This is a genomic window from Streptomyces sp. G45 (assembly GCF_049542095.1).
Lineage (GTDB): Bacteria > Actinomycetota > Actinomycetes > Streptomycetales > Streptomycetaceae > Streptomyces.
The window spans coordinates 3,111,372-3,169,042 of sequence record NZ_JBMUZU010000001.1 but is presented as its reverse complement, the minus strand read 5'-3'; the positions used below and the strand labels follow the sequence as shown (position 1 = coordinate 3,169,042).

General features: G+C 72.6%; 43 protein-coding genes, 1 tRNA gene, 6 pseudogenes and 1 CRISPR repeat array (2 of these 51 cut by a window edge). Of the genes and pseudogenes, 35 read left to right on the top strand and 15 right to left on the bottom strand.

All coding sequences use genetic code 11. The annotated features are described in order from the left end of the window. Positions 1 to 1,976: the 3' portion of an endopeptidase La gene (lon, locus tag ACOBQU_RS12640; RefSeq protein ID WP_423626688.1), read on the top strand. Its footprint begins 454 nt before the window's first position; the window shows 1,976 of its 2,430 coding nt (coding positions 455-2,430); the start codon falls outside the window, past its left edge; the stop codon is at positions 1,974 to 1,976. A gap of 126 nt (positions 1,977 to 2,102) precedes the next feature. Here the strand turns inward: lon and ACOBQU_RS12635 are convergent, their stop codons facing one another. Next, a complete protein-coding gene (locus ACOBQU_RS12635; RefSeq protein WP_423626686.1) occupies positions 2,103 to 2,933 on the bottom strand; it encodes a lysozyme in 831 nt (276 codons plus the stop codon). 314 nt (positions 2,934 to 3,247) lie between these two features. Between ACOBQU_RS12635 and ACOBQU_RS12630 the strand changes: the two genes are divergently transcribed. Further along, positions 3,248 to 3,742, top strand: coding sequence for a MarR family winged helix-turn-helix transcriptional regulator (locus ACOBQU_RS12630; protein ID WP_423626684.1), 495 nt, complete (start codon positions 3,248 to 3,250; stop codon positions 3,740 to 3,742). 263 nt (positions 3,743 to 4,005) lie between these two features. Here the strand turns inward: ACOBQU_RS12630 and ACOBQU_RS12625 are convergent, their stop codons facing one another. Further along, complete coding sequence (locus ACOBQU_RS12625; protein ID WP_423626682.1) at positions 4,006 to 5,367, bottom strand: hypothetical protein; 1,362 nt, start codon at positions 5,365 to 5,367, stop codon at positions 4,006 to 4,008. Positions 5,368 to 5,698: 331 nt separating this feature from the next. After that, positions 5,699 to 6,544: a hypothetical protein gene (locus tag ACOBQU_RS12620; protein ID WP_423626680.1), complete on the bottom strand. Its 846-nt coding sequence runs from the start codon at positions 6,542 to 6,544 to the stop codon at positions 5,699 to 5,701. A gap of 557 nt (positions 6,545 to 7,101) precedes the next feature. Between ACOBQU_RS12620 and ACOBQU_RS12615 the strand changes: the two genes are divergently transcribed. From ACOBQU_RS12615 to ACOBQU_RS12595, 5 genes are all read left to right on the top strand, one after another. Then, positions 7,102 to 10,200 carry a nitrate- and nitrite sensing domain-containing protein gene (locus ACOBQU_RS12615; RefSeq protein ID WP_423626677.1) on the top strand — a complete coding sequence of 1,033 codons (3,099 nt, stop codon included), beginning with the start codon at positions 7,102 to 7,104 and terminating at the stop codon, positions 10,198 to 10,200. A 188-nt stretch (positions 10,201 to 10,388) separates the two neighbouring features. After that, positions 10,389 to 10,856, top strand: coding sequence for a roadblock/LC7 domain-containing protein (locus tag ACOBQU_RS12610; RefSeq protein WP_423634431.1), 468 nt, complete (start codon positions 10,389 to 10,391; stop codon positions 10,854 to 10,856). After that, positions 10,853 to 11,293 carry a DUF742 domain-containing protein gene (locus ACOBQU_RS12605; RefSeq protein WP_423626675.1) on the top strand — a complete coding sequence of 147 codons (441 nt, stop codon included), beginning with the start codon at positions 10,853 to 10,855 and terminating at the stop codon, positions 11,291 to 11,293. The genes ACOBQU_RS12610 and ACOBQU_RS12605 overlap by 4 nt, the downstream gene beginning before the upstream one ends. Then, the gene (locus tag ACOBQU_RS12600) at positions 11,274 to 11,981 is read left to right on the top strand and encodes a GTP-binding protein (RefSeq protein WP_423626673.1); all 708 of its coding nucleotides are present in this window, start codon (positions 11,274 to 11,276) and stop codon (positions 11,979 to 11,981) included. The genes ACOBQU_RS12605 and ACOBQU_RS12600 overlap by 20 nt, the downstream gene beginning before the upstream one ends. A 139-nt stretch (positions 11,982 to 12,120) precedes the next feature. After that, positions 12,121 to 13,353, top strand: coding sequence for a styrene monooxygenase/indole monooxygenase family protein (locus tag ACOBQU_RS12595; RefSeq protein WP_423626672.1), 1,233 nt, complete (start codon positions 12,121 to 12,123; stop codon positions 13,351 to 13,353). Between the two features lie 128 nt (positions 13,354 to 13,481). Here the strand turns inward: ACOBQU_RS12595 and ACOBQU_RS12590 are convergent, their stop codons facing one another. The 4 genes from ACOBQU_RS12590 to ACOBQU_RS12575 all read right to left on the bottom strand — a co-directional run bounded on the left by ACOBQU_RS12590 (position 13,482) and on the right by ACOBQU_RS12575 (position 17,355). Further along, on the bottom strand, positions 13,482 to 14,630 hold the full coding sequence (locus tag ACOBQU_RS12590) for an NlpC/P60 family protein (RefSeq protein WP_423626670.1): 1,149 nt from the start codon (positions 14,628 to 14,630) through the stop codon (positions 13,482 to 13,484). Between the two features lie 644 nt (positions 14,631 to 15,274). Continuing rightward, positions 15,275 to 15,550, bottom strand: a complete 276-nt coding sequence (locus tag ACOBQU_RS12585; RefSeq protein WP_423626668.1) for a hypothetical protein — start codon at positions 15,548 to 15,550, stop codon at positions 15,275 to 15,277. Continuing rightward, a complete protein-coding gene (locus tag ACOBQU_RS12580) occupies positions 15,547 to 16,287 on the bottom strand; it encodes a TetR/AcrR family transcriptional regulator (RefSeq protein WP_423626667.1) in 741 nt (246 codons plus the stop codon). The genes ACOBQU_RS12585 and ACOBQU_RS12580 overlap by 4 nt, the downstream gene beginning before the upstream one ends. 129 nt (positions 16,288 to 16,416) lie before the next feature. After that, entirely contained in the window at positions 16,417 to 17,355 is a 939-nt protein-coding gene (locus tag ACOBQU_RS12575; protein WP_423626666.1) for an AurF N-oxygenase family protein, read from the bottom strand. A gap of 315 nt (positions 17,356 to 17,670) precedes the next feature. Here ACOBQU_RS12575 and ACOBQU_RS12570 point away from each other — a divergent pair, with 315 nt between their 5' ends. Next, positions 17,671 to 18,774, top strand: coding sequence for a ferritin-like domain-containing protein (locus ACOBQU_RS12570; protein WP_423626664.1), 1,104 nt, complete (start codon positions 17,671 to 17,673; stop codon positions 18,772 to 18,774). A gap of 140 nt (positions 18,775 to 18,914) precedes the next feature. On the opposite strand, the gene ACOBQU_RS12565 is transcribed toward ACOBQU_RS12570, so the two are convergent. The 6 genes from ACOBQU_RS12565 to ACOBQU_RS12540 form a co-directional block, all read right to left on the bottom strand. Next, positions 18,915 to 20,372 carry a penicillin-binding transpeptidase domain-containing protein gene (locus ACOBQU_RS12565; protein ID WP_423626662.1) on the bottom strand — a complete coding sequence of 486 codons (1,458 nt, stop codon included), beginning with the start codon at positions 20,370 to 20,372 and terminating at the stop codon, positions 18,915 to 18,917. After that, positions 20,369 to 21,697 carry an FtsW/RodA/SpoVE family cell cycle protein gene (locus ACOBQU_RS12560; RefSeq protein ID WP_423626660.1) on the bottom strand — a complete coding sequence of 443 codons (1,329 nt, stop codon included), beginning with the start codon at positions 21,695 to 21,697 and terminating at the stop codon, positions 20,369 to 20,371. The genes ACOBQU_RS12565 and ACOBQU_RS12560 overlap by 4 nt, the downstream gene beginning before the upstream one ends. Before the next feature lie 150 nt (positions 21,698 to 21,847). Next, the gene (locus ACOBQU_RS12555; protein WP_423626658.1) at positions 21,848 to 22,207 is read right to left on the bottom strand and encodes an SH3 domain-containing protein; all 360 of its coding nucleotides are present in this window, start codon (positions 22,205 to 22,207) and stop codon (positions 21,848 to 21,850) included. 166 nt (positions 22,208 to 22,373) lie between these two features. Next, positions 22,374 to 23,669, bottom strand: a complete 1,296-nt coding sequence (locus tag ACOBQU_RS12550; protein WP_423626656.1) for an ATP-binding protein — start codon at positions 23,667 to 23,669, stop codon at positions 22,374 to 22,376. Further along, positions 23,666 to 24,487, bottom strand: a complete 822-nt coding sequence (locus ACOBQU_RS12545; protein ID WP_423626654.1) for a hypothetical protein — start codon at positions 24,485 to 24,487, stop codon at positions 23,666 to 23,668. Before ACOBQU_RS12545 ends, ACOBQU_RS12550 begins: the two co-directional genes overlap by 4 nt. Positions 24,488 to 24,807: 320 nt before the next feature. Further along, positions 24,808 to 25,170 carry a hypothetical protein gene (locus ACOBQU_RS12540; RefSeq protein ID WP_423626652.1) on the bottom strand — a complete coding sequence of 121 codons (363 nt, stop codon included), beginning with the start codon at positions 25,168 to 25,170 and terminating at the stop codon, positions 24,808 to 24,810. 303 nt (positions 25,171 to 25,473) lie between these two features. On the opposite strand from ACOBQU_RS12540, the pseudogene ACOBQU_RS12535 reads away from it, so the two are divergent. Continuing rightward, positions 25,474 to 26,276, top strand: a pseudogene (locus ACOBQU_RS12535) (nuclease-related domain-containing protein). A gap of 47 nt (positions 26,277 to 26,323) precedes the next feature. Here ACOBQU_RS12535 and ligD read toward each other — a convergent pair. Further along, positions 26,324 to 27,220: a non-homologous end-joining DNA ligase gene (gene ligD / locus ACOBQU_RS12530; RefSeq protein WP_423626650.1), complete on the bottom strand. Its 897-nt coding sequence runs from the start codon at positions 27,218 to 27,220 to the stop codon at positions 26,324 to 26,326. Between the two features lie 50 nt (positions 27,221 to 27,270). Here ligD and ACOBQU_RS12525 point away from each other — a divergent pair, with 50 nt between their 5' ends. Continuing rightward, entirely contained in the window at positions 27,271 to 28,329 is a 1,059-nt protein-coding gene (locus ACOBQU_RS12525; protein WP_423626648.1) for a Ku protein, read from the top strand. Positions 28,330 to 28,500: 171 nt separating this feature from the next. Here the strand turns inward: ACOBQU_RS12525 and ACOBQU_RS12520 are convergent, their stop codons facing one another. Beyond that, positions 28,501 to 29,304 carry a class I SAM-dependent methyltransferase family protein gene (locus tag ACOBQU_RS12520; protein ID WP_423626646.1) on the bottom strand — a complete coding sequence of 268 codons (804 nt, stop codon included), beginning with the start codon at positions 29,302 to 29,304 and terminating at the stop codon, positions 28,501 to 28,503. Between the two features lie 278 nt (positions 29,305 to 29,582). Between ACOBQU_RS12520 and ACOBQU_RS12515 the strand changes: the two genes are divergently transcribed. The 25 genes and pseudogenes from ACOBQU_RS12515 to ACOBQU_RS12395 all read left to right on the top strand — a co-directional run. Then, the gene (locus ACOBQU_RS12515) at positions 29,583 to 30,401 is read left to right on the top strand and encodes an SAM-dependent methyltransferase (protein WP_423626644.1); all 819 of its coding nucleotides are present in this window, start codon (positions 29,583 to 29,585) and stop codon (positions 30,399 to 30,401) included. A gap of 114 nt (positions 30,402 to 30,515) precedes the next feature. Continuing rightward, positions 30,516 to 30,587: transfer RNA gene (locus ACOBQU_RS12510), tRNA-Arg, on the top strand. Positions 30,588 to 31,117: 530 nt separating this feature from the next. Further along, a CRISPR array of direct repeats spans positions 31,118 to 31,634; the repeat unit is 29 nt; unit sequence GGGGCCACCCCCGCACGCGCGGGGACCAC. 758 nt (positions 31,635 to 32,392) lie between these two features. After that, positions 32,393 to 33,817 carry a DUF6177 family protein gene (locus ACOBQU_RS12505; RefSeq protein WP_423626642.1) on the top strand — a complete coding sequence of 475 codons (1,425 nt, stop codon included), beginning with the start codon at positions 32,393 to 32,395 and terminating at the stop codon, positions 33,815 to 33,817. Positions 33,818 to 33,894: 77 nt separating this feature from the next. Continuing rightward, on the top strand, positions 33,895 to 34,389 hold the full coding sequence (locus ACOBQU_RS12500) for a response regulator (RefSeq protein WP_423626640.1): 495 nt from the start codon (positions 33,895 to 33,897) through the stop codon (positions 34,387 to 34,389). Positions 34,390 to 34,512: 123 nt separating this feature from the next. Further along, positions 34,513 to 35,660, top strand: a pseudogene (nrtL, locus tag ACOBQU_RS12495) (ArgS-related anticodon-binding protein NrtL). A 20-nt stretch (positions 35,661 to 35,680) separates the two neighbouring features. Further along, entirely contained in the window at positions 35,681 to 37,072 is a 1,392-nt protein-coding gene (gene lysA / locus ACOBQU_RS12490; RefSeq protein ID WP_423626639.1) for a diaminopimelate decarboxylase, read from the top strand. Positions 37,073 to 37,216: 144 nt separating this feature from the next. Further along, the gene (locus ACOBQU_RS12485) at positions 37,217 to 38,509 is read left to right on the top strand and encodes a homoserine dehydrogenase (protein ID WP_423626637.1); all 1,293 of its coding nucleotides are present in this window, start codon (positions 37,217 to 37,219) and stop codon (positions 38,507 to 38,509) included. Between the two features lie 6 nt (positions 38,510 to 38,515). Then, complete coding sequence (gene thrC / locus ACOBQU_RS12480) at positions 38,516 to 39,574, top strand: threonine synthase (RefSeq protein ID WP_423626635.1); 1,059 nt, start codon at positions 38,516 to 38,518, stop codon at positions 39,572 to 39,574. A 564-nt stretch (positions 39,575 to 40,138) separates the two neighbouring features. Beyond that, positions 40,139 to 41,056: a homoserine kinase gene (thrB, locus tag ACOBQU_RS12475; protein ID WP_423626633.1), complete on the top strand. Its 918-nt coding sequence runs from the start codon at positions 40,139 to 40,141 to the stop codon at positions 41,054 to 41,056. Between the two features lie 526 nt (positions 41,057 to 41,582). Continuing rightward, on the top strand, positions 41,583 to 43,622 hold the full coding sequence (gene rho / locus ACOBQU_RS12470; RefSeq protein WP_423626631.1) for a transcription termination factor Rho: 2,040 nt from the start codon (positions 41,583 to 41,585) through the stop codon (positions 43,620 to 43,622). 380 nt (positions 43,623 to 44,002) lie between these two features. Continuing rightward, a complete protein-coding gene (locus tag ACOBQU_RS12465) occupies positions 44,003 to 45,127 on the top strand; it encodes an LCP family protein (protein ID WP_423626629.1) in 1,125 nt (374 codons plus the stop codon). 168 nt (positions 45,128 to 45,295) lie between these two features. Continuing rightward, positions 45,296 to 45,520 carry a 50S ribosomal protein L31 gene (rpmE, locus tag ACOBQU_RS12460; protein WP_030361197.1) on the top strand — a complete coding sequence of 75 codons (225 nt, stop codon included), beginning with the start codon at positions 45,296 to 45,298 and terminating at the stop codon, positions 45,518 to 45,520. Positions 45,521 to 45,647: 127 nt separating this feature from the next. Next, positions 45,648 to 46,724 (top strand): peptide chain release factor 1, encoded by a 1,077-nt coding sequence (gene prfA, locus ACOBQU_RS12455; RefSeq protein WP_423626628.1) that lies wholly within the window; start codon positions 45,648 to 45,650, stop codon positions 46,722 to 46,724. A gap of 38 nt (positions 46,725 to 46,762) precedes the next feature. Then, positions 46,763 to 47,608: a peptide chain release factor N(5)-glutamine methyltransferase gene (prmC, locus tag ACOBQU_RS12450; RefSeq protein WP_423626626.1), complete on the top strand. Its 846-nt coding sequence runs from the start codon at positions 46,763 to 46,765 to the stop codon at positions 47,606 to 47,608. 56 nt (positions 47,609 to 47,664) lie between these two features. Continuing rightward, positions 47,665 to 48,309: pseudogene (locus tag ACOBQU_RS12445) on the top strand (L-threonylcarbamoyladenylate synthase); the annotation flags it as partial. Between the two features lie 27 nt (positions 48,310 to 48,336). Beyond that, positions 48,337 to 48,983 (top strand): annotated as a pseudogene (locus ACOBQU_RS12440) (protein-tyrosine-phosphatase). Between the two features lie 275 nt (positions 48,984 to 49,258). Then, positions 49,259 to 50,513 (top strand): annotated as a pseudogene (glyA, locus tag ACOBQU_RS12435) (serine hydroxymethyltransferase). A 102-nt stretch (positions 50,514 to 50,615) separates the two neighbouring features. Next, the gene (locus ACOBQU_RS12430; RefSeq protein ID WP_423626624.1) at positions 50,616 to 52,112 is read left to right on the top strand and encodes an MraY family glycosyltransferase; all 1,497 of its coding nucleotides are present in this window, start codon (positions 50,616 to 50,618) and stop codon (positions 52,110 to 52,112) included. A 194-nt stretch (positions 52,113 to 52,306) separates the two neighbouring features. Continuing rightward, positions 52,307 to 52,768, top strand: a complete 462-nt coding sequence (locus ACOBQU_RS12425; RefSeq protein ID WP_423626623.1) for a hypothetical protein — start codon at positions 52,307 to 52,309, stop codon at positions 52,766 to 52,768. A 276-nt stretch (positions 52,769 to 53,044) separates the two neighbouring features. Beyond that, complete coding sequence (atpB, locus tag ACOBQU_RS12420) at positions 53,045 to 53,815, top strand: F0F1 ATP synthase subunit A (protein WP_423626621.1); 771 nt, start codon at positions 53,045 to 53,047, stop codon at positions 53,813 to 53,815. Between the two features lie 71 nt (positions 53,816 to 53,886). Then, complete coding sequence (gene atpE / locus ACOBQU_RS12415; RefSeq protein ID WP_016643250.1) at positions 53,887 to 54,132, top strand: ATP synthase F0 subunit C; 246 nt, start codon at positions 53,887 to 53,889, stop codon at positions 54,130 to 54,132. A 41-nt stretch (positions 54,133 to 54,173) separates the two neighbouring features. Beyond that, positions 54,174 to 54,733, top strand: a pseudogene (locus ACOBQU_RS12410) (F0F1 ATP synthase subunit B). Then, a complete protein-coding gene (locus ACOBQU_RS12405; RefSeq protein ID WP_423626619.1) occupies positions 54,730 to 55,551 on the top strand; it encodes a F0F1 ATP synthase subunit delta in 822 nt (273 codons plus the stop codon). Before ACOBQU_RS12410 ends, ACOBQU_RS12405 begins: the two are co-directional and overlap by 4 nt. A gap of 122 nt (positions 55,552 to 55,673) precedes the next feature. Next, positions 55,674 to 57,263, top strand: coding sequence for a F0F1 ATP synthase subunit alpha (atpA, locus tag ACOBQU_RS12400; protein WP_423626617.1), 1,590 nt, complete (start codon positions 55,674 to 55,676; stop codon positions 57,261 to 57,263). Positions 57,264 to 57,284: 21 nt separating this feature from the next. Continuing rightward, a protein-coding gene (locus ACOBQU_RS12395; protein ID WP_423626615.1) for a F0F1 ATP synthase subunit gamma crosses the window boundary here: on the top strand, positions 57,285 to 57,671 show its 5' end (the start). 531 nt of this gene lie beyond the right edge of the window; only the first 387 of its 918 coding nucleotides appear in the window; it begins with the start codon at positions 57,285 to 57,287; the stop codon falls past the right edge of the window.

The following is a 57,671-nucleotide window of genomic DNA, read 5'->3' as shown; positions in this document are numbered from 1 at the left end:
CCTGGCAGGTCGTCGACCGGGTGCAGCAGATCGACGACGTCTCGGCGCTCGCCGACAACTCCGGGTACTCGCCGTTCCTCACCACCCAGCAGAAGCTCCAGCTCCTGGAGGCCGAGGACCCGACGGCCCGGCTGCGCCTGGCCACCGAGCAGCTGCGGGAGCACCTGGCGGAGCAGGACGTCGCCGAGTCCATCGCCAAGGACGTCCAGGAAGGCGTCGACAAGCAGCAGCGGGAGTTCCTGCTGCGGCGCCAGTTGGAGGCCGTGCGCAAGGAACTGCGCGAGCTCAACGGCCAGGACGGCGAGGACGAGTCCGACGACTACCACTCCCGGGTGGAGGCAGCGGACCTGCCGGAGAAGGTGCGGGAGGCCGCGCTCAAGGAGGTCGAGAAGCTGGAGCGGGCCAGCGACCAGTCGCCCGAGAGCTCCTGGATCCGCACCTGGCTCGACACCGTCCTGGAGCTGCCGTGGAACGAGCGCACCGAGGACGCGTACGACATCAAGGGCGCCCAGGAGGTCCTGGACGCCGAGCACGCGGGGCTCCAGGACGTGAAGGAGCGCATCACCGAGTACCTGGCGGTGCGCAAGCGGCGCGCGGACCGGGGCATGGGAGTCGTGGGCGGCAGGCGCGGCGGTGCCGTGCTCGCGCTCGTCGGGCCGCCCGGCGTCGGCAAGACCTCGCTCGGTGAGTCGGTGGCGCACGCCATGGGGCGCAAGTTCGTGCGGGTCGCGCTCGGCGGTGTGCGGGACGAGGCGGAGATCCGTGGACACCGGCGCACCTACGTGGGGGCGCTGCCGGGACGGATCGTGCGGGCCATCAAGGAGGCCGGGTCGATGAACCCGGTGGTTCTCCTGGACGAGATCGACAAGGTGGGCTCCGACTTCCGGGGCGACCCGGCCGCCGCGCTGCTCGAAGTGCTCGACCCGGCGCAGAACCACACCTTCCGCGACCACTACCTGGAGGTCGAGCTCGACCTGAGCGACGTGGTGTTCCTGGCCACGGCGAACGTTCTGGAGGCCATCCCCGAGGCGCTGCTCGACCGCATGGAGCTGGTCCGGCTGGACGGTTACACCGAGGACGAGAAGATCGTCATCGCCCGTGACCACCTGGTGCCGCGCCAGCTCGACCGGGCCGGGCTCGGCGAGGGCGAGGTGACCATCGACGAGGGCGCGCTGCGCAAGCTCGCCGGGGAGTACACGCGCGAGGCGGGCGTGCGCAACCTGGAGCGGGCCGTCGCGCGGCTGCTGCGCAAGGTCGCGGCCCAGCACGAACTGGGCGACAGGGAGCTTCCGTTCACGGTCGGCGCCGACGAGCTGCGCGGCCTGATCGGGCGCCCGCACCACGTGCCGGAGTCCGCGCAGGACCCGGCGGAGCGGCGCACGGCGGTGCCTGGTGTGGCGACGGGACTCGCGGTGACCGGAGCGGGTGGCGACGTGCTGTTCGTCGAGGCCTCGCTCGCCGACCCGGAGACGGGGGCGGCCGGACTGACGCTCACCGGGCAGCTGGGTGACGTGATGAAGGAGTCGGCGCAGATCGCGCTCTCCTTCCTGCGCTCGCACGGCGCGGAACTGGAACTGCCCGTGGGCGACCTGAAGGACCGGGGTGTGCACATCCACTTCCCGGCGGGCGCCGTCCCCAAGGACGGGCCGAGCGCGGGCGTCACGATGACGACGGCCCTCGCGTCGCTGCTCAGCGGCCGACTGGTCCGCACCGACGTGGCGATGACGGGTGAGGTGTCGCTGACCGGCCGGGTGCTGCCGATCGGAGGCGTCAAGCAGAAGCTGCTCGCCGCCCACCGCGCGGGGATCACCACGGTGGTCATCCCCAAGCGGAACGAGCCGGACCTGGACGACGTGCCCGCCGAGGTCCTGGAGAAGCTCGATGTGCACGCGGTGACGGACGTGAGGCAGGTCCTGGAGCTGGCGCTGACGCCCGCTGAGACGCAGGTCGCTCCCCAGGTTCCCGCCGCGGCGTGACGGACGCGGCGGGAGGCGAGGGTCGGGGGCTCGTGGGCCCCGGACCCTCGCCGTACGCCGGGTCATCGAGGGGGATCAGGACAAGCGGGTGGATCGGGGTGCTGGGGTGTGGGGGAGAGGTGGCCGTCAGCCGTTGGCCAGAGCCTGGACGCGGTCGTAGGCGCCGTTGAACTTGTTGTGGTCGCCGACGATCGGACCGGAGGAGGTGTACTGCCACATGGTGTGGAAGCCCCATCCGGCCGGGAGTTCACCGGGGGAGGTGTTGTAGCGCGCGATCCACAGGGGGTTGGTGGAGCCGAAGCCGCCGTAGTTGCCCGTGCACTGCTTCCACCAGCTGGTGGCGGTGTAGATGACGGCGTCGCGGCCGGTGCGGGCCTTGTAGGTGTTCAGGAAGTCCCGGATCCAACTGACCATGGCGCTCTGGGACTTGCCGAAGCAGGCGGAGCCGTAGGGGTTCCACTCGATGTCGAGGGCGCCGGGCAGGGTCTTGCCGTCGCGGGACCAGCCGCCGCCGTTGTCCACGAAGTAGTTGGCCTGGGCGGCGCCGCTGGAGGTGTCGGGCGTGGCGAAGTGGTAGGCGCCGCGGATCATGCCGACGTTGTACGAGCCGTTGTACTGCTGGGCGAAGTAGGGGTTGCGGTAGGAGGTGGACTCCGTCGCCTTGACGTAGGCCCAGCGCACGCCGCTGGTCCACAGGGCGGACCAGTTGACGTTGCCCTGGTGGCTGCTGACGTCGACGCCCTCCGTCTGGACGGCACCGCCGCCGCTGGGTCGGCCGCCCTGGCCGTCGTGCTCGATGACGCCCTGACCCATGCGGGCGCTGCCGCGGGGCGGGACGTCCTCGGTGTCGGCGGCCTGGGCGGCGCCGGGCAGGGTGAGCAGCAGGGCGAGGGCGGACAGGACGGCGAGGAGGATGCCTGCGGTGGGGCGGGACGTGGCAGGTCTCTGCACGGGCATGTCGTGCCTCCGAAAGGCCTAGGAGTCACGTGTGCCGTGGGGCGTGGCCGTGAGTGGGCTCGTCGCCGTCCGGGGCGCACGGGACTCGGTGGGGGAACGGTCGACATGGCACCAGGTGGAGATGGCGTCGGAACCCCTGACGCCAGAGGCTGGTGTGAACATGTCATTAACGACGCTACGCACGTAGACCGGGGGAGGGAAGGGGCTCAGATGTCCGCCGATGGTCTACGCCTGCGAAATACTGGGCGAGCTGCGGCGATGGCCGCGGTCGGCGGAAACTTTCAGGATCGGGAAAGTGCGGCAGGGGTGCTGACATGCGTGAGGACGCGGACCACGGGGAGCGTTCCGGCGCGGAGGGGCCGGGGGCGAGCGGTGGTGTGGACCACGAGTTCCTCGCCCTTGAGCGGGAGTTGACGCTGCTGCTGCGCAGGGCGCGGGCGTCGTCCGGCGAGATGGCCCGCCAGGTCCATCCCGACCTGGAGCCCGCGGCGTACGGACTGCTCGCGTTCCTGGACGAGACCGGGCCGCGTCGGGCCACGGACCTGGCGGCGTTCATCGGCGTCGGGAAGGCCACGATGAGCCGACAGCTCAGGGCGCTGGAGCAGCTGGGCCTGGTCGCGCGGGAGCCGGACCCCGCGGATGGCAGGGCCTGGCTCGTGCGGCTGTCGGAGGAGGGGCGCGAGCGGTTCCGCACGGTGCGCAGCGCGCGGCGCGAGCGGTACGTCCGGCAGCTCGCCGGGTGGGACCGGAAGGAGGTCGCGGAGCTGGCCCGCCTGCTCGGCCAGTTGAACTCCCGTGCCGCGCTCTAGCCACACCGCGCTCTAGCCGCGCCGCGCTCCGCCCCCACCGCGCTCCTGCCACACGGCGCTCTGGGCGCGCCCGGCCCCGGACCCGCTCGGTCTCAGTCGGGCCCGGTCCCGGACCCGCCCGGCCTCAGATGGGCCCGGCCCCGGATCCGCCGGGCCCCGGAACCAGCCCCCGCCCCAGGGTCCCGAAAGGTACGGGCACCCCGCCCCAGGGCCCCGCAAAAGTACGGGCAGCGGCACGGGGTGCCGCGCCCCGGCTCGGGGTGCTACTTGGCGCCGAAGACGACGGCCAGGGGCTGGGCCTTCTTGTAGACCTTCGACGGCTCCGTCACGTGGTCCGCGCCCAGGTAGAGGCGCTGGCCCGCGTAGAGCACGCGGCGGTCCATGTCGAAGCGGGCCTCCATCTCGTAGCTGCTCGACGGGTGCTGGAGGACCTTGCGCTGCTTGAGCGTGGCCGGGTCGGCCTGCCAGACGGCGCCGCCCTCCTCGCGGATGATGTTGGCCTCCTGGTACGCGATGACCCTGCCGTCCTCGTCGACGTCGACCGGCACGAGGCGGCCCGCGTCGGAGCCGGGGGCGCGGCGCGTCTGCTTGCCGGTCCTCAGGTCGAAGGACACCAGGTCGTTCTTGGCCTCGGAGGTGCTGTTCGCGGGGTCGGACGTGGCGAGGTACAGGGCGTTGCGGTCCTTGCTGACGGCGAGCCGCGTGCAGCCGGTGACCTCGGTGGCCGGGCACTGCGCGGTGTACTTGCCGTGCTTGCCGCCGCCGACGGCGATCCGGCTGAGCGCTTTGCCGACGGTGGCGCTGTCGTCGACGGTGAGGAACTGGGAGATGCCGCTGCCGCCCTGGGCGTCGCCGTCGTCGGCGGCCAGGACCAGCGGGTCGAGGGACACGACGTGGACGTACTCGGTGCCGGTCGGCATCTTGTACGTCGACGTCGGCTTCTGTGTCGTCGGGGAGACCGTCTCGACCCGGAGCTCGGGGTGGTCGGTGTCGCCGCAGTCCCGGACGGCGAGCAGTTTGGTGGCGTCGCCCGCGTAGCCCTCGATGTCGCAGGCCTCGTCGGACGGCTTCCACAGGGGGGTGCCGTCGAGCTTCCAGGCCGCGCCGCCGCTGGTGCCCGCGGCGGCGACCGTGCCGCCGCCGATGGTCACCTCGTCGAACATCTCGGCGCTGCCGTATTCGTTCAGGCTCTGTTTGTGCCAGAGCAGTTCACCTTTGGTGAGGTCGACCACGCCGACCTCGTTGCAGACGGAAGGGTCGTCCTTGTCGTCCTGGAAGAGTATGGCGACCTTTCCGTCCTTGGTCGGCTCCGGGGACGCCCAGCAGACCTCGCCGCTGAGGGGTACTTTCCACTGGGACTTTCCGCCCGCGAGAGGGTAGCCGGATATGTTCTTGAGGCCGGTCTTGACGAAATTCCGGTCCGTCGTCCACATGCCCATGGCCCCGGCCATCTCGGGCACCTTCGGCTGGCCGATCCGGGCCAGCACCCTCGCCTCGGCCGCGGACGACTCCGTGCCGTCTTCCCCGCTGCCGCCTCCGCCGCCGCCGTCGTTCGAACCACAGCCGCTGAGCACCAGCGCGGCCGCGAGCGCCGAGCCCGCGATGGCCGCCATGCGCCGGGACATTTCATTCTCCTTAGTGCAGTGCTTAGTGCAGTGCGATGTCCGTGCGCGGGCGCAGGGCCGAGAGCGGCCGTGCGTGTGCCTCACGTGCAACTTCCGCAGATCCTTCCCCGGCGCGGAACGGGATTTCAAGAGCCGAATTCTGATACCTGGATCAGTTGAATTGTCCTGGGGATCAGTTCGGTTGGCGCCCGCGATAACACGCGATAACTCGCGATGAGGGGGAGTGGAGAATGTGAATGTATTGTCCGGGGCGTGCGGCGGTGAAACCTCGGCGATGCCGAATTTCGCCGAAGCCGCCGAAGCCGTGGAGGCCTTGCGGGGCCGCCGCCAGTCAGAGCTGCACGTACACGACCGCCGCGTCGTCGTGCCGCTTGCCGCGAGGGAACGCGGTGCCGTCCGGGTCCGCGGTCTCCAGTTCCCGTACACGGTCCACGAGTTCGTGCGGGCCGTCCTTGCGCAGCAGGGCGAAGCAGTCGGCCCAGCCGCCCGCGCGGAACGTCTCGACCCAGCGACCGGCGCCGTCCGTCAGCGCGGCGAGGGCGGTGACGCGGGAGCGGGGCAGCTCCCCGGTGAGGGCCAGGTCCGCCACCGAGGGGTCGGCGGCGGCGGTGAAGAAGCCGCCCTCCGCGTTCCGCAGGGCCTCGACGGCCGTCGCGTACTCCCGGCGCTTGGCCTGCCGTTCGGCCGAGCCGCGCGGCAGCGTCCGGGCCTCGGCGGCCAGGGCGCGGACGGCGGGCGGCAGCTCGTCGAGGCGCCGGTCGAGGACGGCGTCCACCGTGCCGTCGGGGGAGGCGAGGAGCAGCGCCGAGTCGGACAGGACGAGGTACTCGACGCGCTCCGCGTCCCACCGGGCGAGGACCACGGTTGCCTGCGGGGTGCGAGGGTGAGAAAGGTCACAGGTTTCGCGGTGGGCGTCGGCGGTGCGCGCGATGGCCGCCGACAGAATCTCAGGCAGCGTCAGATCCCGGAGTGAAACGGACAGTTCACCCAGTGCGCCGCCCAGGCGGGCGGTGAACCAGGGGACGGAATGCAGACATCCGTCATCGCCCGGCGGGGGCGTCACGCCGTCGAGGAGCACCAGCGATCCGCCCCGTCCCGACGCGGGCAGTGCTACCGATGCGTAGTCCTCGTTGGGGCGGTCCGGGTCGCCGGGCTCGGTGGCCAGTTCGATGCGCATTCGGCCAGTCTGCACGAGCCGTGCACGGCGGCCGGGGGCGGGCGCGGGGCGGGCGCGGACGGACCCCCGGGCCGCCGCGGGACATCACATTTCGGCCGGAATCAACGGCTCCAACGGGGTGTGGCGGCGCATCCTGCCAAAGCCGTCCACGGACGTCCAACCGACGCACCGCGCGCGGCCCGGACGGCACGCAGGGTGACTTGCCCGCCAACTCCCAGTCGATGTTCACTCCTTCAGGTGGCCAGGCAGGCGATGCGAGACTGCCGCGCACCGGCACTGGAATCGTCTGGCAACGTCAGGATCCGGGCCGGGAGCGCTCGCGTTGACGGATCGTCACCCGGGCCCTAGGGCAGACGAAAACAGGAATGCGAGCACCGGTGCAAGAAATGCGGCCTCGGCGCGAAGGCAGCCAGACGGCCCCGGGAGGGGCGGAGCCTGGCGTGACGCCCCCTGGCGATCAAGGGACCGCTGCCGCGGAGGGCGCGTCCCAGCCGTCGTCGTCGCCCTCGTCCTCGCCTGCGCCTTCGCCCTCGTCCTCGCCTTCGCCGGAAGGCCCGGTGCGCAGATCCGGCGGAGCCACCGGCGCCCCCACCCCCACAGAAGCCACCCCGGCCACCCCCGGCTCCGGCTCCGGCACCCCCGGCCCGGCCACCCCCGGCCCGGCCACCCCCGGCCCGGCCACCCCCGGCCCGGCCACCCCCGGCCCGGCCACCCCCGGCTCCGCATCCGGCACCCCCGCCACCCCCAAGCCCGCAGCCCCCCCACGCCCCAAGGCCCGCGTCCGCACCCGTCTCATCGTCGCCGTGGCCGTCGTCGCCGCAGCCGTGGCGGGCGCCGGTGCCCCCGCCATCGTGGCCGCGTCCGGGCAACTCAACGACTCCCAGAGCCTGGTGACGCTCTCCGAGCTGACCCAGCGGGCCGTCACGCTCAGCCACTCCCTGGCCGACGAGCGCGACGAGGTCACCGCGTACATCGCGGCCGGACGCCCCGACGGCAAGGGCCTCTCGGAGAGCCGCAGCGCCCGCGTGGACCGGCAGATCGAGGAACTGCGCGCGGCGGCGGCCGACGCCAGCACCAACAGCTCCGTCACCGCCGGGCTCCGCCGCGACCTCGCGGACCTCGGCTCCGTACGCCGTGCGTCGCTCACCGGCAAGAGCGGGCCGCTGGACGCCCACAAGGCGTACACGAAGGCCATCACCGAACTCCACGGACTCAGCCGGGAGCTGGCCGAGAAGCTGCCGCGGCGCGCGGGCTCCGGTGCCGCCGCGCTCGCCGACCTCGACCACGCCGTCGACCAGGCGGGCGCCGCCCGCGGCCTGCTGCTCGCCGCGCTCGCGGTGCCCCGGCCCACCGCCACCGGCGTCACGGACCCGGTCACCGGCCTGCCCACCACGGGCGAGTCCGCGCTCCAGCGGGAGCGCAGGGACGGCCTGAGCGCCGCCGCCCAGCAGGCGCGGGTGCGCGAACTGGCGGCGCTTGCCGACTTCCAGGACACCGCGCCCGCCAAGGACCGGGCCACGTACGAGTCGACGGTCACCGGCAGCGAGGTGACCACGGCCGAGCAGTACCTGGAGCGGCTCACGGACGAGCCCACGCTGTCCCCGGCCGACCGGCGTCTGAACCGGGGCAAGCTGGACACGGCCCTGTCGGCCCGCGTCGAGGCCATGCGCGGCGCCGAGAACGCGCTCGCCGCCGCCCGCACCAAGAGCCTCGCCGGGCTGCGCGACGACGACGTGACGGACCTGGAGCTGCGGATCGCGCTCGTCGGCGCCCTGCTCCTGCTGGCCGTCGGTGTCAGCATGGGCGCGGCGCGCTCGCTCACCCGCCCGCTCGCCGCGCTGCGCCTCGGCGCGGCCCGGGTGGCCGCGGCGCCCGCCAGTGAGGAGCCGGTGCGGTTCAAGGGCCGTGACGACGAGTTCGCGGCGGTCGTACGCTCCGTCAACGCGCTGCACGGCCACGCCGTCGCCGTCCAGGAGCGGCTGAGCACCCTCGAAGCCGACCGCAAGCACCTCATCGGGCAGCGCCAGACGATGGCGGACGCGCGGCAGGCGCTGGCCGAGGAGCGCGACGCGCTGCGCGCCGAGCTGGCCGAGGCCGCCGCGAACCTGGAGCGGGTGCGGCGCAGCATCCACGGCACGTTCGTGAACCTGGCGCTGCGCACGCTCGGCCTGGTCGAGCGGCAGCTGGCCGTGATCGAGCAGCTGGAGGAGCGCGAGCAGGACCCCGACCGGCTCGCCACGCTGTTCAAGCTCGACCACCTGGCCACCGTCACCCGCCGCCACAGCGAGAACCTCCTCGTCCTCGCGGGCGCGGACCACGGCCACCAGCACGCGGGCCCGGTGCCGCTGGTGGACGTCGTGCGCGCCGCCGTCAGCGAGATCGAGCGGTACGAGCGCGTCCGCATCTCCGCGCTGCCGCCGCACGCGCACCTCGCCGGGTTCGCCGCCGACGACATCAGCCACTTGGTGGCCGAACTCCTGGAGAACGCCACGTCGTTCTCGCCGCCCGAGTCCTCCGTCGAGGTGTCCGGGTGGCTCCTGGAGAACGGCGAGGTCATGCTCTCCGTGCAGGACGAGGGCATCGGCGCGAGCGTCGAGCGGCTGCGGGAACTCAACGCGCGGCTCACCGACTTCTCCGCCGACGACGCCTACGACCAGGAGGGCGGCGACGGCCTCGGGCTCGGCCTGTACGTGGTGGCCCGGCTCGCCTCCCGGCACGGGGCGCGGGTGCGGCTGCGGGAGCAGAAGCAGGGCGGCGTGACCGCGGTCGTCGTGCTGCCGAAGGGCATCCTCACCGACGCGCCCCCGGCGCCGGTGCCCGCCCCGCGCGGCGAGGCGCCCCGGGTGCGGCTGCCGGGCTCCCAGGCCGAGGCCAACTCCAACGAGCTGCCCGACCGCCTCGGGGGGCGCGACCCCCTGATCGACGCGGCCGAGACGACCCTCGAACTGCTCGCGCCGTCCGTCGGGACCGACCACCCCGACGCGGCGGAGCCGCACGCCCGGCCGGACGACGAGGTCCGCCCGGAGCAGTCGGCGCGCCCGAAGGCACGGGCACGGGACGAGGCCTCGTCGGGCGCCGCCGCCCTGCTGGACCCGGAGCCCCTGCTGGAGGCGGACACCCCGCCGCGACCCCAGGGCCCGAGCGGGGAGCGGGACGCCTCTTCGGGGAAGCGGACCGTTTCTCCGGATGCGCGTACGGAGCCGCGTACGGAATCCGGTGCGGAACTCCGCCGTACGGAATCCGGTGCGGAACCCCGTACGGAGCCGCCTACGGAACCCCGTACGACACCCGGTACGACACCCCGTACGGAGTCGAGTGCCGCGCCGAGGACGCCGGGAGCGACGGAGGACACCGTCGCGGCCACGGAGCCGGGCCCGCAGGTCTACACCGCCAAGGGCCTGCCCAAGCGGACCCCGAGGATCAGCCCGATCGCCGGGACCGCCCCCGGGCCTCGGAGCACGTCCGTCGACGCCGAGGACCTGCGGCGCCGCCTCGGCGGGTTCCAGAAGGGGGCCAGGAGCGGACGGCGCGACGTCGAGGCGGAACTCGCCGAGAGCCGCCGAGCCGAGGGTGCCGCCGCGGGCACCGAGAGCGCCGCACGCACCGCGAGTACCGCAGATGTTCCGGGGGACCCAGTCGAGGAGGCAAGCAGTTGACTGTGCCCATGCGCACGCCCGGTTCTTCCGTCGAGTCCGCAGAACCCGCCGAGTCCGCCGGGTCCACCGGGTCCGCTGAGTCCGCTGGGTCCGCCGAGCCCGGCGCGCCCGTGCGGACCGAGCCCGAGCCCGAGTCCGACGACGCCGAACGACCAGCGGAAGGGTCCGAGGCGGCCGCCGAACCCACGGTGCACGGCCTGAGCAGCGAGGCCCGCAACCTGCACTGGCTGCTCACCAACCTCGTCGAGGAGGTCCCCGGCATCCTCTCCGTCGCCGTCGTCTCGTCCGACGGCCTGCTGCTGCTGTCCTCCGACCCGGTCCGCAACGCCGAGCGCCGCCCGTCGCTGAGCCCGGCCGGGCCCCGGGGCTCCAGCGCCGACCTGGCCACCGTGGTGTCCGGGCTCGGCAGCCTCACCCTGGGCGCCGCCCAGCTGATGGACGGAGGAACGGTCAAGCAGACGGTCGTCGCGATGGCCGAGGGCAGCCTGTTCGTGATGGCGATCAGCGACGGCTCGCTGCTCGGCGTGCACGCGACGCCCGACTGCGACATGACCGTCGTGGCGTACCACATGGCGCTGTTCGTCGGCCGCGCCGGACACGTCCTGACGCCCGAACTCCGCAGCGAGCTGCGCGAGTCGATGGAGCGGGCGGAATGAGCACGGCGCCGCCGGGCAGGCCAGGGACGGCACCGAGGCTTCCGGTGCGGGGCGCGGACCGCAAGCCCGCCCGGGTGCGCCCCTACTCGCTCACCGGGGGCCGCACCCGCTTCGGGCACGTGCTGCTCGTGGAGACGTTCGTGGCCGCGTACCCGGTGCTCGAAGCCGCGGAGGAGCGGCCCGAGTTGGAGCGGGGCGATGTGACGCTCAGCTCCCGGGTGATGCCGGAGATGCGGGCCATCGTCGAACTCTGCCGCCGGATGCGTACGGTCGCGGAGATCTCCGCGCTGTTGAAGATGCCGCTGGGCGTGGTCCGCGTTCTCCTCAGCGACCTCGCCGACCAGGGAAAGATCCGCGTGTACGGGACGGGCGACGGCCCGCGCCAGCCGGACCGCGCACTGCTCGAAAGGGTGCTGAGTGGACTCCGCCGTCTCTGACCGCGACGGACTGAACGCGTTCCCCGGCGGTCCCGCCGCCGGACCGGGCGCCGCCGGACCGGGCGCCGCCGGACCGGGCGCCGCCGGTCCGGGCGCCGACGCCGAGGGCGAACCGCGCGCCTGGCAGACCGACCTGTCGCGGGCCCCCACCGCCGCGAAGATCGTGATCGCGGGCGGCTTCGGCGTGGGCAAGACGACCCTCGTCACGACCGCGTCCGAGATCCGGCCGCTCCAGACCGAGGCGCTGATGACGCAGGCCAGCGCCGACACCGATGACCTCGGCCCGACCCCGGCCAAGACCACGACCACGGTCGCCATGGACTTCGGCCGCATCACGCTCGACGACGACCTCGTCCTGTACCTGTTCGGCACGCCCGGGCAGCAGCGGTTCTGGTTCATGTGGGACGACCTCATGCGGGGCGCGATCGGCGCGGTCGTCCTCGCCGACACGCGCCGCCTGAGCGACTGCTTCCCCGCGCTCGACTACGTCGAGAGCTGCGGGCTGCCGTACGTGGTGGCGGTCAACCACTTCGAGGGCAGCGAGCGGTACGAGGCGGAGGACGTCCGCGAGGCGCTGACGGTGGCGCCCCGGATACCCGTCCTGATCATGGACGCCCGGAAGCGGATCCCCGTGATCGAGTCACTGCTGGCCCTGGTCGGGCACGCGCTGGACGTGACGCCCGAGTAGGCGGGGGCGGCCCGGAACCCGGTGCCGTGGGTGCTCTGGTGTGACCCGAGTGACGGAGGCGCCGCCTGCCGCCATGACCGACGTGAGTGACACGAGTGGTGTCAGTGACACGAGTGATCTGAGTGAGGAGAAGGACGTAATGCGGAAGATACTCATCGTCGGAGCCGGGCAGTCGGGACTCCAGATCGCGCTCGGACTCCAGTCGCAGGGGTACGAGGTGACGCTGATGTCCAACCGCACGGCGGACGAGATCCGTGCGGGCCGGGTCATGTCGACCCAGTGCATGTTCCACACCGCGCTCCAGCACGAGCGCGACCTCGGCCTGAACTTCTGGGAGTCCCAGGCCCCGAACATCGAGGGCCTCGGCGTCTCCGTCGCGGGCCCCGACTCCGCCCGCGTGATCGACTGGGTGGGCAGGCTCGACGGGTACGCCCAGTCCGTCGACCAGCGCGTGAAGATGGCCGGGTGGATGGAGACCTTCGCGCAGCGCGGCGGTCAGCTCGTCATCCACGGCGCGGCCGTCGGCGACCTGGACTACTTCTCCCGCACCTACGACCTGGTCCTGGTGGCGGCGGGCAAGGGCGAGCTGGTGTCGATGTTCGAGCGGGACGCGGAGCGCTCGCCGTACGACGCGCCGCAGCGGGCCCTGTCGGTGGCGTACGTCCACGGGCTCGGCCCGCGCCCCGAGCACCCGGAGTTCGACGCGGTCCGCTGCAACCTGGTGCCCGGCGTGGGCGAACTGTTCGTGATGCCGACGCTCACCACGTCCGGCCGCGCCGACATCCTCTTCTGGGAGGGCATCCCCGGCGGCCCGCTCGACGTCTTCCAGGGCGTCAAGGACCCCAACGAACACCTCGCGCTGACCCTCGAACTCCTGGAGAAGTTCCTGCCCTGGGAGTACGCCCGCGCCACGAAGGTCGAGCTGACGGACGAGGGCGGCACCCTGGCCGGGCGCTACGCCCCGACCGTGCGCAAGCCCGTGGGGCACCTGCCCGGCGGCGGCCTGGTCCTCGGCGTCGCCGACGTCGTCGTCGCCAACGACCCGATCACCGGGCAGGGCTCCAACTCCGCCTCCAAGTGCGCCGCGTCGTACCTCGACTCGATCGTCTCCCACGGGGACCGGCCGTTCGACGAGGAGTGGATGCGGGCCACGTTCGAGCGGTACTGGGCGACCGCGCGGCACGTGACGAAGTGGACCAACACGATGCTGGCTCCCCCCGCCGAGCACGTGCTCGCGCTGCTGGGGGCCGGGGTCGAGCACCAGGCGGTCGCCGACCGGTTCGCCAACGGGTTCAACGACCCGGCGGACTTCGAGGACTTCTTCTACGACGCGGAGGCGGCCGGGGCCTATCTGTCATCCGTGGCGGGGTGACCCTCTTCCTCCCACCCACCCGCCCGCCCTCATCGCGCTCCGCGCTCGTCCTCAAACGCCGGACGGGCTGGAACGCCTGCCGTCCCCCCGCCGTCGGCTCTCCCCGCGCCACCTTGGCGCGGGTGGGGTCAGCCCGACCAGCCCGTGTCCGTGCCCTCGCGCGCCCCGTCCGGCAGCCGCGGCGGCCGCCACTCCTCCGCCACCGGACCCCCGGGGTCGGGCCGCACGGCCCCCCGTACCGGATTGGCTCCCACCGGCGACACCTTCACCCGCGCCCCGGGGCGCGGGGCGTGCACGACGAGCCCGTCGCCGAGGTAGAGGGCGACATGCGTGGCCCGGGGGAAGTACACCACCAGGTCCCCGGGCCGCAGCTCCCGCAGCGGCACCCGCGGCAACCGGGCCCACTGCTCCTGGCTGGTCCGGGGAATGCCCCGGCCGCCGACCCGCCAGGCCCGCTGGGTGAGCCCGGAGCAGTCGTACGCCGACGGCCCCTCCGCGCCCCACACGTACGGCTTGCCGATCTGCTCCACGGCGTACCGCAGCGCCCGCGCGCCCCGCTCGGACGGCGCGCGCCGCGCTCCGGGCGCCCCGAGCGCGCCCGACGCGACGAACTCGCGCTGCGCCCTGGTGGCCCCGTCGTCCTCGGCCCGGCCGAGCGCGGCCAGTTGTTCCGGGGTGAGCGAGGCGAGAAGTTCCTCGACCTCCTTGAGACGGGCGCGCACCGAGTCGCGGGCCTGCTTCTGGCGTCGGGCCAGGGACTCCTGGGCGGCCAGGGCCCGCCGGGCCCGCTCGGCGAGTTCCCGGGCCCGCCGCTCGTCGGCGACGAGCCGGTTGACGGTTGCGGCGCGGTCCGCCGAGGCGCGGCGCAGCACATGGCGCTGGTCCAGGGCGCCCTGCGGGTCGCGGGCCAGCAGCAGACGGACGTACGCGGGGATCGCCACGCTGCCGTTCTGGTACTGCTGGCGGGCGAGGCGGCCCGCCGCGCTCCTGCTGGCGCCGGCCGAGGCGCGGGCGGTGTCCAGGCGCCGTTCGAGGTCGGCGGCCTCGCGGCGCCGTGCCTTCAGCTTCTCGTCGGTGGTGTTGTACGTCTCGGTGGACTCCTCGGCCTGGCGGTACAGGCGCTGAAGGTCCGTCAGGAGTTCGGCCACCGGGCGGTCGCCGGGGCCGGGGCCTGGGCCGGGGGCGGCGTGGGTGGCCGGTGGGGCGAGGGTCGCCAGGGTGGTGAGGGCGGTGAGGGCGGAGCCGGTGCAGGCCCAGCGCAGGAGTCTTCCTGACATGTCGTCACCTCCGGGCGCGGCGGGACTTCCGGCGCGCATCGCCGAGCATTCGGGGGTGGCGGGGGGTTCGCCTGCCGGGGGTGGGCGGTTGGCGGAGCGGGGTCACTCGTCTTGGGGGGTGGCGGAGTGGCGGGTTGCGTGTGCCTCGCGGTGCGCCCCAGTCCCACCCCTTCACCGAAACCAGGGGGCCAGCCCCCTGGCACCCCCGTTCATCGCGCTCCGCGCTCGTCCTCAATCGCCGGACGGGCTGAATCATCGCGCTGCGCGCTCGTCCTCAAACGCCGGACGGGCTCAATTCCCCGCACCGCGCACTCGCCCGTCAGCCTGCGGGCTGGCTGGATCTGTCGCGCTGACGCGCTCGCCCTCGAAGGCCGGGCGGGCTGGTGACGTCGCTGCGCGCTCGTTCTCAAACGCCGGGCGGGCTGGATCCCACCCACCCGCCCCGGAGGGGGCGGGTGGGTGGGACAAAGGGGTAGGCGGGCGGGGGAAAAGCCGGGCGGGGAGGTGGTGGCGGGGGCGCGGGGGTTTCAAGCCCGTCCGGCGTTTGAGGACGAGCGCGGAGCGCGATGGGGGCGGGTGGGTGGGACCGAGGGGCAGGCGGGGAGTGCCGGTGAGGGCGGCGGCACAGGGCGCCCCCGCCAGCGTCAGCGGTGGGACCAGGGCCACTTCAGGTCCCGGAACCCTCCGGAACCGGCGTCGCCGTCGGGGTCGTACTCGTACCGCCACCCCGGATGCAGCCCCACCCGGCGAACGGGGCCCGCGGCCACCCGGCGGTAGACGAGCACGGTCGGCTCCCCGCCCCCCTCGTCGGGAACCGGCACGCGGTAGACCTTCGGCGGATGCCCGGTGGCCCCGAGGAGCACCGGCAGAACGCGGCCGTCCAGCGGGCCGCCCACGAAGGGGGTGTCTTCACTCTTCACGCCCCCAGTGTCCCCCCGCACGCCTGAGCCACCACCGGCAGCACCCGCCGGGCCAGCTCGCCCACGGGCCCGTCGGCCCGCTCCAGGCGCAGGGCCCGCCGCACGGCGTCCGCGGTCTGGGCGTCGCGCCCGGCGGTCGCCGCGATCTGGGCCACGAACTGCTCGACCAGCCAGTCCCGCAGCTCACCGGCGGGCGGCCGCTTGTCCTCGTCGAGCCAGATGAGCGAGGCCGCCTCGACCGAGGTGATCCACGTCCGGACCATCATCCGCAGGCGCGGCCCCGGCGCCTCGGCCAGGTCGAGGTGGGCCAGGATGTGCCGGGCCGCGGACCGGCGCACGCCGTCGACGATGGCGGTGGTCCGCGAGGTCTCCACGACGCTGCCGCCCTGGAGCAGCGCGCTGAACCCGGCGTCGTGCTCGTCGACGAAGGCGAGGTAGCGGTCCAGGGCCCGCCCCAGGCGCCGCGTGAGCGGGCCGTCCTGCGGCTCGGCGAAGCACTGCTCCAGCTCGTCGGCCGCCGACCGCAGCGCGGCCTCGTACAACTGCTGCTTGCCGCCGGGGAAGTAGCGGTAGACGAGCGGGCGCGAGACCCCGGCGGCCTCGGCGACGTCGTCGAGGGAGACCTCCTCGGGCGCCCGGTGCGCGAACAGGGACAGGGCGGCGGCGAGCAGCTGGCTGCGCCGCTCCTCGACGGTCAGACGCCGGTACGCGCGGGTGTGCCCTACGGCTGCGGTCATGCCCGGCAGCGTAACCGCGCCGCCGTGCGTACGGACCGGCGCGGACCGGGGCGAACGGCGGGAAACCACTCGCCCGCGCCCCGCCTCCGGCCGTCCCGCCCGCGCCCCGCCTCCCGCCGGTCCGGCCGCCTACGCCAGCAGCCCCGACGACCGCCACAGCCTGCGGCCGACACCCCGCAGCACCCCGATGTCGTCCAGGAAGTCGGTGAGCCGCTTCGCCCCGGTCTGCATGACCTCCCGGCGGTGGCCGCTCGCCTTGACCTGCGCCACGGCCTCACGGCGGTCGAGGCCCACGTCGGAGTAGACCTGCGGGTTGACGAAGGCGATGGAGAAGACGCGGGCCGCCTCGCCGCTGCTGATGCGGGTCAGCTCCCGCTCCCAGCGCGGCGCGGTCACCATCTGGCGCCGCAGCTCCTCACGCGCGTACCGCACGTGGCGGGCCTCCTCCACGACGTGGATGCGGGTCACGCCGCGCACCAACGGCTGCACCCGCTCGTCGGGGAACGTCAGGCGCTGCATCCAGTCGAGGATCTCCTCGCCGAGCAGCGTGCAGGCGAACGAGCCGGGGGTGGTGGAGACGGTCTTCAGGATCCGGCCGAGGTTGTGGTTGAGGCGCGAGACGGGGTACGTCGGCGCGCCGTTCTTCTGGATCATGCGGGCGAACATCATGGAGTGGCGGCACTCGTCGGCTATCTCCGTGAGCGCGTACCGCACGTGCGCGCTGGTCACGGACTTGTCGTAGATGTGCCGTACGAGCATCTGCATCAGGATGATCTCGAACCAGATGCCCAGCGAGGCGAGCGAGGCGGCCTCGTGCCGGGCGAGGTCGAAGCGCTGCTCCTCGGACATGCGCTTCCACAGCGGGGTGTCGTAGAGCGAGACGAGCTCCGGCGGCCAGAACCACTTGCCGTCCTCGGCGGGGGCGTCCCAGTCGAGCTCCTTGTCCGGGTCGAAGGAGTGCCGCGCGGACGACTCCAGGAGGCGCACGGCCACCTGTTCGCGGTCCTTGAGCAGGCCGAGCGCGTCCCGCAGACCCGAGAGTTCGCTGTCTTCGGTCACGGTCGTCATGAGGGTCTCCTGCTCCTGTTGTGCGCTGCTGCGTGCTGTTCGAGTGCCCCGGCCAGGTCCCTGGCGAGCGCCACGGCGAGGGCTCTGGCGAGCGCCCTGGTGGGGCCCTTCGGGCGTTCTCCGGGGCATCCCCAGTGAGTTACCGGCGGTCACCTCTTATAAGACTGCGTGTCAGCAAGGTCGTCAATCCCTTGCGCACGACTTGTTGACCCGGCGTCTACCACCGTGTGAGCCTGCCCCTCAGCCACCCTTCGCGGCGGTCGCCCGGACAGACCCACCACGCCTGGGGCCGCCGACACCCGCGAGGAGCCGCCCATGTCGACGCGTGACCTGTACACCTCGGCACAGGAAAGCCCCGGCTGGCAGGTGCCCGCCACCGGCGCCGCCCGCTTCACCTGGGAGTACGACGACGGCCGCGAGCGCCTGCTGAACCTGTACCAGAAGGGCAAGGACAAGCAGTGGGACGGTGCCAGGCGCATCGACTGGGACCTGGAGGTCGACCCGTTCGACCCGCTCGGCACCCCCGACGAGGCCCTGTCGCTGTACGGCACGCGGTACTGGGACCGGATGTCGGCGCGCGAGCGCGGCGAGCTGCGCAGGCACTACGCCTCCTGGCAGTTCAGCCAGTTCCTCCACGGCGAGCAGGGCGCGATGGTCTGCGCGGCGCGGATCGTGGAGTCGGCGCCGGACCTCGACGCCAAGTTCTACTCCGCCACCCAGACCATGGACGAGGCCCGGCACGCCGAGATCTACGGCCGCTTCCTGCACGAGAAGGTCGGCCTGCTCTACCCGGTCAACGACAGCCTTAAGGCCCTCCTCGGCGACACGCTGCGGGACTCCCGCTGGGACCTGCCCTACCTCGGCATGCAGGTGCTCATCGAGGGCCTCGCCCTCGCCGCGTTCGGCCTGATCCGCGACACCACCGACAAGCCGCTGCCGAAGCAGATCCTCGCGTACGTCATGCAGGACGAGGCCCGGCACGTGGCCTTCGGACGGATGGCGCTGCGCGACCACTACCGGCAGCTCAGCGACGCCGAACTGCGCGAGCGCGAGGAGTTCGTCATCGAGGGCTGCTATCTGATGCGGGACCGGCTGCGGGGCGTGGAGGTCCTGGAGAACTTCGGCGTGCCCCGCGCGGAGGCCGAGGAGTGCAGCGAGCGCTCCGAGAACCTGCGGCTGTTCCGGAAGCTGCTGTTCAGCCGGATCGTGCCCTGCGTCAAGGACATCGGCCTGTGGGGCGAGCGCCTCCAGCGCGCCTATGTCGACATGGGGGTCCTGGAGATGGGGGACGCCAGCCTGGACGCGCTGATGGCCGAGGACGAGGAGGTCGCGGAACGCCTGGACGCGGAGCGGTTCGCCCGGGAGGAGCGGGAGCGCGTGGCGGAGGTCCACCACACGATCGCTGCGGCGGGTGACTGAATCCAGCCCGTCCGGCGTTTGAGGACGAGGCCGCCAGGCCGATCTTCGGGGGTGCCAGGGGGCGGAGCCCCATGGTTTCGGGAAGGGGTGCCCGCGCGCGGAGCGCGCTGATGGATGCGGCGGGGCGCCCCCCGCGAGGGCTAGTCGCCGAGCGCTGCCCGCATCACCGCGCGAGCCACCGGCGCCGCGCTCCCGCCCCCGCTGATGTCAGAACGCTCCGTCGCGGCCTCCTCCACCACCACCGCCACCGCCACCGCGGCATCCGCGTCGCCCGGCCGCTGCGCCCAGGAGATGAACCAGGCGTAGGGGGTGCCGGTGTTGCCGAGCCCGTGCTGGGCGGTGCCGGTCTTGCCGCCGACAGTCACGCCGGGGAGCGCGGCGTTGCGGCCGGTGCCCCGCTCGACGACGTCGGTCATCAGCTCCCGCAGCCGCATGGCCGTGCCGGGGTTCATGGCCTGGTACCGGGTGTCGGCGTGCGTCGAGGACACCGTGGTGCCGCCCGCCGTCGTGGTCCGGTCCACCAGGTGCGGCGCCCGGACGAAGCCGCCCTGGGCGACGGCCGCCGCGACCATCGCCATCTGGAGGGGCGTGGCGCGCGTGTCGTACTGGCCGATGGCGGACAGGGCGAGCTGGGCGCGGTCCATGGAGGTGTCGAAGGTGCTGGTGGCGACGGCCGACGGCACTTTCAGACCGGGGTCGTTGAAGCCGAACCTCGCCGCCGTCTCCGCGAGCGCGGCGAGCCCGGTGTCGGCGCCGAGCTTGGCGAACACGGTGTTGCAGGACCACTGGAAGGCGTACCGCAGGCTCGCGTCCGTACAGCCCTCGACCTCGTTCGACAGGCTGGTGCGGGTGCCGGGCAGGGTGTACGGGTCGGGGGAGTCGGTGGGCGCGTCGAGGTCGGTGACCTCGCCGGAGTCCAGCGCGGCGGCGGCCGTCACCACCTTGAACGTGGAGCCGGGCGGATAGGTCTGCCGCAGCGCCCGGTTGAGCATCGGCTTGTCGGGGTCGGCGTTCAGCCGGGCCCAGGCCGCCGTCACGGAGCGGCCCGTGCCCGCGAGGGACTCGGGGTCGTACGACGGCGTGGAGACGAGGGCGAGGATGCGGCCGGTGGCCGGTTCGAGCGCGGCCACGGCGCCCTTCTTGCCGCCGAGCCCGGCGTAGGCGGCGCGCTGCACGGCGGCCCTGATGGTGGTGGCGACGTCGCCGCCGGGGTTGCGGGAGCGGGTGAGGTCGTTCCACAGCGGAAGGGGCGCGAGCATCGGGTCGGTGCCGGAGAGCACGGGGTCCTCGGCGTGCTCCAGGAACGTCGTGCCGTACACCTGCGAGGCGAAGCCGGTCACCGGCGCGTACAGCGGGCCGTTCTTGTAGGTGCGTTCGTAGCGCAGTTGCTCGCCGGTGTCCTTGGAGCCGGTGACGGGGCGGCCGTCCACCAGGATGTCGCCGCGCGCCTGGCCGAAGCGGGCGATGGCCTGGCGGCGGTTGGCCGGGTTGTCGTCGTGGGCGCCCGCGTCGATGACCTGGACGCGGGTGGCGTTGACGAGCAGGGCGAGCAGCAGCAGCGCGCAGAACGCGGCGGCGTGGCGGATGTACTGGGTCACGAGGAGACCGCCTCCCGCACGCGTGGCACCGCCGTGCGCGCCGCGTCGCTGATCCGGATGAGCAGCGCCACGATGATCCAGTTGGTGACGACGGACGAGCCGCCCTGCGCGAGGAACGGCATCGCCATCCCGGTTAGCGGGATGAGCCCGGTGACGCCGCCCGCGATCACGAACACCTGGAGCGCCACGATCGAGGCGAGCCCCACGGCGAGCAGCCGCCCGAAGGGGTCCCGCAGCGCGAGCCCGGCCCGGAACCCGCGCTCCACCACCAGCGCGTACAGCAGGAAGATCGCCGTGAGCCCGGCGAGGCCCAGCTCCTCGCCCGCCGTGGCGAGGACGAAGTCGGACTTCGCGGCGAAGCCGATGAGGATGGAGTGCCCGAGCCCGAGCCCGGTGCCGAGCAGCCCGCCCGCGGCGAACGCGAACAGTGACTGCGCGAGCTGACCGGGGCCCCGGCCCGCGTCGATGGACGCGAAGGGGTGCAGCCAGTCGGCGACCCGGCTGTGTACGTGGGGTTCGAGCGAGCCGACGGCGAACGCGCCGACCGCGGCGAGCAGCAGCCCGACGGCGAGCCAGCCGGTGCGGCCCGTGGCGACGTACAGCAGGATCACGAACAGGCCGAAGAACAGCAGCGAGGTGCCGAGGTCGCGCTCCAGGACCAGGACGCCGACGCTGAGCAGCCAGATCGCCGCGATCGGCCCGAGCACCCGCCCGGTGGGCAGCTTCAGGCGGCGCCCCAGGGACCGGCCGGTGTAGGTGAGGGCCCTGCGGTGCGTGGCGAGGTAGCTGGCGTAGAACACCGCGAGCAGGACCTTCGCGAACTCGCCCGGCTGGATGGAGAATCCGCCGAACCGGATCCAGATGCGGGCGCCGTTCACCGCGGGGAAGAAGATCGGCACGATCATCAGGACGAGCGCGGTGGCGACGGACAGGTAGGCGTAGCGCTGGAGCGTGCGGTGGTCGCGCAGCAGGGCGACGACCACGATGAACAGGCCGACCCCGATCGTGGACCAGACGAGCTGGGTGGGCGCCGCCCGGTCGCCGGGCGTCTCCAGGTCGAGCCGGTAGATGAGCACCAGGCCGAGGCCGTTGAGGAGCACGGCGATCGGCAGGAGCAGCGGGTCGGCGTACGGGGCGCGCAGGCGCACCGCCAGGTGGGCGACCAGGGCGAGGACGCCGAGCCCGGCGCCGTAACCGGCGGCGCCGGGCGGGACGGAGCCGTTCCTGGCCAGGCCCACGTCGCAGTAGCCGTAGACCGAGAGCAGCACGGCGACGACGATCAGGGCGAGTTCGGTGCCGCGGCGCCGGGGGACGGGGACCTCCATGACCGGAACGTAGCAAGCGGCGGGGCTAATGTCCGGTTATGCCCCGTATGGGTTCCGGTGGGGCCCTGTGCGGTCCGGCGAGGTCCGGTGGGCTCCGGCGAGGTCCGGCGGGTTCCGGCGCGGTCCGGCGGGCGCCGGTGGCCCGGTGGCTCAGCACCAGCGCGGCGCGGGCCCGATGTTGGCGATGTAGTGCGCCGCGCCCCAGGCCCAGGTGCCGTCCGTGAGGAGGTACCAGCGGTCGTTGCCGCCCACGTGGTCGCCGCGCGTCTTGCAGAAGATGTGCACGACCTTGCCGTACGGCTCGTGGCGGATGACGCGGCTGCCCCGGGTCGGCTTGTCGCGCAGCAGCAGGCCGGACTTGGCGGTGATCCTGCCCTTGTAGGTGCGGGGGTGGTCGTTGTTGCCGTCGGCGGCGAGCGCCGGGCCCGCGCCCAGCGTGGTGGCGGCGAGCGCGCCACCGGCGACGGCTATGCCGAGGCGGACGAGGGCGGAGCGGGCGTGACGGGGCATGGGGACCTCCGGGTGAGGGGTGGCGTACGGCCGTTCCATAAGCCGCGATTCACGCTAAAAGCGACACGGCGTGCACGCAAAAGGTCACGGAGGGCGATGCGACCCGCCCGGTGTCAGCGGACGGGCCGGGCCGGGGGCCGCGTTCCAGGGCGCCCGGGGCTTCCGGTCAGCCTGTCTCGCCCCCGGAGGCGTCATCCCCCCGCGGCAGCGTCAGCGTCGCCACCGCGCCCGTGCCTTCGGCCACATTGGTGAACGTCAGCTCCGCGCCGACCACCCGCGCCTGCCCCAGCGCGATGGTCAGGCCGAGGCCGTGCCCCTTGGTCGTGCCCTCCGTGCGGAACCGCTGCGGGCCGTGCCGCACCAGGTACTCGGGGAAGCCCGGCCCGTGGTCGCGCACGGTGATCACCGGCCCGTCCACCGTCAGGGTCACCGGCGGCGCCCCGTGCTTGAGCGCGTTGGCCACCAGGTTCCCGAGCACCCGCTCCAGGCGCCGCCCGTCGGTGTCCACCACGATGTCGCGTACGACGACGACCTCCACGTCCGCGCCCGAGGCCCGCACCACCCGCTCGGCCAGCGGGGCGAGCCGCACCGCGTCCACGTCCACCCGCTCGTTGCGCGCGTCCAGCCGGGAGATCTCCAGAAGGTCCTCGGTCAGCGTGCGCAGAGCGGCGACCCGGTCCCGTACCAGCTCGGTGGGGCGGCCCGGCGGCAGCAGCTCCGCCGCCGCGTGCAGCCCGGTCAGCGGGGTGCGCAGCTCGTGCGCCACGTCCGCGGTGAACCGCTGCTCGCTCAGCAGCTTGCCCTGGAGCGACGACGCCATGGTGTCCAGGGCGCCGGAGACCGTGGCCACCTCGTCCTGGTGCCGGTGCGGGTCGCGGGTGCGCGGGTCGTTGACGCGCGCGTCCAGGTCGCCGGTGCTGATGCGCCGCGCGACCCGCGCCGTCAGGTGCAGCCGCCGCGTCACGCGCGTCACCGCGAACGAGCCGACGAGCAGCGTCGCCCCGATCGCAAGCACCGACGAGGCGACGATCGCCCGGTCGAGCCCGTCGATGGTGCGGGCGCCCTGCGCGTAGTCGACCTGTACGGCGATCGCGCGCCCGCCGTCCGCGGGCCCCGCCGCCCACACGGTCGGCCGCGCGTCGTGGTCGCCGACCATGGTGCCGCGCTCCCCGCCGACGGCCAGCTCCCGCAGGGCCTTCGGCAGGCCCGGCGGGTCGATGCCCGCTCCGGGGCCGAGGCGGCCGCCCGCCTCGTACTGCTGGGTGGCCTCCGTGAGCCGGGTGAGCGCGCGCTCCCGGGCCTGGCCCACGGTCTGGTTGGTCACGCCGACGTGCACGAGCACACCGAGCAGCGCCGCGAGCGCGCAGCACATCACGGTGATGAACAGGCCCGCCTTCCACGTCAGGGACGCGGTCCACGCGGGCAGGCGCAGCGGGAGCCGCGGCCTGCGGGGTCGGGTCATCGGCCGGTGCCTCCGCCCCCGCCGCCGTCCTCGGGGGCGTCCGGGCGCTCGCCGGAGCTGGGCCCGGGGGCCGGGCGCACCTCGGCGGGGCCCTCGGTCAGCGCGGGCGCCGGGCTGCGGACGCCCTTGGGCCGGGGCGCGTCCGACGAGCGCAGGAACTCGTCGCGGGTCGGCAGCATCGCCCGCTGGTGCCGGTCCCACGACCAGGCCGTGCGGTACTCGTAGCCGGGGATGTCGGAGACCGCGCGCAGCACCAGGTCGCGCCCGGCCAGCTCCACCCCGAGCACCGCGTCGGAGGTGCCCATGATCTGCGTCAGATGCCCCTTGTCCATGGCGTAGACCCGGATGGCCAGCTGCTCCTCGGGCATGCGGATGCCGATGACCACGTCGTCCTTCCCGTCGCCGGTGAAGTCGCGGTAGTACGCCTTGAGGACCGGGCACTCCCTGGCCTTGGCCGGGTCCTTGGCGCCGCAGTACTTCAGGGCGTCGACGGTCTCCTCGTACAGCGCCGAGGGGCCGGTGTAGTCGTCGGGGTGCGCGGCGGCCTGGGCCTTCACGATGGCCACCGGGTCCACCTCGCGCAGGTCGCCGCCGGGCACCTTCACGCCGTCGACCTGCTCGGTGTCCGCCGTGCCGTAGTCGCCGACCGGCGAGGACGCGGGCGGCAGGTCGGGCCAGAGCCGGGTGGGGCCGACCGCCGTGGGCGTCTGGCCCGCGCCGCGCAGGTCCCCCGGGTCGCCGCAGCCCACGACCAGCGAGGCCGCGCACAGCCCGAAGGCCGCGGCGGCGAGCGCGCGGCGGCTGCGGCTGCGGTTCAACGGGACTCCTGGGGCCTGGGGCGACGGGTGCTCGGGCGGGGCGGGGCCGGGACCCGGTGGGACCCGTCCACCGCGCGAGGTCGGCGTAGAGAAAGATGGTGTCGGCGCGGTGACCGTTCCTCCGTTCCCGACCGGGCCGCCACGCGTGCGCGGGGGCGGCTCGGGACGGCCGGTCGTGCCATACACCTTATGGGGTGGAAAGTCTTCCTTGTCGACCTGCCAGATCTTGTCGACCTGCCGGATCTGGGCGGGCTCGGCGGAGGGCGGTGTCGGTCGGACCGGTCGGGTGGGCCCGGTCAGCCCCGGCCAGGTTGGCCCGGTCAGGCGTCGGTGCGGCCGCGGCGCATCATGGCGAAGCCGAGGCCCCCGGCGCCCGCGGCGGCCATGCCTCCGCCCGCGATCAGGAACGCGGGGTTCCCGCCCTCCGGCACACCGTCCGCACCGGCCCGCACACTGCCTTCCGGGACAACGCCTTCCGACGCACCGCCTTCCGACAGGTCGCCCTCCCACGGGCCGCCCTCCGGGACCACCGTCGGGTGCGTGGGCGCGGAGGCGGTGGTGGACGGCGCGGGCGACGGCGCGTCGGCGAAGGCGCCCGTGGCCGCGGCGAGCAGTGCACCGCTCGCCAGCGCGCAGACGGCGGCGGTGCGGCGGAGGGCGGAGGCGCGGGGGCGGGTGCTCACGGGACGTTCCTTGCGCTCGTACGGCCGACGGGGCCGCTTTCCAGAGCGGGCCGACCGGCGGGCCGACCCGGGGGCCGATGACGTCCACGACGGTAGAGGCACCCCGTTGCGGCGATCCCGCAGGTTTGTCACAGCACGCCATAGCTGTGCGGTCAGTGCCGTTACGGGACGGGAGGGGCGGGCGGCCCGGACCCGGCCGGACCGGCGTACCGCGGGGGAGACCGCCGTCGACTTCCGCGTGCCGCCGTCAGGTTCTTGCCCGCGGCACCTCTCGGCTGCTCCCATGGTCATGGGGTGATGGGGATGAGCGGACTGCGCGTCGTACCGGCATTCAGGCACGGTCACGAGCGGCTGTACGTGTGCCGTGCGGACGGAGGGAACGTGGCCTGGTACGACCGGGACACCGCCCGCGTCAACCTGCTCAGCGCCGACCGCGAGGCCGACGTGCTGCACGTCCTCGCCCCCTTCCTCACCGGGAACGTCACGGTGGGCCCGCCGCCCGTGCCGACCCCCGCCGAGTTCGCCCGGCTCACGCTGCACCCGGACGACGACCTCGCGCCCAACCGGCCCGGCGAGGCCCTGCGCGTCTGGCTCGACCGGGAGCCGCCCCGGCCCGGCGGCTGCGCTCCGACCCCCGGCACCGCGCGCTCGCCGCGGAGACCGCCGTCGGCGACGCGCTCGACCGCTGCGAGGCGGCGGGCTGGCGCACCGTCCACTCCATCGGGCTGCCCGGCGGCGGGCGCATCCACCACCTGCTCATCGGCCCCGGCGGGATCTTCTGCGTACGCTCCGTCGCCGCCCGCAAGCAGCGGGTGCGGGTGGCCGACCCGATGGTCGCGGTGGGCAGGGCGCAGCCGGTGCCGCTGCTGCGGGAACTGCGCGGGGACGCCGGGCGGGCCTCGTTCGCGCTGACCGCCGAGGTGCGGGCCGTGCTGGTGCCGGTGGGGGCCGCGGGGGTGGAGGTGGCGGCGCCGCCGCGGGAGGTGCGGGTGCTGGCGGAGGACGAGGTCGTGGGGCTCGCGCGGGCCGGGGGCGTGCTGAAGCCCGCGGACGTGGAGGCGCTGCACGCGCTGGCACGGGACCGGCGCACCTGGTTCCACGTGTGACCACGGCGGCGGCGCGTCACCCGTCGTGTGACCACGGCGGCGGCGCGTCACCCGTCGGGCAGCGCCCGCGCCCGGGACGGCGTGAGCAGCGGTGCCAGCAGGTCGCCGTGGGCGTCGAGGCGGGCCGGGACGTCGGGGGCCAGGAAGGTCAGCAGGGCCGGGTCCCGGCGCTCCCGGCAGGACGCGACCTCCGCCCACGTCACCGGCGTGGACACGGTCGGCTCGGCCCGCGCCCGCAGCGTGTACGGCGTCGCCGTGGTCTTCGCCGCCGCGTTCTGGCTGAAGTCCACGAACACCTTCCCCGGCCGCAGGCTGCGCGTCATCCGGTGCACCACGAGGTGCGGCAGCTCCCGCTCGGCCTCGACGGCGAGCCGCCTGGCGTACGCGGTGACATCGCCGGACGGTGTGGGCGTGAGCGGCGCGAGCAGGTGCAGCCCCTTGCTCCCGGAGGTCTTCGCGCACACCTCGAAGCCGTCGGCGGCCAGCCGCTCCCGCAGCCACAGCGCCGCCTCGCACGCCTCCACGACGGTCGCGGGCGGCCCCGGGTCGAGGTCGAGCACCAGCCGGTCGGCGAGGCCCGGCGCCTCGGCCCGCCACTGCGGCGTGTGGAACTCCGTGACCAGGTTCGCCGCCCACATCAGCGAGGCCAGGTCCTGGACGAGGACCTGCCGCGCGGGCCCCTCGGACCGCGGCACCTCGGCCGTCCGCACCCAGGTGGGCGTACCGGGCAGCACGTTCTTGGTGAAGAAGCGCTGCCCGTCGGGGCCGTCCGGGAAGCGGAGGAACGACACGGGCCGGTCGCGCAGATGGGGCAGGAGCGCGTCGGCGGCGGTCGCGTAGTAGTGCAGGACCTCACCCTTGGTGAAGCCGCTCGCCGGGTACAGCACCTTGTCGAGGTTGCTGAGCGCGAGCCGCCGCCCCTCCACCTCCGTGATGGGCGTCATACGATGAGAATCCCACGAAGCGCGACAAAACGTGGCGAAAGGTGCATCGCATGCGCTCCATATGGAACGGCGCCATCTCCTTCGGCCTGGTCAGCATCCCGATCAAGCTCGTGAACGCCACGGAGAGCCACTCGGTCTCGTTCCGCCAGATCCACACGGAGGACGGCGGCCGCATCCGCTACCGCAAGGTCTGCGAGCTGGAGGACCGCGAGGTCCCGTCGGCCGAGATCGGCAAGGGGTACGAGGACGCCGACGGCTCGATCATCCCGATCACCGAGGACGACTTGGCGTCGCTGCCGATCCCGACCGCGAAGACCATCGAGATCGTGGCGTTCGTCCCCGCCGACCGCATCGACCCGCTCCAGATGGACACCGCGTACTACCTCGCGGCCAACGGCGTGCCCGCCGCCAAGCCGTACACCCTTCTGCGCGAGGCCCTCAAGCGCAGCCAGCGGGTGGCCATCGCCAAGTTCGCGCTGCGCGGCCGCGAACGGCTCGGCATGCTGCGCGTCGTCGACGACGTCATCGCGATGCACGGCCTGCTGTGGCCGGACGAGATCCGCGCCCCCGAGAGCGTCGCCCCGGACACGAGCGTCACGGTCCGCGACGCCGAGCTGGACCTGGCGGACGCCCTGATGGACACCCTCGGCGAGGTCGACCTGGACTCGCTGCACGACGACTACCGCGCGGCCGTCGAGGAGATGATCGCCGCGAAGGTCGAGGGCGGCACGACCGAGGCCCCGGCCCCCGCCGCCGAGCCCCGCGGCGGCAAGGTCATCGACCTGATGGCCGCCCTGGAGAACAGCGTCCGCGCCGCCCGCTCGGCCCGCGGCGAACCCGCGGAGCGCGCCACCGAGGCCGAGGTCACGTCCCTCCCGTCGCGCCGCACGTCCCGTACGACCCCCAAGCAGGTGGGCGGCAAGAAGTCGACGGCGAAGAAGACGACGGCGAAGAAGAAGTCGACGGCGACGAAGTCCACGGCGACGAAGTCGACGGCGACGAAGTCGACGGCCAAGAAGTCGACGGCGGCGAAGACGACGGCGAAGAAGACCACCACGAAGAAGACCGCCACGGCGAAGAAGACCACGGCCAAGCGCCGCGCGTCCTGAACCGCGGGGCACCGGAAATCCGGCGGGCGTCGCGCTCTGAACCGCGGGGCAGGAGGACATCAGCCCGTCCGGCGCTTGAGGACGAGGCCGAAGGCCGAACGACCGGGCGGCACCCAAGGCCACCGTCACCCGCAAGCACCGCAGACCGTCACCCGCAAGCGCCGCACACCGTCACCCGGCCGCGCCGCACACCGTCACCGCGAAGAGCCCCAGCTCCTCCCGGCGGCTGCGCACGTCCCCGAACCCGGCCTCCCGCGCCCAGCCCTCCGTCAGCGCCACGTTCCGGCACTTCATCACCCACAGCCGCCCCTCCCGGTTGGGCAGCACGTTCGCGATGAAGTCGAGCTGCGGGTGGTGCGTCTGGGTGGTGCAGATCAGGACGCCGCCCGGGGCGAGCAGCTCCCGCAGCCGCTTGAGGGAGGTCCGGATCGTGTCGTCCTCCAGCATCAGCTCGTACAGCCCGGACACGACGATGACGTCGGGCGCCCCGTCCGCGGGCGGCTCCGGGTCGAAGGCGTCCCCCGTCTCGTACGCGATGTTCGTCAGGCCGCGCGCCCGCGCGAGCGCCTCGCCCTGCCGAAGGCCCGCCACCGCGAGGTCCCGGCACAGCACCCGCACCCGGCCCGGCCCGTACGCGGCGGCCAGGTCCTGGAGGTAGCGGCCGGGCCCCGCGGCCACGTCAAGCACCCGCACCTCGCGGCCCGGGCGGGCGTCGACCTGCTCCCGCAGCACCCGCTGGAGCAGGGCGCGGCGGGCCCGGATGGCACGCCAGCCGACGGCGTTCAGATAGACGCGGTCGATCAGGCGGCCGACGCCGAGCGCCCCCTGCGCCCGGTTCACGTACACGTAGTCGAGCATCGTGCCGCTGTCGAAGCCGTGCCGGTAGCCGGTCCTGACGCCCTTCGAGGCCCGGCCGACCGTGCCCAACAGGCCCCGCATCACTGCCCACTTGAGGTTCCGCACTGGTGTCGTCATGCCCGCAAGGGTCGCCGCGCCGCCGCGCGCGGGGCATCCGTACGGCTACTCGGACGCCCCTGAGTACGCGGCCGGGGCGCCCGCGGCGGCGTACGGGGCCTGCTCGACCTCATGGCGGGCGGTGGCGGAATCCCCTGCTCGACCACGCGGGAACCGCGCCCGCAGCGGGCACCGGCCAATCCCGCACCAACGCGCCTGACCTGCGGCACAGTTGCTACTTTGATACGTGATCGACTCGCCAGGGCGATCAACAGGCCTACGCACCGCAGGAGGTCCCCGTGACCGATTCCGACCCCCAGCTCGACGACTCCGCGGCGATACGCGCCCGGATCGACACGAGCAAGCCGCACTCGGCGCGCTTCTGGAACTACTTCGTGGGCGGCAAGGACAACTACGAGAAGGACCGGGAGCTAGGGGACGAGATCAAGGCGATCTTCCCCGGCCTCGTGGACGTCGCCCGCACCAGCCGCCTCTTCCTCGGCCGCGCCGTCCGCCACCTCGCCGGGGAGCAGGGCATCCGCCAGTTCCTCGACATCGGTACGGGCCTGCCCACCGCCGACAACACCCACGAGGTCGCCCAGCGCGTCGCCCCCGACGCGCGCATCGTCTACGTGGACAACGACCCGCTGGTCCTGGCGCACGCCCGCGCCCTGCTGACCAGCACCCCCGAGGGCGTCACGGCGTACATCGACGCGAACCTGTACGAGCCCGAGGCGATCCTCGAAGAGGCCGCCAAGACCCTGGACCTGACCCAGCCGGTCGCCCTGATGATCCTCAACACCCTGGGCCACGTCGGCTCCTACGACCAGGCCCGCGACCTGGTCAACCGCCTCATGGCGGGCCTGCCGTCCGGCAGCTACCTGGTCATCAGCGACTCCACCTCCACCAGCGAGGGCATGATCGCCGCGTCCGACGCGTACAACCAGAGCGGCGCCATCCCGTACCACGTCCGCAGCGTCGAGGAGATCACCGGCTTCTTCGACGGCCTCACCCTCACCGACCCGGGCGTCACCCGCGTCACCGACTGGCGCCCCACCCCGACCGCGGACGCCACCCCCCAGGTGGACGCCTACGCGGGCGTCGCCCGCAAGCCGTAACCACCCCGCGCGGCGTCCGGGCCACCCCCCGGACGCTGCGCGCATACCGGTTCTGGAACACCCCCGCGGAGCTGGTAGTGTTCTACCCGTCACCGCGCACGACGCGGCGGACACGCCCCCGTAGCTCAGGGGATAGAGCAACGGCCTCCGGAGCCGTGTGCGCAGGTTCGAATCCTGCCGGGGGCACTCGCCGGATCACCTACCAGATGCGTATGTGACCAGGGCGGATGCCTCGATGAAACGGCCGAAGTCAGACTCACTGACTCCGGCCGTTTCTCATTGCCTCCCACGCGCTGCGAGTGAGGAGTGCGTGAGCCACGCACGGCTCCTCCCAACGCGTCCGACGCCGCCTCCACCCACCGTCGTCTCGACCTTCTCGCGCCGCCCTCGTCCTGGCCGATGCCGATGAGGCCCGCCCAGTGGCGACCTCCGGGGGCGGCATGCCGGACCACCTCTGCCACCTGGAGACCGGCGCGGAGCCAGTCCGTGATGCGTGGGGCGCGGCCGAGGAGAGGTCTTCTCCGCGAGCGGCCACGCGACCTTGCGCGGCGGGAAGCCCGAAGGCCAGTGGACGGGCCTCTTGGCGGAGGGGGGCTGGGGTGAAGGGGGGGCGAGCCGGGGCCCGTGCGTGGGGGCCCTGGCAGCGAGGTTGAGGAGGGCGTGCCCCTACACGCGCGGGGACCACATGACGCCCATGCCGCAGTATGGGGCGATGGGGAGCCACCCCCGTACGCGCAGGGACCACGCGCTTGGCGATGCAGGACAGGCGGATGACGTGGGGCCACCCCCGCACGCGCGGGGACCACGCGGTGATGCTCTGGCCGCCGCCGTCGGTCGCGGGGCCACCCCCGCACGCGCGGGGACCACACCGCGCTCGGCCTCGGCCTGGTCGCAGGTCTGGGGCCACCCCCGCACGCGCGGGGACCACGAGCCGAAGATGCCGCCCGAGGCCTACCGCACGGGGCCACCCCCGCACGCGCGGGGACCACACCAGCCGGTACGCGGCGGAGTGGTCGCGGGCGGGGCCACCCCCGCACGCGCGGGGACCACCCCCGACGATCCTGCCGATGCTCGGCTTCGACGGGGCCACCCCCGCACGCGCGGGGACCACGTGTGATCACGTGCCGCTCTCCGACATCGACCGGGGCCACCCCCGCACGCGCGGGGACCACTCGGGCACCCACAAGCTCACGACCATGTTCCAGGGGCCACCCCCGCACGCGCGGGGACCACAGGAGCTGACCAGGGGCGTTAGCGCGGCAGGTGCTGGGTTTTGCTCACCTTCGGAGAAACGGACATTTCTCTCCTCGGGTCTTTGGGTAGGGGAGCGCGACCCGTGCTTGTCGAGTGATTCAGCGTGCAAGTCAGGCTACGGCAGGCGCCGTCACCGTTTCGCCCGGCGTGGGCGCCCTGGAAGGTGGTCGTTCGGTTGGCCTCGTGTGTGAGGAACGTGTGGGTCGGTCGCTCGGCGGCCCAGTCATGGGGGAGGCGAAGGCGCAGGGGGTGGCTTCGCATCGTGCTGAGTTGCCGTCAACTGTGTTGCGTATGCGATGACTTAGGGGAAAAGTAGGCGCGAAGGGGCGCGTCGTGCGCTGTGGTGGTCTGGAGGTTGGGCATGGCCGGGACTTCAGGACCGGCGTTCGTACGACACCGGGGCCTCCGTCGACGTACAGAGCGCGTGCACCTCATTATCGGGCAGTTGCAGCGGGTGCTGGGGGGCCGGGATCGCGCGGTGAAGGCGGCAAGGGAGTGCGCTGCAGCAAGGCGGCGAACACCACGGGGCCAGCAGGGCGGGGTCACGGGGAACGGCGCGAGGACCGGTACGCCCGCGTGGGATATCTCTTCGGCCGGAGTGCGGTCGGTGACCTCGCGCGAGTTCGGCCGGAACGGTCAGCGGAAGGCGGCCAAGGTCCACGATGTGAGGGCCCTGCTCGAAGCCGCGCGCAGGGTGCCTGTGAGAAAGCGAGGCTCTTGATGGAAGCCGGGCGAGCGTGACCCACGACGTCATAGCCCTTACCCCCGCCATGCCCGACGCCAAGACGGTGGTGGCGGGGCTGCTCGCCGGTGGGCCCGATCTGGAGGTGCGGACGCTGGCCGAGGGGGCGGTCGTTCAGTTGTGTGCGCCGGACGGGCGCACGCTGGTGTCCGTCGAGGCGCCCGTGCTGGTGCACACGCCGGGGGAGGCCCAGCGGCTGCTCGGTGTGGACGTGTCCGTTCCGGACGGGCCGTTCTGGTGGACGGAGGCCCGTGCCTCCCTCGCCGTGGAGGAGGCCGAGCGGCTGGCGGGATCGTTCGCCGGGCGCCTCGCCACCGTGCTGGGCGGCAGCGTGTGGCCGCCGGGGGCCGCGCACACCGACGTCGTGACCGTCGCCCCGGACGGACCCCTAGGCGAAGCCCCGGGCCCCGCGGTCACGCCCCCCGCCGTCGACGCCCTCACCGACGAGGCCGCCGTCGTCATCCAGGACCGGCCCGTCATCGCCATGAGCACCTGGCTCTCCGACGCCCTGCGCGAGGCCACCGCCGCCGACCGGGCCCTCCAGATCGTCACCCCGCCGCACACCAGGCTCACCCTGCCCGCCCGCCTGGCCCTCCAGGGACACCCGAACCGCTGGGTCGTCCAGCACCCCGACCACGGCTACTACGACGGCCTCTCCGGCGCCGAACTCGACTGGCGCGACGGGGCGTTCGGTCCCATTCGCGACGACGACGGCACGGTCCGGCTGGCCGAAGCCTTCCGGCCCGCGCCCGACGCGGGCGAGCGCCAGCTCATCCTCGGCATCCGCACCCGCCACGACCCCGACGAGGACCTCGTTCTCGGCGGCGCCCTCGACACCGCCTTCCGCCACCTCACCGGCGCACCACCCGCGGGCTTGAGCACGGCCGAGCCGGTGAACCTGCCCTGGTCGCCCCGCCAGCTGACCGCCCTGGCCCGCCGCCGCGCACCCCGGCCCACCTGGCTCATGGCCGTCGGCGGGCCCGCCCGCCCCACCCGCCCCGCCCTCGCCACCCTCGACGTCACCCGCACCCGCGCCGGAGTCGAGGAGGACATCACCCTCGCCGTCGGCCACGGCGCCCAGGACCCGCCCCCCGCCGCCGAGGACATCGCGCGCCTCGCCGAGGCCCTCGCCGCCGAGCACGGCCTGGTGTCGCTGCTGACGTCGCTGCGTTCCGCCCGCCGCGACCTGACCGTGCCCGCGCGGTGGGAGGCCCCGCCGGTCCCGCTCGCGTTCACCCTCGGCCCCGACGCCGTACGTGACATCGGTCTCACCCGCGCCCAGCGCCCGCCGCTCGACGTCGCCCCCGCACGCCTCGGGCCCGCCGCCGCGCCCGCGCTGCACTACCCGCTCGGCGACGGCCGCGACCCCGCTGCCTGGGACGCGTTGCGGGTGCTCACCGGTCACCTCAAGGGGGAGTGAGGCCCCGCGGCGGGGCCCGCGGCGGGCCGGACGCTCGCGCGCGCGGGGCCCGCCCGGCTCCCCCGCAAGGGGCGGAAGTGGGGAAAACCCGGACGCGACGGCGGCTGTCGACCTACTCTCGAGTTGTGCCAGGCGCGCCCGGCCGGGTGCTTGTTGTCGACGACAACAAGGTCATCCGGCAGCTGATCAGGGTCAATCTCGAACTGGAGGGGTTCGAGGTCGTGACCGCGGCTGACGGTGCCGAATGCCTGGACGTCGTGCACCAGGTCCGGCCCGACGTCGTCACCCTCGACGTCGTGATGCCCCGCCTCGACGGCCTGCGCACCGCCGCCCGGCTCCGCTCCGACCCGCGCACGAGCACCCTGCCCCTGGTCGTCGTCAGCGCCTGCACGCAGTACGAGGTGGAGACCGGACTGGACGTCGGCGTCGACGCCTTCCTGGCCAAGCCCTTCGAACCCGCCGAACTCGTCGCGGTCGTACGGCAGTTGATGGCCGGTGACGGGCCCGGACGCGGACCCCTGGGCAGCGGGTGCTCCGGCGGCGGGGAGCGGGCGGGCCACGCCGGAGGCTGAACCGGCCGCCGCGCACCGGCGCCGCACCACAGCACACCGCGGCGCCCCGGCGGGAGCCGGTCCGGGCAGGTTGCTGCAAAAACCCACCGGAGACGGCGCCCCCGCCAGGGATACCCTTGTCCCGTGACCCCCGCCGAGCTCTCCCGCACCGTCCTGCGCGCCATGCGGTGCGCCGTGGACGCCGGTGAGCTTCGCGCGGGCGTGCCCGACCGGGCGCACGTCGAGCGCCCGCGCCCCGGCGGCACCGGGGACTACGCCACCAACCTCGCCCTGCGCGTCGCCCGCGAGGCGGGCCTGCCGCCGCTGCGCGCCGCCGCGATCCTCTCCGCCCGCGTCGCCGCCGAGCCCGGCATCGCGGGCGCCGAGGTCACCGGTCCCGGCTTCGTCAGCATCACCCTGGCCGGGGGAGCGCGGCCGGACTCGTACGGGACGTGCGCGCGCGGGGAGAGCGGTACGGGCACCTGGCGCCCGGCACCGGTCCGCTCGTGCGGCTGCACGCCCCGCACGAGCCGCGCGCCCTCGTCGTCGCCGACGCCGTCCGCCGCGTCCTGCGCTCCCAGGGCGCCGACGTGCGCCTCACCAGCGACGCCGCCCCCGACCCGGCCTGGGAGCGCGTCCTCGGCGTCCAGGTCGACGGCGTCGGGCGGCCCCCGGCGCCCGTGACCACCCTCGCCCCCGTCCCGGCCCCCACCGCCCCCGACCCGCTGCGCCTGGGCCGCGACGCCGGACGCTGGGCCCTGCTGCACCCCGCCGCCCACGACCACCCCCGCACCGGCGACGAGCACCTCGCCCAGCGCGAGACCAACCCCCTGTTCCGCGTCCGGTACGCCCACGCCCGCACCCGGGCCCTCACCCGCAACGCCGCCGCCCTCGGCTTCACCGGCACCCCCGGCGACGTAGCAGACGTAACAGCAGACGTAACAGCAGACGTAACAGCAGACGTAACAGCGACACACGTAACAGCGGCAGACGTAGCAGCGACGGACACGGCAGCTACAGACGCAGCAGCAGAAGAAGAGCTTGTCGGCGCCTTGGGCGACTACCCGTCCGTCCTCGCGCTCGCCGCCCGCCGCCACGAGCCCGACCGGCTCGCCCGGCACCTCGTCCGCACCGCCGACGCCTTCCTCGCGCAGGCGCACCGCGTGCTGCCCCTGGGCGACGAGAAACCCTCGGCCGCCCACCGCTCCCGGCTCGCCCTCGCCGAAGCCGCCGGGACGGTGCTCGCGGGCGGCCTGTCCCTGCTCGGCATCAGCGCGCCCGACCACCTGTAGACGAGAGAGCCCACCACGCCATGAGCCGTTCCGCCCACCCCGCAGGCCCCCGGCACGGAGACGTCCTGCCCGAGGGGCACTACGCCCCGCCGCCCGCCGACCTCAACGCCCTCGACCCCAAGGTCTGGGCCCGCACCGTCGCGCGCGCCGCCGACGGCACCGTCAGCGTCGGCGGCGTCGACGTGGTCCGCCTCGCCGAGGAGTTCGGCACCCCCGCGTACGTCGTCGACGAGGACGACTTCCGCGCCCGCTGCCAGGCCTGGCGCGACGCCTTCGGGCCGGACGCCGACGTGTTCTACGCGGGCAAGGCCTTCCTGTCCCGGGCCGTCGTGCGCTGGCTGCACGAGGAGGGGCTCAACCTCGACGTGTGCTCCGCGGGCGAGCTGGCCACCGCCCTGGCCGCGGGCATGCCCGCCGACCGCATCGCCTTCCACGGCAACAACAAGAGCGTCGACGAGATCGAGCGGGCCGTGCGCGCCGGGGTCGGCCGGATCGTGCTCGACTCCTTCCAGGAGATCGTGCGGGTCGCCCATGTCGCCGACGCGCTCGGGACGCGCCAGCGCGTGCAGATCCGCGTCACCGTCGGCGTCGAGGCGCACACCCACGAGTTCATCGCCACCGCCCACGAGGACCAGAAGTTCGGCCTCGCGCTCGCCGGTGGCCAGGCCGCCGAGGGCGTCCGGCGCGCCCTGAAGCTCGACGGCCTGGAGGTCGTCGGCATCCACAGCCACATCGGCTCGCAGATCTTCGACACCTCCGGGTTCGAGGTGGCCGCCCACCGCGTCGTGGGGCTGCTCGCCGAGATCCGCGACGAGCACGGGATCGAACTGCCCGAGATCGACCTCGGCGGCGGCCTCGGCATCGCGTACACCAGCGACGACGACCCGCGCGAGCCGCGGGAGATCGCCGACGCGCTGCGCGAGATCGTGACGCGGGAGTGCGAGCGGGCCGGGCTGCGGGTGCCCCGGCTCTCCGTCGAGCCGGGCCGCGCCATCGTCGGCCCGACGGCCTTCACGCTGTACGAGGTCGGCACCGTCAAGCCCCTCGAAGGCCTGCGTACGTACGTCTCCGTGGACGGCGGCATGTCGGACAACATCCGCACCGCGCTGTACGACGCCGAGTACAGCGTCGCGCTCGTGTCCCGGTCGTCCGACGCCGAGCCGATGCTCGTCCGCGTCGTCGGCAAGCACTGCGAGAGCGGTGACATCGTGGTGCGGGACGCGTTCCTGCCCGCCGACGTCGCGCCCGGCGACCTGATCGCCGTGCCCGCGACCGGCGCGTACTGCCGCTCCATGGCGAGCAACTACAACCACGCCCTGCGACCCCCGGTCGTCGCGGTGAAGGACGGCGCGGCCCGCGTCATCGTGCGCCGCGAGACGGAGGAGGACCTGCTGCGCCTCGACGTCGGGTGACACCCGGCACCGGCGTCGGGTGACACCCGGCACCGTCGCACCCGGTTCGTGGCCGCCATGTCTCACGATCCGGACTTTGGTCAGAAACACCGTTCCGGTGGGTGAGACTGGACCCACCGTACTTGGAGAAGGAAACGAGGTCGGATGATGCGTACGCGTCCGCTGAAGGTGGCGCTGCTGGGCTGTGGGGTCGTCGGCTCAGAGGTGGCGCGCATCATGACGACGCACGCCGCCGACCTCACGGCCAGGATCGGCGCCCCGGTGGAGCTCGCCGGGGTCGCCGTCCGGCGGCCCTCCAAGGTCCGCGCGGGCATCGACCCGGCGCTCGTCACCACGGACGCGACCGCGCTGGTCAAACGCGGGGACATCGACGTCGTGGTCGAGGTCATCGGCGGCATCGAGCCCGCCCGCACGCTCATCACCACCGCCTTCGAGCACGGCGCCTCCGTCGTCTCCGCGAACAAGGCGCTCATCGCCCAGGACGGCGCGGCCCTGCACGCCGCCGCCGAGCAGCACGGACGTGATCTTTATTACGAGGCGGCCGTCGCCGGGGCGATCCCGCTGATCAGGCCGCTGCGCGAGTCCCTCGCGGGCGACAAGGTCAACCGCGTCCTGGGCATCGTGAACGGCACCACCAACTTCATCCTCGACAAGATGGACTCCACGGGCGCGGGCTACCAGGAGGCCCTCGACGAGGCCACCGCCCTCGGGTACGCCGAGGCCGACCCGACCGCCGACGTGGAGGGCTTCGACGCCGCCGCCAAGGCCGCGATCCTCGCCGGGATCGCCTTCCACACGCGGGTGCGGCTCGACGACGTCTACCGCGAGGGCATGACCGAGGTCACCGCCGCCGACTTCGCGTCCGCGAAGCGCATGGGCTGCACCATCAAGCTGCTCGCCATCTGCGAGCGGGCCGCCGACGGCGGGTCCGTCACCGCCCGCGTGCACCCGGCGATGATCCCGCTCAGCCACCCGCTGGCCTCCGTCCGCGAGGCGTACAACGCGGTCTTCGTGGAGGCCGAGGCCGCCGGGCAGCTGATGTTCTACGGCCCCGGGGCGGGCGGCGCGCCCACCGCGTCCGCCGTCCTCGGCGACCTGGTCGCGGTCTGCCGCAACAAGCTCGGCGAGTCCACCGGACCCGGCGACTCCGCGTACACGCAGCTGCCCGTGAGCTCCATGGGCGAGGTCGTCACGCGGTACCACATCAGCCTCGACGTGGCCGACAAGCCGGGCGTGCTCGCCCAGGTCGCGACGGTCTTCGCCGAGCACGGTGTCTCGATCGACACCGTCCGTCAGACGGGCAAGGACGGCGAGGCGTCCCTCGTTGTCGTCACCCACCGCGCGCCCGACGCCGCCCTCAGCGGGACCGTCGCGGCGTTGCGTCGACTCGACACCGTGCGTGGTGTCGCCAGCATCATGCGGGTTGAAGGGGAGTAAGCAGCAATGACCCACCAGTGGCGCGGAATCATCGAGGAGTACCGGGACCGGCTGCCCGTCTCCGCCACCACGCCCGTCGTGACGCTCCGCGAGGGCGGCACGCCGCTCGTGCCCGCGCAGGTGCTGTCCGAGCGCACGGGGTGCGAGGTCCACCTCAAGGTCGAGGGCGCCAACCCGACGGGGTCCTTCAAGGACCGCGGCATGACCATGGCGATCACCAAGGCCAAGGAGGAGGGCGCGAAGGCCGTCATCTGCGCCTCCACCGGCAACACGTCGGCCTCCGCGGCCGCCTACGCCGTACGGGCCGGGATGGTCTGCGCGGTCCTGGTGCCGCAGGGCAAGATCGCCCTCGGCAAGATGGGCCAGGCGCTCGTCTACGGCTCGAAGATCCTCCAGGTCGACGGCAACTTCGACGACTGCCTGAACCTGGCCCGCGGCCTGTCCGAGAACTACCCGGTCGCCCTGGTCAACTCGGTCAACCCGTTCCGCATCGAGGGCCAGAAGACCGCCTCCTTCGAGATCGTGGACGCCCTCGGCGACGCCCCCGACCTGCACGTCCTGCCGGTCGGCAACGCGGGCAACATCACGGCCTACTGGAAGGGCTACAAGGAGTACGCCGCCGAGGGACCGGCCACCCGTACGCCCCGCATGTGGGGCTTCCAGGCCTCCGGCTCGGCGCCCATCGTGCGCGGCGAGGTCGTGAAGGACCCCTCGACCATCGCCACCGCGATTCGCATTGGCAACCCCGCGTCGTGGCAGCACGCGCTCGCCGCGCGCGACGAGTCTGGCGGCCTCATCGACGAGGTGACGGACCGTGAGATCCTGCGCGCCTACAAGCTGTTGGCGTCCCAGGAGGGCGTGTTCGTCGAGCCCGCCTCGGCCGCCTCGGTCGCCGGTCTGCTGAAGGCCGCCGAACAGGGCAAGGTCGACCAGGGCCAGCGCATCGTCTGCACGGTCACCGGCAACGGCCTCAAGGACCCGGACTGGGCGGTCGCGGGAGCGCCGCAGCCGGTCACGGTCCCGGTGGACGCGGCCGCGGCGGCGGAGCGGCTGGGCCTGGCCTGAGGGGGGCGGGGCCCGGGGGTTCTGGGCTTCTGGGAGGTTCTGGGGCTTCTGGAGGGGGCACTCGACCCGTTCCAGGGGCCTGTGCCGCGCTCCCCGCCGGTAAGGCGTCACACGTTCGGCCGTTCGTCCGGACGTGGCGCGACATCGGCCCCGCGGTTTGGCGCCGTGCCACCACCGGCGTAACGTTCGGCGCCTGGCCTGGTGCTATGGCCGGGGGGCCGGTCCGACCGGCCGGTCGCCCGGTGACGCCGGGCAAACCTCTCAACTCGGCACAGGGGGTGCACAGGGGGCTCGCGACACGCATCGTGCGCCTCCTGTGCGCCCTATGTCGCCGCAGAACCTTCCTTCGATAGGCTGTAGCGAACCCGCCCCGCCGCATATGCCGCGGTGCCGCTCGCCGAAGCGGCCTTCGGGTGCTGCCGTCCGTCAGTGGTCGAGGCCGGTCGAAGCTGGGCCAAGCCAGTGAGAGCTACTTGGAGCCAGTGGGAGCCAGCCGAAGCCGGTCGAGATCCGTCGGGGCGGCAGGTCCGCCACAAATCGCAGCTCAAGGAGAGTCATCGAGCGATGGCCGGTCCCGCGTTCCGCGCCGCCGCCGTCAGGGTGCGCGTCCCCGCCACCAGCGCCAACCTCGGCCCGGGCTTCGACGCCCTCGGCCTGTCGCTGGGGCTCTACGACGACGTGGTGGTCCGCGTCGCCGACTCCGGCCTGGGCATCGACATCGCGGGCGAGGGCAGCGACACCCTCCCGCGCGACGAGTCCCACCTGCTCGTACGCTCCCTGCGCACCGCGTTCGACCTGCTCGGCGGGCAGCCGCGGGGCCTGGAGATCGTCTGCGCCAACCGCATCCCGCACGGCCGCGGCCTCGGCTCCTCGTCCGCCGCCATCTGCGCGGGCATCGTCGCCGCGCGCGCCGTGACCATAGGCGGCGAGGCCAAGCTCGACGACGCGGCGCTCCTGGAACTCGCGACCGAGATCGAGGGCCACCCGGACAACGTCGCCGCCTGCCTGCTCGGCGGCTTCACACTCTCCTGGATGGACGGCTCCGCCGCCCACGCCATCAGGATGGATCCCGCCGATTCCATCGTTCCGGTGGTTTTCGTGCACGGGAAGCCCGTCCTCACCGAAACCGCCCGCGGACTGCTGCCGCGCACCGTCCCGCACGTGGACGCGGCCGCCAACGCGGGCCGGGCGGCCCTGCTCGTCGAGGCCTTGACCAGGCGCCCCGAGCTGCTGCTGCCCGCCACCGAGGACCGCCTGCACCAGGAGTACCGCGCCCCGGCCATGCCCGAGAGCGCCGCCCTGGTGGAGCGCCTGCGCGCCGACGGCGTGCCCGCGGTGATCTCCGGCGCCGGACCCACGGTCCTCGCGCTGGTCGACGACAGTGCGGCCGACAAGGTCGCACGCCTTGCGGGCGAGGGCTGGGCCGCCAACCGCCTGGCACTCGACCACGCGGGGGCGAGCGTGCTGCCGCTCACTCCCTGACACAGCGACACAGCGACACCAGTTACACAGCGACACCAGCGGCACGGCTACACCAGCGACACAGCTGCACAGCGACACAGGTGCACAGCGACACCAGCGAGACAGCTACAGAGCGACACCAGCTACACCAGCGGCACAGCGAGAGTCACGCGAATCCGGGGCGCCCCGGATTTGGAGAGGGGGAATGTTTGTTGGATCCGGTAGTGTTAACCTCAAGTCTGCACCCGACCCCACCATGGCGAGGTGCTTTGTGTCCCCGTCCGGGACATCCATCCTTCCGGGAGCCTCCCAAACTGCTTGGTGCATCGCACTGAGCGGTGCCGAGCACGCTCCGGAACCGGCGTGACCGAGCCGAGTGACCACGCACCTGAAGTGGCCCGGCATCGGGAAGCGCCACCATCTGTGAATTCTTCCGCCGCGTTGGCGGACCACCGCCCCGGCACGGTCCACACACCAAGGACCGCCGGACAGCACAACCGGTCGCCGAGCCAGACAGGCCGACGTCCGCTCCAGGGAAGGACCCTTCGTGAGCGACACCACCGATCTGATGGGCGTGACTGCCGACACGCCCGCCACGGACGCCTCTGCGGCGCCTGCCACCGGTGCTTCGGCCGGGTCCCGGCGGCGCCGCGGCACCGGCCTTGAGGGCATGGTGCTGGCGGAACTGCAGCAGGTCGCATCCGGCCTCGGAATCAAGGGCACCGCGCGGATGCGCAAGAGCCAGTTGATCGAGGTCATCAAGGAGGCGCAGGCCGCTGGGGGAGCCCCGGCCAAGAGCGCCGCCCCCGCCGCCGATGCCGCGGACACCAAGCCGAAGCGCCGCGCCACCTCCCGCGCGCGCACCGGCGACGCCGCCGACAAGGCGGAGAAGGCCGACAAGGCCGCCAAGGCGACGGACAAGGCCCCGGCCAAGACCGAGGCGGCCCAGCAGCAGATCGACATCCCCGGCCAGCCGTCCCCCAAGGCCTCGGCCGCGCTCGACCAGGGAGCCGCCCCCGCCGAGGACAAGGCGGGCGGCCGCACCCGCCGCCGCGTCACCGCCGAGGCGGGCAGCCCCGAGACCGTGACCGCCGAGGCCAAGGCCGACGCGGGCGCCGTCAAGACGGAGCAGCAGACCGACACCAAGACGGACCGCGCCGACAAGGCCGACCGCGGCGACAAGGGCGACTCCGGCGACGGCGGCGAGGGCCGCCAGGGCCGCCGCGACCGCCAGGGCCGCGGCCGCGACCGCGACCGCCGGGGCAACAAGGGCGACGACCAGCAGGGCGGCGGCAACCGCAAGGAGCAGGGCGGCGGCCGCCAGCAGGACGACGGCTTCGACGAGGACGGCGGCGGGCGCCGCGGGCGCCGCGGCCGGTACCGCGACCGCCGTGGCCGCCGCGGCCGCGACGACTTCGCGGGCGAGCCGCAGCTGTCCGAGGACGACGTCCTGATCCCCGTCGCGGGCATCCTGGACATCCTCGACAACTACGCGTTCATCCGTACGTCGGGCTACCTCCCCGGGCCGAACGACGTCTACGTCTCCCTCGCCCAGGTCCGCAAGAACGGCCTGCGCAAGGGCGACCACGTCACGGGCGCGGTGCGCCAGCCCAAGGACGGCGAGCGCCGCGAGAAGTTCAACGCCCTGGTGCGCCTGGACTCCGTCAACGGCATGGCGCCCGAATCCGGGCGCGGGCGGCCGGAGTTCAACAAGCTGACGCCCCTCTACCCGCAGGACCGGCTCCGCCTGGAGACCGACCCGGGCGTCCTGACGACCCGCATCATCGACCTCGTCTCGCCCATCGGCAAGGGCCAGCGCGGTCTGATCGTGGCCCCGCCGAAGACCGGCAAGACCATGATCATGCAGGCGGTCGCCAACGCGATCACGCACAACAACCCCGAGTGCCACCTGATGGTCGTCCTCGTCGACGAGCGTCCGGAAGAGGTCACCGACATGCAGCGGTCGGTCAAGGGCGAGGTCATCTCCTCGACCTTCGACCGCCCGGCCGAGGACCACACCACGGTCGCCGAGCTGGCCATCGAGCGCGCCAAGCGCCTGGTGGAGCTGGGCCACGACGTGGTCGTGCTGCTCGACTCGATCACCCGCCTGGGCCGCGCGTACAACCTCGCCGCCCCGGCCTCCGGCCGCATCCTGTCCGGTGGTGTCGACTCCACGGCCCTCTACCCGCCCAAGCGGTTCTTCGGCGCCGCGCGCAACATCGAGGACGGCGGCTCGCTGACCATCCTCGCCACCGCGCTCGTCGACACCGGCTCCCGCATGGACGAGGTGATCTTCGAGGAGTTCAAGGGCACCGGCAACATGGAGCTGAAGCTCGACCGGAAGCTCGCCGACAAGCGCATCTTCCCCGCGGTGGACGTCGACGCGTCCGGCACCCGCAAGGAGGAGATCCTGCTCGGCGGCGAGGAGCTGGGCATCGTGTGGAAGCTGCGCCGGGTGCTGCACGCGCTCGACCAGCAGCAGGCCATCGAACTCCTCCTGGACAAGATGAAGCAGACGAAGTCGAACGCCGAATTCCTGCTCCAGATCCAGAAGACGACCCCCGCGCCGGGCAACGGAAACGACTAACGGGCCGGGGCGCCTCCCGCTGGCGGGGCGCCCTGAGCGGGCTGACCCAAGGGGCCGCTGCCGTCGCACGACGGCAGCGGCCCCTTGGGCTCTCTCCGGCCGGTCACGGTCATCCGGGACAGTCCGCGGCCGCGGCGAAGAGATCTTGGCCACACGCCCAAGACGTTCTTGTGATCACTGCCCGTAGCGTCGGCGTGGAGGAAATCGCAGGTCGGGGGCGCTGTGGACGGCATGGCGTGCACGCAGCGTACGCAGTGCGCACCGGGGCGAGCACAGGGTGCTGTGCAACCCTTCTTTCGGATTTCACGTCTGACCAACGACGGAAGCCACGCCTGACCCTGAAAGCAGGGGGTAGCCGACCGACGAGGACTGAGGAGCGCATGACCGACGAGAGCAGGCCAGGGGACGCGAAGCCGAAGCACCGCGGCAAGCGCGGCCGGCGCCGCAAGCCGCGCAGCGCCCGCAGGAAGGCGCTCGTCATATCCGCCTGGACCGCGGCGGGCGTGGTCGTCCTCGGCGGCACCGGCCTCGGCTACGTCTACTTCAAGCTCAACGGCAACATCAAGGGCGTCGACATCAACGCCGCGCTCGGCACCGACCGGCCCGACGACATCGACAACGGCTCCCTCGACATCCTCGTCCTCGGCTCCGACTCCCGCTCCGGCAAGAACGCCAAGTACGGCAAGGACGAGGGCGGCGCCCGCTCCGACACCGCGATGGTCGTCCACGTCTACAAGGGCCACAAGAAGGCCAGCGTGGTCTCCATACCGCGCGACACCCTCATCACCCGGCCCGAGTGCCAGTCCCGGGACGACGAGAGCAGGACCGACCCGGGCGGAACCCGCCAGATGTTCAACACGGCGTACGAGGTCGGCGGCCCGGCCTGCGCGGTGAAGACCGTCGAGAAGATGTCCGGCATCCGCATGGACCACTACATCGAGGTCGACTTCACGGGCTTCAAGAAGCTCATCGACACCCTCGGCGGCGTGGAGATCACCACCAAGCAGCCGATCAAGGACAAGGACAGCCACCTCGACCTCCCGGCCGGTGCGCACAAGCTCGACGGCGAGCAGGCCCTCGGCCTGGTCCGCACCCGGCACGGCGTTGGCGACGGCAGCGACCTCGGCCGCATCCAGCTCCAGCAGGCCTTCATCAAGGCCCTGATCAACCGGGTCAAGGACATCGACCTCTTCGGCAACCCGAAGAAGCTCTACGACCTCGCGGACGCCTCGACCAGCGCCATCACCGCCGACTCCGACCTGGACACGGTCAAGGACTTGGCGAGCTTCGCCAACGGCCTCAAGGGCATCGGCGCGGGCGACATGAAGATGGTCACGATGCCCGTCCTGTACGACCCGGCGGACCGCAACCGCGTCATCCCCCTCGAAGAGGCCGACCAGCAGGTCTGGGACGCCCTCAAGGCGGACCGGCCGATCCCCAAGTCGGCCACGGAGAAGTCCGCGGGCGACAAGGGCGCCGCGGGCAAGGTCGTGACCAGCGACTGAGCCCGCGCGGCGGCCCGTACGAGCCCCGAGGCGGACCCGGGAATACTCCGGGGCCCACCCCGGTTTGGGCAGATGCGGCCGGTCCTGGCAGACTGGTACGTCGGCCCCGGTTCACGCACCCGCAGCCCGCGCGTGCGACCCGGCGCCCTCCCGAAACTAGGAGACACCTTGAAGCGCGACATCCACCCCGAGTACGTCGAGACGCAGGTGAGCTGCACCTGCGGCGCGTCGTTCACCACCCGCAGCACGATCTCCGGCGGCACCATCCGTGCCGAGGTCTGCTCCGAGTGCCACCCGTTCTACACGGGCAAGCAGAAGATCCTCGACACCGGTGGCCGCGTGGCCCGCTTCGAGGCCCGCTTCGGCAAGGCTGCCGGCTCCGCCAAGAAGTAGCGAGCCAACTGCGCCGGTCTCCGGCCGCCCTCGCCCAGGGGGTGGCCGGGACCGGCGTTTGCCGTCTGTCGCCCAAGCAGCCCTTCCCGCGAGACGACCTCGCGGACCGAAAATCCAGGAGCCCGAGATGTTCGAGGCGGTCGAGGAACTGACCGGCGAGCACGCCGATCTGGAGCGGAAGCTCGCCGACCCTTCGGTCCACGCCGACCAGGCCAACGCGCGCAAGCTCAACAAGCGCTACGCCGAGCTGACCCCGATCGTCGCGACGTACCGCACCTGGAAGCAGCTCGGCGACGACATCGACACCGCGCGCGAGCTGGCGGCCGAGGACCCGGACTTCGCCGCCGAGGTCAAGGAGCTGACCGAGCGCCGCGAGGAGGCCACCGAGAAGCTGCGCCTGCTGCTCGTGCCCCGCGACCCCAGCGACGACAAGGACGTCATCCTGGAGATCAAGGCGGGCGCGGGCGGCGACGAGTCCGCGCTGTTCGCGGGCGACCTGCTGCGCATGTACCTGCGGTACGCCGAGCGCGTCGGCTGGAAGACCGAGATCATCGACGCCACCGAGTCCGAGCTGGGCGGCTACAAGGACGTCCAGGTCGCCGTGAAGACCAAGGGCGGCCAGGGCGCCACCGAGCCCGGCCAGGGCGTCTGGGCCCGGCTGAAGTACGAGGGCGGCGTGCACCGCGTGCAGCGCGTGCCCGCGACCGAGTCGCAGGGCCGCATCCACACCTCCGCCGCCGGTGTCCTGGTGACGCCCGAGGCCGAGGAGATCGACGTCGAGATCAACCCGAACGACCTCAGGATCGACGTCTACCGCTCGTCCGGCCCCGGCGGCCAGTCCGTCAACACCACCGACTCCGCGGTGCGCATCACGCACATCCCCACCGGCGTCGTCGCCTCCTGCCAGAACGAGAAGAGCCAGCTCCAGAACAAGGAGCAGGCCCTGCGCATCCTGCGCTCCCGGCTGCTCGCGGCGGCCCAGGAGGAGGCCGAGAGCAAGGCCGCGGACGCCCGCCGTAGCCAGGTCCGCACCGTCGACCGCTCCGAGAAGATCCGCACCTACAACTTCCCGGAAAACCGCATCTCCGACCACCGCGTCGGCTTCAAGGCGTACAACTTGGACCAGGTGCTCGACGGCGACCTCGACGCGGTCATCCAGGCCTGCGTCGACGCGGACTCCGCCGCGAAGCTCGCGGCCGCGTAAGCGCCTTTCGTACGTATGGACCGGCTGGAGGACGCACAGTGAACCTGCTGCTCGCCGAGGTGGCCCAGGCCACCCAGCGCCTTGCCGACGCCGGCGTGCCCTCGCCGCGCAACGACGCCGAGGAGCTCGCCGCCTTCGTGCACGGCGTGAAACGGGGCGAGCTGCACTCCGTCAAGGACGCGGACTTCGACGCCCGCTACTGGGAGGCCGTCGCGCGCCGCGAGGCCCGCGAACCGCTCCAGCACATCACCGGCCGGGCCTTCTTCCGGTACCTGGAGCTCCAGGTGGGCCCCGGCGTCTTCGTGCCGCGGCCGGAGACGGAGTCCGTCGTCGGCTGGGCCATAGACGCCGTCCGCGCGATGGACGTCGTGGAGCCGCTCATCGTCGACCTGTGCACCGGCAGCGGGGCCATCGCCCTCGCGCTCGCGCAGGAGGTGCCGCGCTCGCGGGTGCACGCCGTCGAACTGTCCGAGGACGCGCTCGTCTGGACCCGCAAGAACGTCGAGGGCTCCAGGGTCAGCCTGCACGCGGGTGACGCCCTGACGGCCCTGCCGCAGCTCGACGGCCAGGTCGACCTGGTCATCTCCAACCCCCCGTACATCCCGCTCACGGAGTGGGAGTACGTTGCGCCCGAGGCCCGGGACTACGATCCGGACCTCGCCCTGTTCTCCGGCGAGGACGGCCTCGACCTGATCCGCGGCATCGAGCGCACCGCGCACCGGCTGCTCAGGCCCGGCGGCGTCGTCGTCATCGAGCACGCCGACACGCAGGGCGGCCAGGTGCCGTGGATCTTCACCGAGGAGCGGGGCTGGGCCGACGCGGCCGACCACCCCGACCTGAACAACCGGCCGCGCTTCGCGACCGCCCGCAAGGCGCTGCCGTGACCACGGCCGCGACGAAGAAGACGATGTACGAGTACGTGTGCGAGGAGGCCCGCTAGATGGCACGGCGATACGACACCAACGACGCGACCGACCGCGCGACGGGTCTGCGCGAGGCCGCGTCCGCCGTCCGCCGTGGCGAGCTGGTCGTGCTGCCCACGGACACCGTGTACGGCGTCGGCGCGGACGCCTTCAGCCCGGAGGCCGTCGCCGACCTGCTCGACGCCAAGGGCCGCGGCCGGAGCATGCCGACCCCCGTCCTCATCGGCTCCCCGAACACCCTGCACGGCCTCGTCACGGACTTCTCCGAGGCCGCCTGGGAGCTGGTCGACGCCTTCTGGCCGGGCGCCCTCACCCTCGTCGCCCGGCAGCAGCCCTCGCTCCAGTGGGACCTCGGGGACACCCGCGGCACCGTCGCCATCCGCATGCCGCTGCACCCCGTCGCCATCGAGCTGCTCACCGACGTCGGCCCCATGGCGGTCTCCTCCGCCAACCTCACCGGCCACCCCGCGCCCGAGGACTGCGACGCCGCCCAGGACATGCTCGGCGACGCGATCTCCGTCTACCTGGACGGCGGCCCCACGCCCGGCATCGTGCCCTCCTCCATCGTCGACGTGACCGGGAAGGTCCCCGTCCTGCTGCGCACGGGGGCCCTCGACGCGGACGAGCTGCGCAAGGTCGTCCCCGACCTTGAGGTGGCCAGTTCGACCGCCCCTGAGACGGGGCGTGGCATAGCGGGCCTGGCGGACCCGGTCCACGGGTACTCCGGTTCCCCGGCGTCTTCCGCATCCTCCACGTCAGCACCGGCAACGTCTGCCGCTCGCCGATCACCGAGCGGCTCACCCGGCACGCCCTCGCCGACCGGCTCGGCGACCCGGGCGCCGGGGGGCTCGTCGTGGAGAGCGCGGGCACCTGGGGGCACGAGGGCGCGCCCATGGAGACCAACGCCGAGACCGTCCTCGCGGACTTCGGCGCGGACGCCTCCGGCTTCGTGGGGCGCGAGCTGCTCGACGACCACGTCATCCGGGCCGACCTGGTGCTCACGGCGACCCGCGACCACCGGGCGCAGGTCATCTCCATGGGGCACTCGGCGGGGCTGCGCACCTTCACCCTGAAGGAGTTCACCCGGCTGGTGCGGGCCATAGACCCCGCGACCCTGCCCGACCCCTCCGGGGACGACGGGGTCGTCGAGCGGGCCCGCGCGCTGGTGCGGGCGGCCGCCGCCCTGCGCGGCTGGCTGCTCGCCCCGAGCGTCGAGGCCGACGAGGTGTACGACCCCTACGGGGCGCCCCTGCCCTTCTTCCGCTCCGTCGGCGGCGAGATCCAGCAGGCACTGGACCCGGTGGTGACGGCACTGACGGGCGTACCGGCGCGGTAGCCCTCGCGGGGGGGCGCCCCAGACCCACCCCTTCACCGAAACCATGGGGCTCCGCCCCTGGCACCCCCGTCCATCGGCCTTCGGCCTCGTCCTCAAACGCCGGACGGGCTGAAACTCTGCCGCGACCGGCAGGATCCAGCCCGTCCGGCGTTTGAGGACGAGGCGCGAAGCGCCAATCAAGCGGTGCCGGGCGCCCACGCCAGGAAGGGGCGGGTCTGGGGCGCCCCCGCGAGGGACACCGCGCGCACCGGCATCCCCGGCCCTACATTGGGAGAATGAGGACGCCCCCGGCGGCGGCGTACGCGGCGCTGCGCCAGCAGGACCCGGAGCTGGCCGAGGTCCTGCTCGGCGAGGCCACGCGCCAGTCGACCTCCCTCCAGCTGATCGCCGCCGAGAACTTCACGTCCGGCGCGGTCCTCACGGCCCTGGGCTCCCCCTGGCGAACAAGTACGCCGAGGGCTACCCCGGCGCCCGCCACCACGGCGGCTGCGAGTTCGTGGACGTCGCCGAGCGGATCGCCACGGACCGCGCGAAGGCCCTGTTCGGCGCCGAGCACGCGAACGTGCAGCCGCACTCCGGCTCCGCCGCGGTGCTCGCGACGTACGCCGCGCTGCTGCGCCCGGGCGACACGGTCCTCGCGATGGGCCTGACCCACGGCGGCCACCTCACGCACGGGTCACCGGCGAACTTCTCCGGCCGCTGGTTCGACTTCGTCGGCTACGGCCTCGACCCGGAGACCGGGCTCATCGACTACGACCAGGTGCGGGACCTGGCGCGGGCCCACCGTCCGAAGGCGATCGTGTGCGGTTCCATCGCCTATCCCCGGCACATCGACTACGCGGCGTTCCGGGCCGTGGCCGACGACGTGGGCGCCCATCTGATCGCCGACGCCGCCCACCCCCTCGGCCTGGTCGCGGGCGGCGCGGCGCCCAACCCGGTGCCGTACGCGGACGTGGTCTGCGGCACCACGCACAAGGTGCTGCGGGGCCCGCGCGGCGGCCTCGTCCTGTGCGGCGCCGAACTGGCCGAGCGCGTCGACCGGGCGGTGTTCCCGTTCACCCAGGGGGCGCGCAGATGCACACGATCGCGGCGAAGGCGGTGGCGTTCGGCGAGGCGGCGACGCCCGCCTTCACCGCGTACGCGCACCAGGTCGTCGCCAACGCGCGGGTGCTCGCGGACGCGCTGGCCGCCGAGGGCTTCGGCATCAGCACCGGCGGCACGGACACGCACCTGATCCTCGCCGACCCCGCGCCGCACGGGGTGACCGCGCGGGAGGCGCGGGGGCGGCTGGCCGCGGCGGGCCTGGTGCTCGACACGTGCGCGCTGCCGCACGGCGACGGGCGGGGGCTGAGACTCGGCACGGCGGCGGTCACCACGCAGGGCATGCGGGAGGCGGAGATGGCGCGGATCGCGGCGCTGTTCGCGGCGGCGGTCCGGGAGGAGGACACGGTGCGCGACCAGGTGACGGACCTCGCGGGTGGTTTTCCGCCGTATCCCGTCGGCGGGACGGCCGAGATCGCGCCGCTGTAGCGGTCTTGTGCAACGATCCTCGCTACCCAGGCGTCCCCAACCTTATGCACGCGAAGCTAGGGTGTGAGGCTGAGATGGCCAGCGATACCTGTGGGGAAGCCCGTGCGTGAATATCTGCTGACGCTCTGCATCACGGCCGCGGTGACCTATCTGCTGACCGGCCCGGTGCGGAAGTTCGCGATCGTGGCCGGTGCCATGCCGGAGATCCGCGCACGCGACGTGCACCGGGAGCCGACGCCCCGGCTCGGCGGTATCGCGATGTTCTTCGGCCTCTGCGCGGGCCTCCTGGTCGCCGACCACCTGCCCAATCTCAACGAGGTGTTCACGAAGTCGAACGAGCCGCGCGCGCTGCTCTCCGGCGCCGCCCTGATCTGGCTCATCGGCGTCCTGGACGACAAGTTCGAGATCGACGCGCTGATCAAGCTCGGCGGCCAGATGATCGCCGCGGGCGTCATGGTCGTCCAGGGCCTGACCATCCTGTGGCTGCCCGTCCCGGGCTACGGCACGGTCTCGCTGACCCAGTGGCAGGGCACCCTCCTGACCGTCGCCCTGGTGGTCATCACCATCAACGCCGTCAACTTCGTCGACGGCCTCGACGGCCTCGCGGCGGGCATGGTGTGCATCGCCGCCGCGGCGTTCTTCATGTACGCCTACCGGATCTGGTACGGGTACGGGATCGAGGCCGCCGCCCCGGCCACGCTCTTCGCGGCCATCCTCATGGGCATGTGCCTGGGCTTCCTGCCGCACAACATGCACCCGGCCCGGATCTTCATGGGCGACTCGGGGTCCATGCTGATCGGCCTGGTGCTCGCCGCCGGTGCCATCTCCATCACCGGGCAGGTCGACCCGGACGCCATGAAGCTGAACCTCGGCGGCAGCTCCCGCGACGCGACGCACGCGATGCTCCCGGTCTTCATCCCGCTGCTGATGCCGCTGACGATCATCGCGATCCCGTTCGCGGACCTGGTGCTCGCCATCGTGCGCCGCACCTGGAAGGGCCAGTCCCCGTTCGCCGCGGACCGCGGGCACCTGCACCACCGGCTCCTTGAGGTCGGCCACTCGCACAGCCGGGCCGTGCTGATCATGTACTTCTGGTCGGCGCTGATCGCCTTCGGCACCGTCGCGTACTCGGTGCACTCGACGAACATGTGGATCCTGCTGATGATCGTCGCGCTCAGCGCGGTCGGTCTGGTCCTGCTCCTGCTGCCCCGGTTCACGCCGCACACGCCCGGCTGGGCCGAGGGCTTCGTACCGCCGCGCTACCGCCGCAGGAAGGCGGCCCTGGCGGCCGAGGCGGCCGCTGCCGGGCCCGCCGACACCTCGTACGAGGAACGCGTGGCCACCGAGGCGTCCGGGGCGGCTGAGGCGGCTGAGGGCGCGGGGACGGCGGAGGCGACGGGCACCGCGGGGACGGCGGGGAGGAGCGGGAAGGCGTGGCGCGGGCCGCGGTCGGCGCGGGCGTCAACGGCGCGACGGCGATCGGCACCCGCTCGCGCTTCCAGGATTGGCGCAAGGCCGGTTCGTCGCGTTGACGCCGGGCGGCAAACCCGCCCAATACCAGACGAGTTGCCCGCGCGCATGCACAGACGCGCGGATTAACTCTCATGTGTGACAGCGAGCACACCGGACAGGTAAAGACCTCATCAAATAGTTTGTGATACGGTTCACGAGACCCGGCGACACCGCCGAAGGACCGTAGTGCGACGGTCTCTTGGCCTCAGGGCCTCGCCCGGCTCGGGTCTACGCTCGTCCATGACGACACCCTGCCCCCATCAGTTAGCGGAGTTGCCGCCATGCCGTCTCAAGACACCCGGACTCTCCTGGAGTCCGCCGTGCCCGCCGCTGCCACCGGCGCGATCATCGCCGTGGTCAGTGGCGTGGTCTCCGGTGGCAAGGGAGCCCTCGGCGCGGTCGTCGGCACCCTGGTGGTCATCGCCTTCATGGGGCTCGGTCTCGTCGTCCTGCAGCGGACGGCAAAATCGCTTCCGCAACTGTTCCAGGCGATGGGCATGATGCTCTACGTCGCCCAGTTGCTCCTCCTTCTCATCTTCATGGGGCTGTTCAAGGACACGACCTTGTTCAACCCGAAGGTCTTCGCGCTCTCCCTCGCCGTGTCGACCGTCGTCTGGATGGCGGCGCAGGCCCGCTCGCACATGAAGGCCAAGATCTTCTACGTCGATCCTGAACCTGAACGCGCCCCCGCGGCCACCTCCGAGAAGAGTGACAAGCCGGAGAAGTCCGGGTCTTCGACGTGAGAGGTAGGGCCGGGATAAATGCCCGTTCGAGATGCTGCTATCGTCCGGTGCCAACTGCGGCACTGCAGGCGCGGGCATCTGAGCTGACGCCTGCATCATCGCGAGGCTCGATGCCTGACAGCCGCCCCCACGTCCGAAACACCAGTCCGGTGCCGTTCCGCGGCCCTGCGCCGCGCCGACACGACAACGAGGTTGCCGTACCCATGCTTCACGCCGAAGGAGCCCGCGGTGAGTGCTGAACAAACTGAGCTCGCCTTTGACTGGAGCTGTCGGATCATGTCCGACAACGGCTGTGGCTTCCCGGCTCCGGGCCTGCACTCGTTCCTCTTCAAGCCGATGTTCGAGGTCGGCGGGTTCGAGTTCAACAAGGTCATGCTGCTCGCCCTGATCACCACGGCGCTCGTGGTCACCTTCTTCTACGCCGCTTTCGGCAAGGCGAAGCTGGTTCCGGGCAAGCTCCAGATGATCGGTGAGGCGGGCTACGACTTCGTCCGCCGCGGCATCGTGTACGAGACCATGGGCAAGAAGGAGGGCGAGAAGTACGTCCCCCTGATGGTCTCGCTGTTCTTCTTCATCTGGCTGATGAACATCTGGTCGGTCATTCCGCTGGCCCAGTTCCCGGTCTCCTCGGTCATCGCCTACCCGTTCGTCCTCGCGGGCATTGTCTACCTGGTCTGGGTGCCCCTGACGTTCAAGCGCCACGGCTTCGTCGGCGGCTGGAAGAACATCACCGGCTACGACAACTCGCTCGGCCCGATCAAGTGGCTCGTCGCGTTCATCGAGTTCTTCTCGAACCTCCTGGTGCGTCCCTTCACGCACGCGGTGCGACTCTTCGCCAACATGTTCGCCGGTCACCTGATGCTGGTGATGTTCACCGTCGCCTCCTGGTACCTGCTGAACAGCTGGATGATCCCGGCGGCCGGTGTCTCCTTCGTGATGACCATCGCCATGATCGGCTTCGAACTCTTCGTGCAGGCCGTCCAGGCGTACGTCTTCGTGCTCCTCGCCTGCTCGTACATCCAGGGCGCAGTCGCCGAACACCACTGAGCCCCTGCAACTCCCCCCAAGCGCCCGGTGGCCAACCCCCACCGGTCCATGAAAGAGAAGGAAGTAACGGCATGTCCGCGACTCTTGAGCTCGCCGCCCTCCAGGGTGACATCAAGGCCCTCGGCTCCATCGGCTACGGCCTCGCGGCCATCGGCCCCGGCATCGGCGTCGGCATCGTCTTCGGTAAGGGCACCGAGGCGCTCGCCCGCCAGCCCGAGGCCGCCGGTCTGATCCGTGCCAACCAGATCCTCGGTTTCGCCTTCTGTGAGGCGCTCGCCCTCATCGGCATCGTCATGCCGTTCGTCTACGGCTCCTGAGTGCCGCAGACGAATAGCCCCGTTCGACGAAAGGCACTGATGTGATCGCCAACCTGGTACAGCTGGCGTCCGAGGGGGAGGAGCAGAACCCGCTCATTCCCCGGGCCCCGAGCTGCTCGTCGGCACCATCGCCTTCGCCATCGTTTTCTTCTTCTTCTGGAAGAAGCTCCTCCCGAACATCAACAAGGTTCTCGAGGAGCGCCGGGAGGCGATCGAAGGCGGTATCGAGAAGGCCGAGGCCGCCCAGACCGAGGCCCAGAGCGTCCTTGAGCAGTACAAGGCCCAGCTCGCCGAGGCCCGGCACGAGGCCGCGCGGCTGCGCCAGGAGGCGCAGGAGCAGGGCGCCCAGCTCATCGCCGAGATGCGGGCCGAGGGCCAGCGGCAGCGCGAGGAGATCGTCGCCGCCGGTCACGCCCAGATCGAGGCCGACCGCAAGGCCGCCGCGCAGGCGCTGCGCCAGGACGTCGGCCAGCTGGCCACCGAACTGGCGGGCAAGCTGGTCGGCGAGTCCCTTGAGGACCACGCCCGCCAGAGCCGCACCATCGACCGCTTCCTCGACGAGCTCGACGCGAAGGCGACGAAGGCCGAGGCGGCTCGATGACAGCGCATGGAGCGAGCCGCGAGGCCCTGGTGGCCGCGCGCGAGCGCCTCGACGCGCTGACGGACAACACCGCGGTCGACGCGAAGCGGCTCGCGGACGAGCTGGCCGCCGTCACCGCGCTGCTCGACCGCGAGGTCTCGCTGCGTCGGGTCCTCACCGACCCGGCGCAGTCCGGGGAGGCCAAGGCCGAGCTCGCCGGGCGCCTGCTCGGCGGCAAGGTCGGCGGCGAGACCGCGGACCTGGTCGCGGGCATGGTGCGCTCCCGCTGGTCCGCCCCGCGCGACCTGGTGGACGCCCTGGAGGAGCTGGCCGACGTCGCCGACCTGACCGCCGCGCAGAAGTCGGGCGCGCTGGACACGGTCGAGGACGAGCTGTTCCGCTTCGGGCGGATCGTGGCGTCGAGCACGGAGCTGCGGGCCGCGCTCACCGACCGCGCCGCGACCGCGGCCGCCAAGAGCGAGCTGCTGCGCGGCCTGCTCGGCGGCCGGGCGAACGCCGCCACGGAGCGTCTGGTCACCCGTCTTGTGGCCGCGCCGCGGGGACGTAGCCTGGAAGCGGGACTCGAGTCCCTCTCCAAGCTGGCCGCGGACCGCCGCGAGCGCATGGTGGCCGTCGTGACGTCGGCCGTACCGCTCTCGGACCAGCAGAAGGAGCGGCTCGGCGCGTCACTCGCCCGGATCTACGGGCGGCAGATGCACCTGAACCTCGACGTGGACCCCGAGGTCCTGGGCGGGATCCGGGTGCAGGTGGGCGACGAGGTCATCAACGGCTCCATCGCGGACCGCATCGAGGACGCGCACCGCCGCATGGCGGGCTAGTAACTCAACAAGCAAGACCGAACGGCCCGAGTTGGGCCGTGCAGAGGATTCACCTCTTACAGGGGGAGTCCCCATCCCCCCAAGTGAAACTTCGGGCCCAACAAGGAGAGCAGGGAACCCAGATGGCGGAGCTCACGATCCGGCCGGAGGAGATCCGGGACGCGCTGGAGAACTTTGTCCAGGCGTACAAGCCGGACGCGGCCTCGCGCGAGGAGGTCGGTACGGTCACCCTGGCCGGCGATGGCATCGCGAAGGTCGAGGGCCTGCCCTCGGCCATGGCCAACGAACTGCTGAAGTTCGAGGACGGCACCCTCGCCCTGGCGCTGAACCTCGAAGAGCGCGAGATCGGTTCGATCATCCTCGGTGAGTTCAGCGGCATCGAGGAGGGCCAGTCGGTGCAGCGCACCGGCGAGGTCCTGTCCGTCGCGGTGGGCGAGGGCTACCTCGGCCGCGTCGTCGACCCGCTCGGCAACCCGATCGACGGCCTCGGCGACATCGAGACGTCCGGCCGCCGCGCCCTCGAACTGCAGGCCCCCACGGTCATGCAGCGCAAGTCGGTGCACGAGCCGATGGAGACCGGCTACAAGGCCGTCGACGCCATGACCCCGATCGGCCGCGGCCAGCGCCAGCTGATCATCGGTGACCGCCAGACCGGCAAGACCGCCCTGGCCGTCGACACGATCATCAACCAGCGCGACAACTGGCGCTCGGGCGACGTGAACAAGCAGGTCCGCTGCATCTACGTCGCCATCGGCCAGAAGGGCTCCACCATCGCGTCCGTGCGCGGCGCCCTGGAGGAGGCCGGCGCGCTGGAGTACACGACCATCGTCGCCGCCCCGGCGTCCGACCCGGCGGGCTTCAAGTACCTGGCCCCCTACACCGGCTCGGCCATCGGCCAGCACTGGATGTACGAGGGCAAGCACGTCCTCATCATCTTCGACGACCTCTCGAAGCAGGCCGACGCCTACCGCGCCGTGTCCCTGCTGCTCCGCCGCCCGCCGGGGCGCGAGGCCTACCCGGGTGACGTCTTCTACCTGCACTCCCGCCTCCTGGAGCGCTGCGCCAAGCTCTCCGACGAGATGGGCAAGGGCTCGATGACCGGTCTGCCGATCGTCGAGACCAAGGCGAACGACGTGTCGGCGTTCATCCCGACCAACGTCATCTCCATCACCGACGGCCAGTGCTTCCTGGAGTCGGACCTGTTCAACGCCGGTCAGCGGCCCGCCCTGAACGTCGGTATCTCCGTCTCCCGAGTCGGTGGTTCCGCGCAGCACAAGGCGATCCGCCAGGTGTCGGGCCGTCTGCGCGTGGACCTCGCCCAGTTCCGCGAGCTGGAGGCGTTCGCCGCCTTCGGTTCCGACCTGGACGCCGCCTCGAAGGCGCAGCTGGAGCGCGGCCAGCGCATGGTCGAGCTGCTGAAGCAGGCCCAGTACCAGCCGATGGCCACCGAGGACCAGGTCGTCTCCATCTGGGCCGGCACCACCGGCAAGATGGACGACGTCCCCGTCGCCGACATCCGCCGCTTCGAGAAGGAGCTGCTTGAGTACCTGCACCGCAAGGAGCAGGGCCTGCTCACCTCCATCAAGGAGGGCGGCAAGATGTCGGACGACACCATCACCGCCATCGGTGACGCCGTCGCCGAGTTCAAGAAGCAGTTCGAGACCTCGGACGGCAAGCTTCTCGGCGAGGACGCTCCGGCCGCCGCCAAGTGACGTAAGGAAGGGACCTGACTCATGGGAGCTCAGCTCCGGGTCTACAAGCGTCGCATCCGATCCGTCTCGGCGACCAAGAAGATCACCAAGGCGATGGAGATGATCGCCGCCTCGCGCGTCGTCAAGGCGCAGCGCAAGGTGGCGGCCTCCACGCCGTACGCGACCGAGCTCACCCGCGCGGTCACGGCGGTGGGCACCGGCTCGAACACCAAGCACCCGCTGACGACGGAGGCGGAGACGTCGACGCGCGCCGCCGTGCTCCTGCTGACCAGCGACCGCGGTCTGGCCGGGGCCTTCAACTCCAACTCCATCAAGGCCGCGGAGCAGCTGACCGCGCGCCTGGAGGCGGAGGGCAAGGAGGTCGACTCGTACATCGTCGGCCGCCGCGGTGTCGCCCACTACAACTTC

Bases quoted from the DNA above. Each gene is read 5' to 3' on its own strand.
- ACOBQU_RS12635 (WP_423626686.1), bottom strand. From the start codon at position 2,933: ATGCCCGTGCAGAGACCTGCCACGTCCCGCCCCACCGCAGGCATCCTC.
- ACOBQU_RS12630 (WP_423626684.1), top strand. From the start codon at position 3,248: ATGCGTGAGGACGCGGACCACGGGGAGCGTTCCGGCGCGGAGGGGCCG.
- ACOBQU_RS12625 (WP_423626682.1), bottom strand. From the start codon at position 5,367: ATGTCCCGGCGCATGGCGGCCATCGCGGGCTCGGCGCTCGCGGCCGCG.
- ACOBQU_RS12620 (WP_423626680.1), bottom strand. From the start codon at position 6,544: ATGCGCATCGAACTGGCCACCGAGCCCGGCGACCCGGACCGCCCCAAC.
- ACOBQU_RS12605 (WP_423626675.1), top strand. From the start codon at position 10,853: ATGAGCACGGCGCCGCCGGGCAGGCCAGGGACGGCACCGAGGCTTCCG.
- ACOBQU_RS12595 (WP_423626672.1), top strand. From the start codon at position 12,121: ATGCGGAAGATACTCATCGTCGGAGCCGGGCAGTCGGGACTCCAGATC.
- ACOBQU_RS12590 (WP_423626670.1), bottom strand. From the start codon at position 14,630: ATGTCAGGAAGACTCCTGCGCTGGGCCTGCACCGGCTCCGCCCTCACC.
- ACOBQU_RS12580 (WP_423626667.1), bottom strand. From the start codon at position 16,287: ATGACCGCAGCCGTAGGGCACACCCGCGCGTACCGGCGTCTGACCGTC.
- ACOBQU_RS12575 (WP_423626666.1), bottom strand. From the start codon at position 17,355: ATGACGACCGTGACCGAAGACAGCGAACTCTCGGGTCTGCGGGACGCG.
- ACOBQU_RS12570 (WP_423626664.1), top strand. From the start codon at position 17,671: ATGTCGACGCGTGACCTGTACACCTCGGCACAGGAAAGCCCCGGCTGG.
- ACOBQU_RS12560 (WP_423626660.1), bottom strand. From the start codon at position 21,697: ATGGAGGTCCCCGTCCCCCGGCGCCGCGGCACCGAACTCGCCCTGATC.
- ACOBQU_RS12555 (WP_423626658.1), bottom strand. From the start codon at position 22,207: ATGCCCCGTCACGCCCGCTCCGCCCTCGTCCGCCTCGGCATAGCCGTC.
- ACOBQU_RS12550 (WP_423626656.1), bottom strand. From the start codon at position 23,669: ATGACCCGACCCCGCAGGCCGCGGCTCCCGCTGCGCCTGCCCGCGTGG.
- ligD (WP_423626650.1), bottom strand. From the start codon at position 27,220: ATGACGCCCATCACGGAGGTGGAGGGGCGGCGGCTCGCGCTCAGCAAC.
- ACOBQU_RS12525 (WP_423626648.1), top strand. From the start codon at position 27,271: ATGCGCTCCATATGGAACGGCGCCATCTCCTTCGGCCTGGTCAGCATC.
- ACOBQU_RS12520 (WP_423626646.1), bottom strand. From the start codon at position 29,304: ATGACGACACCAGTGCGGAACCTCAAGTGGGCAGTGATGCGGGGCCTG.
- lysA (WP_423626639.1), top strand. From the start codon at position 35,681: ATGAGCCGTTCCGCCCACCCCGCAGGCCCCCGGCACGGAGACGTCCTG.
- ACOBQU_RS12485 (WP_423626637.1), top strand. From the start codon at position 37,217: ATGATGCGTACGCGTCCGCTGAAGGTGGCGCTGCTGGGCTGTGGGGTC.
- thrC (WP_423626635.1), top strand. From the start codon at position 38,516: ATGACCCACCAGTGGCGCGGAATCATCGAGGAGTACCGGGACCGGCTG.
- thrB (WP_423626633.1), top strand. From the start codon at position 40,139: ATGGCCGGTCCCGCGTTCCGCGCCGCCGCCGTCAGGGTGCGCGTCCCC.
- ACOBQU_RS12465 (WP_423626629.1), top strand. From the start codon at position 44,003: ATGACCGACGAGAGCAGGCCAGGGGACGCGAAGCCGAAGCACCGCGGC.
- prfA (WP_423626628.1), top strand. From the start codon at position 45,648: ATGTTCGAGGCGGTCGAGGAACTGACCGGCGAGCACGCCGATCTGGAG.
- ACOBQU_RS12425 (WP_423626623.1), top strand. From the start codon at position 52,307: ATGCCGTCTCAAGACACCCGGACTCTCCTGGAGTCCGCCGTGCCCGCC.
- atpB (WP_423626621.1), top strand. From the start codon at position 53,045: ATGTCCGACAACGGCTGTGGCTTCCCGGCTCCGGGCCTGCACTCGTTC.
- atpE (WP_016643250.1), top strand. From the start codon at position 53,887: ATGTCCGCGACTCTTGAGCTCGCCGCCCTCCAGGGTGACATCAAGGCC.
- ACOBQU_RS12405 (WP_423626619.1), top strand. From the start codon at position 54,730: ATGACAGCGCATGGAGCGAGCCGCGAGGCCCTGGTGGCCGCGCGCGAG.
- atpA (WP_423626617.1), top strand. From the start codon at position 55,674: ATGGCGGAGCTCACGATCCGGCCGGAGGAGATCCGGGACGCGCTGGAG.